Genomic DNA, 55770 nt, shown 5'->3' with positions numbered 1-55770 from the left:
GATGATGTCGCCCTGGCGCACGCCGCCTTTCCCCGCCGGACTGTCGGGCGAGACGCTGGTGACCAGCGCGCCCTTCGGATCCGGCATGCCCAGGCTGTCGGCGATGTCGGGGGTCACGCGCTGCACCTGAACGCCGAGCCAGCCGCGCCGGACCTGGCCGTGATCGCGCAGCTGATCCACCACCGGCTTCGCGATCGTGGCGGGGATGGCGAAGCCGATGCCGACGGAACCGCCGGTCGGCGAATAGATCGCCGTGTTGATGCCGATCACCTCGCCGTCCATGTTGTAGAGCGGGCCGCCGGAGTTGCCGCGGTTGATCGAGGCGTCGGTCTGCAGATAGTCGTCATAGGGGCCTTGCTGGATGTCGCGGGCCCGCGCCGACAGGATGCCGGCGGTGACGGTGCCGCCCAGCCCGAACGGGTTGCCGATGGCGACCACCCAGTCGCCGATGCGGGTCTTGTCGCTGTCGCCCCAGGACGACGCGGTCAGGGGCTTGCGGCTTTCCACCTTCAGCAGGGCGATGTCGGTCGGCGTGTCGACCCCCACCACCTTGGCCGGCAGCTTGGTGCCGTCGTGCAGCGTCACCGAAATCTCGTCGGCCTCCGACACCACATGGCCGTTGGTCACCACGAAGCCGGCGGCATCGATGATGAAGCCTGAGCCCAGCGCCGCGGTCGGTCGCTGCTGCTGTTGCGGAGGCTGCTGGTCGCGCTGGCGGTTGCGGAATTCACGGAAGAAATCCTCGAAGGGCGAGCCCGGGGGGAATTCCGGCGTTTCCTGTCCGCGCGCCCCGGCCTGCGGAGCCGCCTGCGTGGTCGAAATGAAGACGACGGCATCGACCTGCTTTTCCGCCAAGTCGGCAAAGCCCGCCGGTGCGCCGCGGAACGCTGTTGCTGCCGGCGCCTGGTCCTGTGCGCTCGCCGGCGTTGCGACGACCGGCAGGGTGGCCAGCGCGGCCGCGACGACGCCGGCCTGGACCGTGGATTGCGTCAGGCGCGGCATGAGCCGGATGGAATCGGGAAAATGCGGCATGAAGGAACTCCGCCAGTCTTACAGCACGCGCCCGCATGGGGCCGCGTCTTTTCAACAGAACGCGCCGCGACGCATTCCGGACCATGCGATTTTCAAACGGACGCTTTCGCGGATTCACGACAACAAACATGCCTTTTAAAAAGGCGCCACGGCACGCCGCTATGCATTTCGACGGAACGACCGCGCAACCGGCGCTCGTGCCTTCGGACTAAGGCTTCGCGCGTCCTGCATAGGCGCAATTTTGCTTTGCTGCGCAAAGTTCTGCTGGTAATTTCCCGGCAAGTTCCCGATATTCATCGGTACCGACAACATCGCCCGCAAGACCGGCTCCTGACGTATCGCCACGTGCACGCGCCCGCGTCACGCAGCGTCAGAGGCGTGCGATACGGCCCAAGCAGCTGACGAATGACTCAAAATTCACTTTGGCAACCGAGCGACATAATGAACGCAGAAACCGGGACCGAACCGGAGGCTCCAAAGAAGCGCGGAAGAATCCCCCAGTCGGCGTGGCCGCAGATTCTTGAGCGTTATCGTTCCGGCGCAACCTTGTCGGCGATCGCGCGAGAATTCGAGTGCACGCCGAGCGCCATCTCCTACATCATCCGCAAGGCCGAGGCAGCCGGCGGAGCCGGCGAGGACGCCGCCGAGGCCCCGGCCGAGGCCGCAGCCGCTGAAGCGCCCGTGAGCGAGGAGCCGGCCGCACAATCGCCGGCAGCCGAGTCTCCGGACGCGGCTCCGACGGTTGCCGAACCGGCCGCTCCGCCGGCCGCCAAGCCCGCGGCACGCGCGGAGCGCCGCCCGAAGGCGGTCGCCGAGGCGCCGAAGGCGGAGGTGCGTCCGTCCGCTCCTCCCCCGGCCGCCGCGCCGCAGCCGGCCGCTCCGCAGGTCGAGGAACGCCGCGCCGCCCCGCAGCAGACCGAGACGCTTCGCCTGAACCGCCCGGATCCCCAGCCGGCGCCGCAGCCCGCGCCGGAGCCGGTCCAGTCCGCCGCGGCTCCGGCCCCCTCCGCCGCCCCGGCGGCCGCGGGGGAAGCGCCCCGCACCGGCAGCAACCCGCCGCCGGTCGACGCCGTGGAGGCCCGCCTGCGGGACACCGCGCGCGGGTGCTTGGCCGCCTACCGCGGCTGGCGCCAGCAGCCGGGCGAGGGCTCGATCCAGACATTGTCCGAGGCCGTGCACGAACTGCGCAAGGCGCTGGCGCGGATCGAGATCGACATGTCGGCGAGCCGCCGTGAGGAACAGGCGATTCGCCCCATTCCGATCCCGGCCCACCGCACCGCGCGCCGCACGCCATAAAATCGGGTTTTCGTCATCCGCTTGGGTTTGTGAAAAGGCCCTTCCCCGCCAGCCGGGGAAGGGCCTTTTCCGTTTCGCGCCTTCGCCACCGCCATTCGCCGGTGCAGGTGCAGGTGCAGGTGCTCCCCGAAAATCCCTACCGCCGAAAAGCCCTACAAACGGTGAGGAACATCGGTCTATACTGTTGGCAAAAGAAATTGAAGAATGTACGGAGGAAACGCTCATGACCTATCGTACCAACACGGAGCTTCCCGACTCGGTGAAGGCCAACCTGCCTTCCGCCGCCCAGGACATATACCGCTCCGCGTTCAACAACGCTTGGCAGGGCTGCCGGTCGCCGGCCGCACGGCAGGCCCTTCAGCGCGAGGAATTGGCGCGCAAGGTCGCCTGGGCGGCCGTGAAGCGCCGGTACGAGCGGGTCGGTGACGGCTGGAAGCCGAAGCACTGATCATTTTGCGGAGCGGCGGAAAGGGGTTTTATCCCCGCCGCTGCTCCCGGAGGGCGCGGGCGGCGCGGGTCATCTCCGCCACCTCCTCGGGTGGAACACGGTCGCGGATGACCGGGAGCAAGTGCGACGATTCCCGCTGGCACTGGTCGTCGAACAACGCCTTCAGCCCTTCGAAGTCGGTCAGCCAGCGCCCATCCGCATCGCGCCCGGACGCGCGCCGGACAAGGTCGCGGGCCCGCTCGACCACCAGCCGCTGCTGGGTGAGCAGAGCGTCCAGGTCGGTGCGAAGCTGCGGCACCGCGGACAGATGCGGGGCGACGGCCCGGTCCAGCGTGATGCCGTGGCGTTCCCAAAGATTCGCGAAAGCCGCCATCCCGTCCGCGCGCCCTTCCCAAGCGGGTTGGGTCGCGTTGCCGATGTCGGCGAAGAATTCCCGACCGGCGTCGTGGTCCTGTTCGATGATCGCGGCGATCATGGCTGCCGATCTCCGGTTGCTGCGCCCGGATCGAAGAACCGCGGGCGGGCCCGTCGGTTCCCCGGTCCCGCACCGGCCGGCGATTCGAATCCGCCGATTGGGGCTTACTTTCCCTCCTCCGGATGGCCGTCGACCACGGCGAAGCTGCTGAGGTCGCCCTTCACGCGCTCCTCCGACGGCAGGCGCCCCTGAACCATGTAGCAGACGTTTTCCGCCACGTTGGTGGCGTGGTCGCCGATGCGCTCGATCGACTTGGCAACGAACAGCAGATGCGTGCAGCCGGTGATCTGCGTCGGGGTTTCCATCATGTAGGTGAGGAATTCCCGGAACAGGCTGGTGTAGGCCGAATCGACGTCGCCGTCGCGGTTGCGGACGGACAGGGCAAGCTCGGCGTCCTGCGTCTCGTAGGCGCGCACCATATCGCGGATCATGCCGAGCACCGTCTGGCCCATCCAGGACAGCGACGACACCGGCGGCGCCACCGACAGGGTCGCCAGCGTCACCGCGCGCTTCGCGACCGAGCCCGCGAAGTCCCCCATCCGCTCCAGGTTGGAGGCGATCTTCAGGGCCGACACAATGTCCCGCAGATCCTTCGCCATGGGCTGGCGAAGCGCCAGCAGCCGGACGCACATCCCCTCCAGCTCCAGTTCCAGCCGGTCGATCTCCGCGTCGTTGCGGATGACCTCCGCCGCCTTTTCGGCGTCGCGCTCGGTGATGCACTCCAGCGCGGCGGCGAACTGGGCTTCCACCCGCTGCCCCATGGTCACGATGATCCGATGCAGCTGCGCCAGTTCGGCGTCGAAAGCCGCAACCGTGTGTCCCGTGCTCATCCCCAAGACCCTCCTTAATTGCCCCATGTCGCTTGCCCCTTTCCGGGGCGCTCCGTTCGACCCGCAGGGCGACAGGGTCGCCGATGCCGCAGGCCGGCGATCCATCTTAACGAATGAAAGAGATTATCTTATGACACTGGCCCAGGATTTCTGTGATCCGCGCCCGCTCCCCCGGGAAAGGGCGTCTTGCAACGGCTGACATCGGGTCTGGCCATGACGCCACACGAGTTGGTCGCCGTGCTGGAAAAGCACGAGCGATGGCTGAAGAACAAAGCCGGTGGAAGCCGCGCCAACCTGACCATGGGAAACCTGGAAGGGTCGAACCTGTCCGGCGTCGACCTGACCCAGGGGAAGCTGTCCGGCGCCAACCTGGCGCATTGCGACCTGTCCAATGCCAACCTCAGCCACGCGGACCTGTTCGCGGCGCACCTGACCAAGGCCGACCTGACGGGCTGCAACCTCTACCGCGCCGACCTGCGCGGTGCCCGTATGCGCGGCGCGAAGATGAAGCGAGCCATCCTGAAGGAAGCCGACCTGCGCGGCGGCGCCCTGCTGTACGGCGGCGGCGGCAAGGGCGGAAAGGGCCTGGATTTCGTCCGGTCGGACCTGACCGGCAGCGACTTCGACGACGCGATGATGGCGAACGCCAACCTGTCCGGCGCCGACCTGACCGACGTTTCGATGAACGGGGCCGATTGCGAAGGCGCGCTGATGACCGGCGCGACGCTGATGCGGTCCAGCATGAAGAACTGCAACCTCGCGCGTGCCGACCTGCGCGGTTGCAACATGTCGGGCGTGAACCTGCAGGGTGCGATTCTGCGCGACGCGAACCTGACCGGCACGGTGCTGGCCGGGGCCAATTTGCGGAACGCCGACCTCCAGGGCGCCAAGATGGAGGGCGCGGACCTCGCCGGGGCCGACACCACCGGGGCGAACCTCGCCCGCTCCGCCGAGAATTTCTCGGTGCAGATCCAGGAGTCGCTGCACAGCCACTACACCTGGATCAACACCAACGGCGCCATGGGATCGCGTGCCGACCTCGGCGGGGCCGACCTGTCGCACATCGACCTGCATGGCGTGAACCTGTCGGGCGCCAACCTGAAGGGCACCATCCTGACCGGCGCCAAGATGCGCGACGCGCTGCTGATCATGTGCGACATTTCCGGCGCCGACCTGTCCGACAGCGACTTCACCGGCGCCATCCTCGACGGCGCCACGCTTCGCGGCGCCAACCTCAGCGGCGCGCGCTTCGACGGGGCGGGCATCGGCTGGGTGGACATCAAGGGACCGGACGGGAAGCCCACCGGACGCCTGTGGGCCGCCAACCTCACCGGCTGCAATTTCTCCGGCGCATCCTGCGTGCGGATCAATCTGCGCGGGGCGAACCTGGCCGGCTGCGATTTCTCGAACGCGGACCTGACCGGCGCGATCCTGAGCGATGCCAACATCCGTGACGCCAAGTTCACCGGGGCCAACCTGACCGGCGCCAGCCTGCCGCCGCCGCCCGATCTCGACGACTGACCGTCGCCGTTCGATCCTTGCGACCGAAGGTCGGGCCCTATCGGATGCTCAGCCCAGCTCGTCGTCCATCTCCTGCGAGGGCAGAGAGGCGAGGTTGGAGGCGATCCGGCGCAGCACGCTGATCGCCGTCGCGACCTCGCCGGGGGAAATGCCGCGCGTCGCCAGCTCCGCGATCTCGTTCGCGCAGGGCAGGATGTCGGTGCGCAGCGCCCTGCCCTTCGGCGTCAGGAAGATGTTGACCTTCCGCCGGTCGTGCGGGTTGCGGACGCGCCGCACCAGATCCTGCCGCTCCATCGTGTTCAGGGCGGTGACGGTGGTCGGCTCCATCATGCCGACGCGCTGGCTCAGCTCGCGCTGGGTCAGCCCGTCCTCGTCCCATAGCGCGCGCAGGAAATACCACTGCCCCATGCTGACGCCGTGGCTGGCGATGCGGTTCTGGAGCGCGCGCGCAAAGGCACGGTGCACCTCCCGCGCGGCGTGGGACAGGTTGCCCTCGGACTCCTGCGGGTCGGCCATCGTCTGGCCGACCTGCGCGAAGACGATGTTGGGCTCCCGTCTCTTGATTCTCCGGTCCATGAAAACAATCTTTCAGCAGCCGCACCGAGGGGGCGCGCAGCGTTCGGCACCCCTTCAGAGCAATTAAAAACCACTCCATCGATCATATCGTTTCGCGAAAAATGCGCAAAGAAAATGCGTGACTAAACAATGTCGGCGCTGAGGCGGCCCAGCGGGCGGGATGGATGCGAAAAATCCGCCTGATGAACAACGTCAGCGCCAATTTCCGAAGGCGGGAAGGAATGGACAACGGATACAGGAATGGAGCGACGCGCCGACGCATCATACTCTGGTATGCTCTTCCGTTTCTCTTGCCGATCGCGCCGAACGCACCCGGGTGAAAGGCGCGGACCGCCGCAGCCGATGTTGAAGAGTTTGTGACAGTCGTTTTCCCGGCGGCGTGAAGGGTTGCGCAAGCCGCGCTTCGCCGCCAAACAAGGCCGACGATCCGTCGCCGGATACCGCGAAACACCCAGTTGATGAGAGCACAGGAGCACCGCCCCATGCGCCCCACCTCCGGACGCACCGTCACCCTTGCCGCCACCCAGATGGCCTGCGGTTGGGACCGCGAGGCCAACGTGGCCGGCGTCGAGCGCCTGGTGCGCCAGGCGGCGGCGCGCGGCGCCCAGATCATCCTGCCGCAGGAGCTGTTCGAGACCCCCTACTTCTGCAAGGACCAGAAGCAGGATCTCTTCGCGCTCGCGCACCCCGTGGAGGACCACCCGGTCATCGCCCGGATGAGCGCGCTCGCGCGCGAGCTTTCGGTCGTCATTCCGACCAGCTTCTTCGAACGGGCGCGGAACGCCTATTACAACTCGCTCGCCATGATCGACGCCGACGGATCCGTGCTGGGCGTCTACCGCAAATCGCACATTCCGGACGGGCCGGGCTATCAGGAGAAATTCTACTTCAGCCCCGGCGACACCGGATTCCAGGTCTACAAGACGCGCTACGCGACGGTTGGCTGCGCCATCTGCTGGGACCAGTGGTTCCCGGAAACCGCCCGCGCCATGGCGCTGAAAGGCGCGGAGGTCCTGCTCTACCCGACCGCCATCGGGTCGGAGCCGCAGGACTCCTCGCTCGACAGCCAGGCCCACTGGACCCGGGTGATGCAGGGGCATGCCGGCGCCAACCTGATGCCGCTGGTCGCCTCCAACCGCGTCGGGCGGGAACAGGGGGAGACCTGCGCCATCACCTTCTACGGCTCCTCCTTCATCGCGGGGCCGACGGGCGAGCTGGTGGAGCAGGCCGACCGCGAGAGCGAGACGGTGCTGACCGCCAGTTTCGACCTCGACCGCATCGCCGCGCAGCGCGCGTCTTGGGGCGTGTTCCGCGACCGCCGTCCGGAGCTGTACGGCCCGCTGATGACCCTGGACGGCGAAACCCCGGTCCGCCGCTGACGACCGGCCGGAACCGCGCGGTCAGACGGTGATGCCGGCGTAGGCCGGCTGCCGCCCGATCGCGCTGGCCGCACCGTACGCCGCCGCCCCGCGCGCCGCCAGCGCCGGGGCGGCGGTTCCGTTTCCAGGGGACGGGTTGCCGGGAGTGTCCTTTCCGGCATCGCCACCGCCCGCCCCGGACGACGCCCCGCGCAACTCCTGCTGGGCTTGGGCCTTTGCCGCGTCCGCTTGCTGCGCGACGCGCAGATCCTGCGGCGACGGGTCGGCGGGCGCCAGGGCGGCGGCCTTGACCGTTTCCATCTTGCGGATGGTGGCCTGCGGGTCGCGCTCCGGGCTCGTGTCGACCGGGACTTCCCCGGCGGTCGCGTAGTTCTTGCCGTCCGGGCCGCGCGTGTAGGTGAAGGAGGCGCCGCCAGCGTAGGGCCCGCCCGTCGCCTGATGCGCCGCCTCGTGCTGGCGCACGCTGGCGTCGGCGCGCTGGAGTTGCTGGATCTGTTGCTGCTGCTGGTCAGATGCGGGCTTTGCGGACGCGTCGGTGGTGCCGGACGCGGGCGTGGTCCGGCCGGCCGCCAAGCGTGGCAGCCCTGAGAGAGCGTTCGACGACACACCCGAAATCATGGCTCGCGATCCCCGCGCGCTCCACGCCGACAAGACGAAAAGGATACACCCGCACCGCGCCGGCGGCAACGTGGCTGTAGCCGGCCGAGTGAAGCGGCACCGAATTGATTGCCTTTGCCGGAAAACACACGCATTAGTATGCGGTTCCAAATTCCAGCGTCCCGCTGGTGGAAGCGGCATGGGTCACGACAGTCGATGCTTGAAGCGACGCGCAGGATTTTTGCCCGCATCGCGCTCTGGGCGGCACTGGCCCTGTGGGCCTTCGCCACGGTGGCGGCCGAGCCGGGGCGTGAGGCCGGGCAGAACGCCGCCTCGCCGGTGGAGGCCGCCTATTCGGCCCGCGCCGGGACACCGCTGCGCCAGTTCGGCTACGACCAGTTCGGTTCGGACGGCGCGTCCCGCAGCGGCACCGGCGCCGTGCAGGCCGACTACGCGCTTGGGCCGGGGGACGAGTTGCTGGTCTCCCTGCGCGGGCAGAAATCCTTCAGCAAGCGCTACGTGATCGACAACGCCGGCCTGCTCACCGTCGACGACGTCCGCCCCGTGGTGGCCCAGGCCCTGACCCTGGCGGAGCTTCGCGCCGAACTGGCCGGGGCCGTTGCGTCGGCCTATCCCAACACCGACGTCTTCGTGTCGGTCACCGAGGTGCGCCGCATCGGCGTCCTGGTCACCGGGGCCGTCGGCAAGCCCGGCCGACACGAGATCGGCGCCTTCGGCACCCTGCTCGACGCCCTGTCGGCCGCGGGCGGGGTCACCCGCTCCGGCTCCCTGCGGCGCATCCGCCTGTTCCGCGCCGGCACCGGCGACGACAGCCGAGCCGTCGACCTCTACGAACTGTTCATCACCGGGAACGGCGCGCAGGCGGGCCTGCGGCTGCGGGACGGCGACCGGCTGTTCGTGCCGCCGCTCGGCCCCACGCTGGCCGTCATGGGTCCGGTGAACCGGCCCGGCATCTACGAACTTCCTCCGGACCGCAATTCCCTGACCCTGGTCGAGGCGAAGGAACTGGCCGGCGGCGTGCTGCGCCCCGGCGCGCAACGCGCGCTGCGCTTCGCGATCGGCCCCAACGGAGAGGAGACGACGGAGGATCTCGGCGGGGCGCCGGCACCCGTCCTGACCGACGGCGACCTGCTGTCGCTGGCACCTTTGCGGGAGGATCGCCGGGGCGAGGTCCGGCTGGAGGGGCATGTCCTGCGGCCCGGCCCGCGGGCGCTCGCCACGGCGCGCAGCCTCGACGCGCTGCTGACCAGGGCCGACCTTCGACCGGAGCCGTACCTGCCCTTCGCCGTCCTTGCCGCGACCGACCCGGCGACCCACGCGCGCACGCTGCTGCCCGTCGATCTGGCCGCCGTGCTGCGCGGGCGCGACCGCCGCTCGCTGTCCGAAGGCGACGCGCTCTACGTGCTGGGGGCCGACGACGTCGATTTCCTGACCTCGGAGCCGGTGCTGGAACTGCTGCGCGGCGCCAGGGCGCCCGCCGCGGAGTCCTGCCAGGGACTCGTCGTGCTCGCGCGCGCCTTGGCCGCCCGGCCCGACGGCCCCCTGGCGAAGGGACCGCAAGCCCGCGCCGCGGCCGAGCTGACCGGATCGCGCATTGCCTGCCCGCCCCTGTTCGACGCGGTGCCGGACCTGCTGGTCTTCGCGCTGGAGCACTCCAGGCTCCTGCTCGGCGGCGTACCGAGGCCCGGCTTCTACCCCTCGGCCGGCGGGCCGGACACGCCGTCCTACGGCGGGGCGTCGGCAGGGCGCGCGGTCGTGGAGGGCGCGATCCTCGAATCCGACGAGCCGCTGTTCGAACTGGTCGGCCATGTGCGCCGGCCGGGCGTGCGCCCCCTGGCCGGCGGGGCGACCTTGCGCGACGCGCTGGCCGGCGGCGGCGCGCTGAAGCGGGACGTCTACCCGCTGCTCGGCGTCATCGAGCGCACCGATCGGCGGACGCTCGCCCGGGCGCTAATCCCCTTCTCGCCGCAGGAGGTCGCGGCCGGTCGCGCGAATCGCAGGCTGGCCGACGGTGACCGCGTGCACCTGTTCTCCGCGGCCCGCGTGCGCGCCTTGCTGTCCCCGACGCCGGCCGACTCCGCTCCGCCGTCAATGGAGGAGCCCATTCCGCCGACGGTCGCCGCCCTGCTGGGCGAGCGCATCGTCCAGGTCCGCGGCGCGGTGCGCGACCCCGGCCCCTACCCGGTCGCCGAGGCCGCGACGCTGGAGGCCCTCGTCGCGGCGGCGGGCGGGCTGGCCGCCACCGCCGATCCCGGCGCGGTGGAGGTCACGGCGGCCAACGGTACGCGGCGTCGTGTCGATCTGGCAGCGGCGGGGCGGCTGACGGCGGGGCCGGGCGACGCGATCCGCATCAACCCCGCCGCCCAGGCCATGGAGGCGCGCGCGGTGACCATCGCCGGCGCGGTGCGGCGCCCCGGCAGCTACGACATCGCGCGCGGGGAGCGGCTGTCCTCGCTGATCGACCGGGCCGGCGGCTTGACGGAGGAGGCCTACCCTCCAGGCACGGTTTTCCTGCGCGAGAGCGAACGGCGGCGCGAGCGTGACGTGTACGCCCAGAAAGCCCGCGAGCTTGAGGAGTGGATGGTCCGCGAGGTGGAAAAGGGCGAGGCCGCCCGGTCCGACGTGGTCGGGCTTGCCCGCCAGCTGGCGACCCAGCTCCGCGGTGTCGAGCCCTTGGGGCGCATCGTGGTGGAAGCCGATCCGATGGTGCTGCGCGGCCGGCCGGACCTCGACCCGTTGCTGGAGCCGGACGACCGCATCATGGTGCCGAAGCGGACGCTGACCGTCACCGTGACCGGGGAGGTGCAACACCCCGTCGCGGCCCAATTCGTCAGCGGCAAGAGCCAGGACGACTACCTGCGGGAAGCGGGCGGCCCCACGCGCAACGCGGATTCCGACCGCATCTTCCTGGTGCTGCCCGACGGGCGCGCCCAGCCGCTGGCGCTGTCGTCCTGGAACCACACGGTCCAGGCGATCCCGCCCGGGTCGATGCTGGTGGTGCCGCGGGATCCGAAGCCCTTCGACTTCCTGGAATTCTCCAAGAGCATCGGCGGCATCCTCGGGCAGCTGGCCATCACCGCCGCGTCGGTGTCGGTGATCGCACGATGACCGTCCGGCTGGCCATCCTGACCGTGGTGCGCAACGACCTGGCCGGCCTCATCGCCACCCACGGCAGCCTGCGGGAACAGACGTCGCAAAGATTCGACTGGATCGTGGTGGACGGCGCCTCCACCGACGGCACCGCCGAATGGCTGGCCGAACACGCTCGCGAGACGGCGTGGTGCCGGTCGGCGCCCGACGGCGGAATCTACGACGCCATGAACATCGCGCTTGAGGCGGCGCTGGAGGGCACCGCGGCCAGCCACCTCCTGTTCCTCAACGCCGGCGACCGGCTGGCCGGACCATTCGTCCTCGACCATCTGGAACGGCTGGCCGGGTGCGAGAGGGACGCCGACCTGATCTACGGACACGCTCACGAGCGGATGCCGGACGGGCGCGTGATGGTGAAGCGGGCGCGCTCCCACCGGTGGGCGGCACTGGGCATGTTCACCCACCACCAGGCCATGCTGTACCGCCGCGGCGCCGTGGCCGACCTCCGCTTCGACTCGCGCTTCGCGGTGGCCGCGGATTACGCCTTTACGTTGGGTGTCCTGAGTCGGGGTGGCCGTGCCGTCCTGAGTCCCTGTTGCTTGTGCGAATTCGCCCCAAACGGCCGGTCGCAGCGGCAGCCGGACCTGGGCCGCCGCGAGCAGTGCACCATCCGGAGCGAGCTGTTGGGGTACGGAATCCTTGGAAACGCAACATTATTCGGCCTTCAGTGCTTGACCTTGACCATTCGGCGGCACGTTCCGCGACTCTACGAGAAATTTCGTTTCCGGCCCTCTGACACATCCTGTCTTTTGTGATTCTTCACCCCTGGACAGTGCAGGAAGGAGTTGATACGCACGAATAGTTGCATACAATTTACTTTCTGAACTAACCATTTTCCCCGGTGGTGCTTGCCGCCTCCATACTGAGGGTCAATTTGATGAGCTCGACCAAGACCAAGCTCGCGCCCGCCCACACGCTGTCGCGCCGCGGCGAGGGCCCCAATCCCATCGACATCCATGTCGGTGCGCGGCTGCGGCTGCGTCGCACGTTGCTTGGGCTGAGCCAGGAGAAGCTGGGCGAGGCGGTCGGCATCACCTTCCAGCAGCTGCAGAAGTACGAGCGCGGCTCCAACCGCATCAGCGCCAGCCGGCTGTTCAACCTGTCGCAGGTTCTGGGCGTGCCGGTCAGCTACTTCTTCGACGACATGCCGTCGCCGGAGCACATCGCGACCCCCTCGCCCGACCTCCCGCCGTCGGAGACGGAGGAGTTCGAGTCCATGGCCCGGCGCGAGACCCTGGAGCTGGTCCGCGCCTATTACCGGATCGACGACGCGTCGGTGCGCAAGCGCACCTTCGACCTGCTGAAGGCGCTGGGCGGCGACAAGGCCACCGAAGACGACGACTGACCGCCTCGGCGGGTTCCCACCCTTCACCACCGTGACACGCCGGGCGCCCTTCATCGCCCGGCGTCGCGCATTTTGACGCCCACCTGCCAGTAGTAGAAGGCCCGCGCCAGCGCGTGGTGCAGCCCCGCCCGCCCGTCCAGGAACCCCAGGCGGAGCAGGTAGGCGTGCAGGAACACCAGCATGGGCCGCCCCGGCGCGCGGTGAAGCACCCGCTTCAGCCATCGCCGCAGCCCCGTTTCCTTCCCGATCAACGCCGCCATGCGGCCGTCCGCGCGCAGGGCGGCCTCCCAGTCGGAATAGCGGTTGTGCCGGTCGAACCAAGCGGACAGCGGCTTTTCGTCCGCGTGCTCCATCGCGTGGCGCAGACGCCCGACGCTGCCCGCGATCTCCGGCTGGTAATGCCCCTCGACCTCCCACATGGCGGCGACGTCGAGGTCGGGCACCTCCGGGAAGCGGGCGCGCCGCCGGTCCAGCAGGGCCAGCTTGCGGTTTCCGGCCCCGAAGCGGAGCCTCTGGCCGAGGAACACCGGGCGCCCATCGATGAAGTAGCCGGCATGCCGGGGGCCATCCTCCATCAGCCGCGCGATCTCCGCGACGAGAGTCTCGTCCAGCCGCTCGTCCGCGTCCACGAACAGCACCCAGTCGTGGCGGAAGGGCAAGTGGTCGAGACACCATTGCTTCTTCTTCGGGTAGCGGCCATTCCACCGGAAGGGAACGACCGTGGCGCCGAGCGATCGGGCGATGGAAACGGTGCCGTCGCTGCTGCCGCTGTCGACCACGAACACCTGCGCGAACCGCCCCAGCGCCGGAAGGCAATGCGGAAGGTTGGCGGCCTCGTTGCGGGTCATCACCACGACGGACACCGGGATCATGCCCCTTGGGATCATGAACCTGCCCGCCAGACGGTGCGGAGCGACAGGAACACCGCGCCCGCGACCAGCCCGACCAGCGCGGCCACCGGCACCACCAGCACGGGGTTCGGCCAGTCCGGTCGGCGGGCGGCCGTGGGCGGCACGATCGCGTCGGCGGCGAGCGGCAGGTCGACCTCGATCATCATGGCGACGCGCTCCTGCTCCGACAGCAGGTCGGCCAGGGCGCGGCGATGCTCCGCGACCGTGATGCCGGCGAGCCGCGCGCGGACGTGGGCGATCTGCGCAGCGCTCCGCCGCGCCGCCTCGGCCCGCAGATGCGCGTCCGTGGCCACGGCCACGGCGGTCAGCAGGCGCAGCGCGACCTCCCGGTCGGGGTGGCGCAGGGTGATCCGGCGCATGGGGCCGCTGCGCACCATCTCCACCAGGATGCGGTCCTTCAGCGCGCTCGACACACGCTCAGGGTCGGGTTCCAGCCAATCCTCCCGCCCCACCGCCGCCAGGAACAGGCGCTTCAGCCAGGGGAGCACGCCGGCCGGAGGCCGCCAGGCGCCGGCTTCCGCGTCCCAGCGGTCCGGGAACAGCGCGCGCATCAGGCCCGCGTCGGCCATCATCCGCTCCGCCACCGGAACGGACCCGAACAGTTCCAGGTAGCGTCCGAAGTCGGACAGAAGCTCGTCGCCGGGGCCGGGCTCCGCCGCGGCGAGCGGCGTGTCGTGCCCCAGCAGGACGGGCAGGCGCGCGCCCATGGCCGCCGCGCCGACCCGCGCCGTCGGCCCCACCACCATGCCGGCGGTGTATTGCGGCGTCACGACGCGGACGGCTCCGGCGCCCAGCAGGAGCCCCAGCACGGCGCCGGCCAGCGGGACCCGCCACCCCTCCCGCAGGGTGCGCACGAAGCCGCGCAGCTGGCGGCCGGCCAGAGCCCCGGCGTCGGCGTTGCCCAACCGGAGGCTCGACGACCCGTCAGGCATGCGGAAGCCCCCTCCCCGACATCCGGACGAGAGGTGCCGCCACCGGCTTCCCCGCCCGCCCGAGCAGCGACTCCGCCAGGGCCGCGAAGCGCCAAGCCGCGGTATCGGCGTCCCAGCGCGCCGACACGGACAGCGCCCGCCGCCCCTCCTCCGCGTAGCGCGCCGGGTCCCGGGCGTAGCCGCGAAGGACCGCGGCGAGCCCGGTGCCGTCCGCCGGATCGAGCGTGCGGCCACAGCCGTCCACGAGGGCCGCCGCCTCGCTCCCCGCCGGCCCCAGGAACAGGCATGGCCGCCCGGCGGCCAGGGCCCCCGCCACCTTGCAGGGCACCAGCAGCCCTTCCGCCCGCGGGTCCATGCTGGCGAGGTGGAGGTCGGCCGCGGACAGGCTTTCGGACAGCCGGCCGGCCGGTTGCAGCGGCAGGACGCGCAGGTTGCTCAAGCCGCGCGCCGCCGCGGCCGCCTCCAGCGCCGGACGGCCACGCCCCTCCCCGATCACCAGGAAGGCGATGTCGGGATCGGTGCGCGCGAGTTCGGTGGCGGCGTCGAGCAGGCCGCCCATCGGGTGTGCCAGCCCCAGGTTCCCGGAATAGGCGACGGTGAAGCGGTCACCGAGCCCGAGGTCGGCGCGGAACCCGTTGCCCTCCCGCGCCACCGGGCGGATGCCCGGCTCCGCCCAGTTCGGCAGAAGCACGATGCGATCGGACGGGACGCCAAGCGCAGCCAGGCGCCGCGCCATGCAGCGCCCGATCGCCACGACGGCGTCATGCCGGCGCATCGCCCCGGCCACGGACCACTCCACCAGCCGGTACAGCGGGTCCGGAATCCGCAGACCGAGCACCGGCAGCAGCGCAGGATACAGGTCGTGGCACCAGTGGATGGCCGCCGCACCGTGCCACGCCGCCAGCATCGGCCCGACCCGCGCCATCAACGGCGGGTCGGTCATCGTGACGACCACGTCATGCCGTGGCAGCCGCATGGCGCGAAGCGTCAGGCGCCGCAAGGAATCCAGGTAACCGCGGACCATCGGGGCGGCGCCGCGCCGCATCCCATTTTCCCCAGGGCCGCCTTCCTTCAGGCTGGCGCCCGTGCGCACCACCGTGACGCCGGGAGGTGCGGCGCTTGGCCCGTCCCCGTCCGCAACCACGCTCACCCGCCATCCGGCCTCCGCCATCCGCTTCGTCAAGTCGAACGCGCAACGGCCAGTCGCCCCTTGGTCCGGAGGGAACACGCGGTTGACGAAGAGAATGGATGGAGGATGCGCCAAGGACAGACACCGCCGGATGAAAAGCACGCATAAGTATGCCTTTCGATCAGGACGATGACAACGCGTTCCGGCGCTCCGCCGCGAGAAGCAGCAAGGTCAGCAGGAGACCGGTGTCCAGATACTTGAAGCTCGTGTGCACGCAAAAGGCCATGACCAGCGGCGGCAGGACGGCCCAGGCCAGTGGCGGGTCGCGGCGCAGCGCCTGCAGGGTCCGGGGCGCCAACGCCAGGATGTAGGCGCACAGGGCCAAGGCGCCGAGGACGCCCGTCTTCGCCAGCGCGTAGGTCGGCAGCGTGTGGGTGTAGGACACGCGCCAGCCGCCCACCGCCGGGTTGGCGATCAGCGCGCCCCAACCCTGGCCGAACAGAAAGGATCCCAGGTCGGCGATGGTCAGCGCGACGACCGCGGCCGCCTCCTCCCACCGCGTGTTCGCCCCGGCCAATCGGTTCTTCTCCGCCACCTGCATCAGCGCGCCGACGACCATGTCGGGAAAGGCCAGGACGACGCCGGCCACGGCGAGAAGCCCCAGCCCGACCGCCAGCGGCGCGCGCCGAACCTGCCAGGCGCCGACCGCCAGGAAGGCCGCGGCGGCGAGGCCGAGCGCCATGCGATGAACCGCGCCGGCCAGGGCGGCCAGGCACAGGAGGCCGAGGGCCAGGCATGCCGCTCCGGCGAACCGTTGCGCCAAACCACCGCGCGTCGCCATGCGGACGCCGGTCAACGGCAGGGCAATGCCCGCGAAGAGAACCGACGGAGCGTTCAGCAGATAGACCCCGCCGTCCGCCATCGCCCGCAACCCGACCGCGCCGAAACCCCAGTGCGCCTGCTTCCACCAGCGCAGCGCAAAGGCCGCCCCGGCCAGCATCAGGCCCCAGCGGAGCAGCCGCACGGCGACCTCCGCGTCGTCCTTCAAAAGGGGCACGAGCAGCACGGGCAGGAACAGGTAGAGCAGCGGAACCACGTCCCGCAGCATGTCGCCGGGTGCCCAGCCCACCCAGGCGCCGCGCAGCACCGGCACCCACAGCAGCCAAGCCAGAGCGAGCACGGCGGGCGTCTCCCAACCGGCCAGGCGCGGGTCGCGCAGTGCGTGGGCCGTGGCAACGTACAGCGGCCGCCGCAGGCCGATCGCAAGCAGGAGCAGAAGGCCGATGCCGGCCTCGGCCATGCGGATGTCGGGTGGGGCGGGCGCGCTGAACAGGCCGTAGAGCGCCAACGCGAGAAACAGCCCCAAAGCACGCAACGACGCCGCCACGCGTCCTCTCACCGGTCAGGATGCCGCCGGATCGCGGCCCGGCACCATCACACACCCGCATGACGCGTGAAAAGATCGGATTGAGCGCCGCTCAGGCGTAGCGTTGCTCGGCGCGGTCCAAGCGGTAGAACAGCCCTTCCTGCGGGTGAAGCCGCAGCGTGCCGCTCAGCACCACCGGCTCCTGCGATTCGCGCATGGGAATCTGGCTGTGGACGTGCAGCATGGTGGCGGGGTTCGGCCTCTGGCAGGCCGGGCAGGCGATCGGGTTAGCGGCCAGGATGAAGCGGTTGTGCGCCGCCGCGTCGCTCAACGGAATCATGAAGCCACGCACGGTGACCTGCTTCCCGTTCAGCGCCGTGACGTGGGTCGGAAACTTCGGATCGGCGGCCGGGCCGTCCATGCGCACCTGCACGAGGTCGCGCCACAGCGCGGTGGTGTCGTCCAGCGGCAGGTGGAAGGGTCCGACGGGATGGGTCGGCTCCGTGGCGCCGGTTGCCCAGATGGCCCAACCGGCCACGGGTGCGAGCGCCAGCGGCATCAACAGCTGTCGGCGTGACGTCATGGCTGTCCTCCCTCGGTTCCAGCCCCTGGTTCCTCGACGGTCGTTTCCAAAGGGGAACCGACCTTCGGCGGGGCCTTATGCTTTGGTCGGGATTGTTCCCCCTTATCCGGGCGACGTCAACAGGACCGTCATCGGCCATACGGAAGGGCCCCGCCGCCCCCTGTCTTCGGACATTCGTACGCCGCCCTATAGGATTGAGCGGGGGCTCTGCCTATACTTTTTCAGGGGCATCAACATTGAGGAACGCCAGGGGCATGCAAAAGGGGCCCACCTCGAAGCCGGCGCACTTGCGCCTGTCCGAAGACCAGACCACCGAGCTGGCGGACATGTTCCGCCTGATGAGCGACCCGTCGCGGCTGCGCATCATCCTGGCCTGCCTGGAAACGCCGACGTCGGTCGGCGACATGGCCACGGCGCTCGCCCTGTCGCCGTCGCTGGTCAGCCATCATCTGCGGCTGCTGCGCGCGGGGCGGCTGATCCAGGCGGAACGGCGCGGCAACCGGGTCTTCTACCTGATCACCGACGAGCACATCCGGCGCGTCCTGTCCGACATGGTCGACCACGTTGCGGAAAGCGAGGGCGATCTGGAGCCATAATGTCCTTAAGCTGCAAAAGGTTATAACAAAATCGCAATATGGTTTGACGGTGGGGAACGGACGCACCATAGTCGCGGTTATGTTGCGGCGCACCCAAACCGCGACGGCTTCGAGGATCGTGGCATGGAAGCGTTCCGGTTCCAGCCGGGGGAAACCCCGGTCCTTCTCAGCATTCCGCACATCGGCACCGCGGTACCGCCGGACATCGCCGCCACCATGACCGACGCGGCGCTGGCGGTGCCGGACACCGACTGGCACCTGGACCGTCTCTACCATTTCGCCCCGGCGCTGGGGATCGGGTTCCTGAAGGCGACCTGTTCGCGCTACGTGATCGACCTGAACCGCGATCCGGCGGGCGGAGTCCTCTATCCCGGCGCCAACAACACCGAGCTTTGCCCCCTCACCAGCTTCGACAACCAGCCGCTCTACAAGCCCGGACAGGAGCCCGACGCGGCGGAGATCGAACGGCGGGTCGGTGCCTACTGGCGCCCGTATCACGAGCAGCTGCGCGGAGAGTTGCAGGCGCTGAAGGACCGGTTCGGCGTCGCCGTGCTGTTCGACGCCCATTCCATCCGGTCCGTGGTTCCGCGCTTCTTCGATGGGCAGCTGACCGACTTCAACCTGGGCACGGGCGGCGGCGGGACGGCGGCGCCGGCGCTGGTCGGGCGCCTGATGAATGTGCTGGCCGCCTCCGGCCAATATTCGTCGGTCCTGAACGGCCGCTTCAAAGGCGGCTTCATCACCCGGCATTACGGGAACCCGGACGACAACATCCACACGGTCCAGTTGGAGCTGTCGCAGCGCACCTACATGGACGAGGACGCCCCCTTCCGCTTCCGCGAGGACCTGGCCCTGCAAGTGCGTCCGTCGCTGGAGCGGATGATGAGCGTCATCGTCGAGTGGGCTTGGGAGAAGGCGTCCACGCGCCGTCGCGGTTCGCTCCTTTAAAAATAGGCCGCCGTCCTACATCCACACGCCCCGCACGTAGGGCGTCAGCAGCGTGTCCTGCATGATGATGTGGTTCACCAGCCATTTGGCGGTGAACTTGTAGATGCGCTCCGCGTTCTGGTGGCTCGGTTCCTTGGTGAAGGTATCCGACAGTTCGCTCAGGATCCGCACGGCCTCGTGATGCTGGTGCACATGCTCGTCGAACTTCGGATAGTGCACCTTCTGCATGATTTTTTCTTCGCGGGCGAAGTGCTGCTGCGTGTATTCCAGCAGCTTCATCAAGATGCGAGCGACGCGCACAGGCGAAAACACGCGGCCGTTCATCGCCGCGTCCAGCTCGTTTAGATACTCGATCAGGTGTTTGTGATCCTCGTCGATGGACGGCTGACCGACGCTGAGCTGCCGCCGCCAGGAAATGACACCCATGAACCCTCCGGATCCTCACAGCCAGAGCCGCCCCGGATTCGTCGCCTGGACTCGCAGCTTGTCCTGGTGGGCAGAATGTCCTGATGGGCGTCCTGGCCGCGGGATTATGAGCGTATTTTCGACAAGTCCCTACACATACGATCGTCACATGGCAATTTGCCGCACCTGCTCGCGTTCACGCGACAGGGTGAACGAAGACTTGCCGTCTTCGTTCACCCTGTCGGTCAATATTGGAAGAGGCAGCGACAATCCGTTCCCTGAACCGGTCGGTTACCCGACGATCGAATAGCCGCAGTCCACGTAGGTGGTGTCGCCGGTAATGCCCTTGGCACCGTCCGTCGCCAGGAAGGCGGTGGTGTAGCCGACCTCCTCGATGGTCACCAGCCGCTGCTCCGGCGCGCGCTCGGCCGCCTTGGCCATCAGCTCGTCGAAGTGGGCGATGCCCGACGCGGCGCGGGTCTTGATCGGGCCCGGGGAGATGGCGTGGACGCGGATGCCCTTCGGGCCAAGCTCCGCCGCCAGATAGCGCACGCAGCTCTCCAGCGCGGCCTTCACGGGGCCCATCACCCCGTAATTGTCGATCACGCGGTTGGCGCCGAAGTAGGACATGGTGAACAGCGTGCCGCCGTCCTTCATCAGCGGTTCCGCGTAGCGCGCCATGCGGAGGAAGGAGTGGCAGGACACGTCCATCGCCATCTGGAAGCCCTCGCGCGTGCAATCGACGACGCGACCGTGCAGATCCTCCTTGGGCGCGAAGGCGATGGAGTGCAGCGCGAAATCGAGCTTGCCCCATTTCTGTTCGATCTTCTCGAACATGGCCTTCAGCTGGCCCTCGCCGGTGACGTCCACCGGCTCGAAGATTTCGCATTCGAGCTGGTTCGCCAGCGGTTCGACGTGCTTCTTCGCCTTGTCGTTCAGGTAGCTGATCGCGAGGTCCGCGCCGAGCGCGCGGAAGGCGCGGGCGCAGCCCCACGCGATCGACTGATCGTTGGCGATGCCGAGCACGAGGCCCTTCTTGCCTTCGAGGGTGGCGGCGGCAGGAATGATCGTGGTCATGGCTGACTTTCCCGGGTTTCAGAGTGGCCGGAGATTGGGGTTCACGAAGTGGAACACCCTCATTGTGCAACGCACCATAATCCAAGCGAAGGATATAGGCAATGAGTTAAAGTCGCAATAAATCAGACATTATCTCTTTATGCTTCTGTAACCGAATGCGCATGCGCGATAAGCGAGTATAGATGGTTTGATGCATCTACCACGAACTTGGGTGCGTCGCCATGACCGAGATCAACCAAATTCGACGCTGAACGAAAAAAGCCCTCCCCGCTGGGGAGGGCTTTTGACAGGCCGGCAATCCGCCGTTACGCGGTGCCCGGCGTGAAGGACGGCGGGTCGCTGGCCGGGAAGGATTCCTTCGAGGCCTCGTCCACCTTCTCCTCGTCGCAGGCTTCCGAATAGATGTCGCCGGGGTGGCGCGAGAAGCGGTCCCGCCCCTGATCGACATCCTGGGCCGGCATGGCCCGCGCGTCGTGGCCGTGGCCGAGACGCTCCTCGATCAGCGCCTTGCCCGGGCAGTAGCCGGTCAGCCCGCGGGCGACCAGCGCCCCGCCGGCCAGCGCCATCGCGGCACCCGCGACCGTCGGCCGGCGCAGCCCGAGCACCGCCAGCAGCCCGCCGCCGACCAGCGACACCAGCCGCTCGGTGTGGCCCACGTTGATCATCCGCTCGTAATCCTCGGTCCGGGCAAGCGCCTGGTGGTCCGAGGCTTGGTGGCTCATCATCGCCATGCTGTTCCTCCTGTTCCTTTTGTGCGCGCCCTGCTTACTGGGGTTGGGGCGGGGACGGCGGCGTCGACCCACCCTGGGCCGGGGCCGGCGGCGTGTCGCCGCTGCCGCCGGCGCTGGGTGCGGCCGGAGTGCCCGGCTTCTGCTGCGCGGCGGTGTCGCCGAGCGTGCGCGCCTGCGCCAGTTCCCGCCTCAGCCGGTCAACCTCCTGCGACAGGCGCTGCACCTCCTGCTGCACCTGTGGGGACCCGGTCGCCCCGACCGGCAGCCCCGCCGCGGCGAGCGCCGCCGAATCCCGAATCCAGTAGGGCTGCACGCCGTAGTAGGTGTGCAGCGCCATCGCCCACTGGCGGTCCGACATGTCCGGTCGGTTGGAGTTGGTGAATTGCGGGGCCGCCGTCAACCGGTCCTTCGGCACGTTCAGCACGTAGCCGTCGCCGTTTTGCGTGGCCTGGACGAGTGTCCAGGGAACGGGGAAGTTCCGCTGCCCCAGCCCCAGGAAGCCGCCCAGTTCGACCACCGCGTAGGCGACCCGGCCGGTGTCCGGATCGACGACCAGTTCGGAGATGGAGCCCATCTCCTCCCCGTTCGGGCTGTGCAGCTTGGCTTTCGCCAGATCGTCGGCGGCGACGACGCGCGGCTTCTCGATGGAGCGCACGAGCGCGCCGGCCTCGCCCAGGATCGTCTGGCAGGCCGGCTCGTTGCCGCCCTGCCCGGCCCGCTCCGCGGTCTGGCGGAGCGCGCGGAGCTGCCCGATCTCCTGCGGAGTCGCCGACGCGGGCGACTGGGCGCCGGCCGCCTCGAAGGCGGCGATGCGCTGGCCGAGGCGGTCGATTCCGTCCGGACAGGACGGCGCCGCCCCCTGTGCCAGCGCTGGCCCCAGCGTCGCCCATGGTCCAAGCGCCCCCGCGATCATGGTGGCGCTGAGGATCAGGCGTCTCATCGTCGGTCCCTCCGGGTCGGTTCTCGGGTGATGCAGGTTTCACCCAGAGAACAGCACGGCCAAGGCGGAGGTTCCGGCGCGACCCGTCCGGAGCCCGATCGGAGAAGATCAGCCCGGAAGCGGCAACCCGCCCCGCTGGACGATGAAGGACTGCACGGCGTCCAGCCCCTGCCCGGTCTTGATGTTGGTAAAGACGAACGGCCGGTCGCCGCGCATCTTGCGGGCGTCGCGGTCCATCACCTCCAGGCTGGCGCCGACCAGCGGGGCGAGGTCGATCTTGTTGATGACCAGCAGGTCCGACCGGGTGATGCCCGGCCCGCCCTTGCGCGGGATCTTGTCGCCGGCCGACACGTCGATGACGTAGATGGTGATGTCCGCCAGCTCCGGCGAGAAGGTCGCCGCCAGGTTGTCGCCGCCCGATTCGATGAAGATGAGGTCGAGGTTCGGGAACTTGCGGTTCATCTCGTCGACGGCGGCGAGGTTGATCGACGCGTCCTCGCGGATCGCCGTGTGCGGGCAGCCGCCGGTTTCCACACCCATGATCCGTTCCGGCTTCAGCGCGCCGGAGCGGGTGAGGAATTCGGCGTCCTCCTTGGTGTAGATGTCGTTGGTGATCGCCGCGACCTCCCAATCGTCGCGCATGCGCTTGCACAGCGCGTCGGTCAGCGCGGTCTTGCCGGAGCCGACCGGCCCGCCGATGCCGACGCGCAGGGGTCCACCATGGCTTTTCGAGATGGCAGCGGTCATGAGCGGAACAGCCTCGTGTATTGGGTTTCGTGGATCATGGAGGTCCAATCGACGGCCATGGCGCGGCTGCCCAGGTCGTCGAGCGGAGCGGTGAGGGCGGCCTCGGCCGCAGAGTGCACCACGGAATCGAGCGCGGCCAAGGCCTTCTGCCCGTCCGTCTGCCCCAGCGGCACCAGCCGCACGCCCGCAGAGACGAGGTTCGCCGCGAAGGCGTGCAGGTAGGCGGCGAGCGCCGGCCCCTCCGGCACGCCGATCAGCGCGGCGGCCAGCGCTACGGCCACGGCGTAGGCGACCGGGCGGCCGGTTCCGGCGATGACCCGGTCCCAGCGCTCCAGCCCATCCATCGGCCAGGCGGCGCGCACGGCGATCAGGAAGGCCTGCCCCTGCGCGCGGCTCTCCAGCGCGGTCTCGGCGGAGGCGCGCATGGCGTCGGCGCGCTCCACCGCCCAGGCGAAGGCCGCCTCGTCGCCGGCCAGCACCGCGCGGTGCGCCGCCGCGAACAGCATGCCGTCGGTGCGCCCGGCACCGTGCCGCAGGATGCCGTCCATCCAGCGGGCAAGGCTGTCGCGGTCGCGCACCAGCCCCTGCTCCACCGCCGCCTCGATGCCGTGGCTGTAGGAGAAGCCGCCGACCGGGAAGGAGGGGGAAAGCCAAGCGAGGAGTTTGGTGAGGTGGTGATGGGTTACCAGCCCCCTCCCCAACCCTCCCCCGCCGTTGGCGGTGGAGGGAGCTTGCGCAGCGTCGCCCAAATCCCCTCCACCGCAAAGCGGGGGAGGGTTAGGGAGGGGGCAAACGCCCTCACTCATGCGAGTGGCCATGGGAGTGCGAATGCCCGTGTCCATGGTGATGATGGTCATGGTCATGCCCGTGATCATGCCCATGCGAATGCCCGTGCCCGCCCGAATACGCCCCGCCCTCCGGCGCGAAGGGCGCATGAATGGGCTCCACGCTCGCGCCCAGGCCGCGCAGCATGTCCTCGATCACGTGGTCGCGGCGCAGACGGATCGTCTCGCCAACGATCTGCACGGGCAGATGCCGGTTGCCGAGGTGCCAGGCGATACGGGCGAAGGCTTCCGTGCCCCCGCCGCAGCGCACCTCCATCAGCTCCTCCGCCGCGGCGACGACGCGCAGATACGTGCCGTCGCCCAGTTCCAGCCCATCGCCGTCGTCCAGCGCCACGGCGCGCGGCAGGTCGAGCAGGAAGTCGCTTCCCGCATCGTCCGTCATCATCATGCGGCGGCGGTGGCGGTCGTCGAAGGCGAGGGTCACGGTGCCGCCCTGGCTCTCCCTAGGCCAATGGCCGCGGGCGTGGACTCGGGTGGCGCGGCGGAGCGTGTCGGTCATGGGGAAAGCCGTTCGAAAGGGGTGGGTCGGCCGAAGAAGCGTCCGGCGAGCGCGCCGACCGGTTCCGCCGCCCCCGTGGTGAAGAAGCGCGGCACCACAGCGTGCCCGTTCATCACAGGCGCGTATTCCGGGTGCCGCTCCAGGTAGTTGTCCAGCGACCGCGCGACCAGGGAGGGCTGGCACAGCACCTCCACGCCGGGCGGAAGCGCCGCGGCGAACAGGTGCGCCACCAGCGGGTAATGGGTGCAGCCCAGAACCACCGCGTCCAGCGGCTGCCCGTCCAGCTGCGCCAGCAGGGCGTCGACATAGCCGCGCACCGCGGGAGCCAACTCATCATCGCCCGCCCCGCGCTCGATCAGGGGCACGAGGTCCGGGCAGGCTTGCTGGACGACACGCACGTCCGGCGCGCGCTTGCCGATCTCCCGCGGGAAGGAGCCGGAGCGGACGGTGGCCGGCGTGGCGAAGACGCCGACCGTGCGCGGCTCCGGCCGCCAGTCGGCGGAGGGGCCGTCCTGCATCCAGGGCACGCGGGTGATCGCCTCGACCACCGGCACCAGCACGCCCAGCACGTTCCGGCCCGGATAGGCCGTGGGCAGCCACGTCTGCTGCATGCGCCGCAGCGCCACCGCCGCCGCCGTGTTGCAGGCCAGCAGGACCAGCCCGCAGCCTTGCTGGAACAGCCGCTCCACCCCCTGCACCGTCAGGCGGTAGATATCCTCCTCGCTGCGGGGGCCGTAGGGGGCGGCGGCGTGGTCGCCGAGATAGACGAAGGGCCGGGCGGGGACGGCGGAAACCAAGGCGCGCAGAACCGTCAACCCGCCATGCCCGGAATCGAAGACACCGATCACGAAATCAGAACCTCAGAACAGGAAGTACCGCTGCGCCATGGGCAGGACGTCGGCCGGCTCGCAGGTCAGGAGCTGCCCGTCGGCGCGCACCTCGTAGGTTTCCGGATCGACCTCGATGTGGGGTGTGGAATCGTTGTGAATCATCTGCTTCTTGCCGACGGCGCGCACGCCCGTCACCGCCACCAGCTCCCGCTGGAGCCCGAACGACCGCACCGCCTCGTTCTCCAGCGCGGCCTTGCTGACGAAGGTCAGCGAACTGGCCTGGAGCGAGCGCCCATAGGCGCCGAACATCGGGCGGTAATGCACCGGCTGCGGCGTGGGGATGGAGGCGTTGGGATCGCCCATCAGCGCCGCGGCGATGGTGCCGGCCTTCAGCACCATGTCCGGCTTCACGCCGAAGAAGGCCGGCGACCAGACGACGAGGTCGGCCAGCTTGCCGACTTCCACCGAGCCGACGACGTGCGCGACGCCATGCGACAGGGCCGGGTTGATCGTGTACTTGGCGACGTAGCGCTTGACGCGGAAGTTGTCGTTCTCGCCAGTCTCCTCCGGCAGGCGGCCGCGCTGGACCTTCATCTTGTGCGCGGTCTGCCAGGTGCGGATGATCACCTCGCCCACCCGGCCCATGGCTTGGCTGTCCGAACTCAGCATGGAGAAGACGCCGAGGTCGTGCAGGATGTCCTCCGCCGCGATGGTCTCGCGCCGGATGCGGCTTTCGGCGAAGGCCACGTCCTCCGGGATGCGCGGGCTGAGGTGGTGGCAGACCATGAGCATGTCCAGATGCTCGTCCACCGTGTTCACCGTGAAGGGCCGCGTCGGGTTGGTGGAGCTGGGCAGCACGTTGCCCAGGCCCGCCACCTTGATGATGTCCGGCGCGTGGCCGCCGCCCGCCCCTTCCGTGTGGAAGGCGTGGATGTTGCGGCCCTTGAAGGCGGCGATGGTGTTCTCCACGAAGCCCGACTCGTTCAGCGTGTCGGTGTGGATCGCCACCTGGATGTCGGTTTCCTCCGCCACGGTCAGGCAGGTGTCGATGGCGGCGGGCGTGGTGCCCCAGTCCTCGTGAAGCTTCAGGCCGCAGGCGCCGGCGGCGATCTGCTCCATCAGCGCGTCGGGGCGGCTGGCGTTGCCCTTGCCGAAGAAGCCCAGGTTGATCGGCAGCCCCTCCGCCGCCTGGAGCATCCGGGCCATGTGCCAGGGCCCCGGCGTGCAGGTGGTGGCCGAGGTTCCGGCGGCCGGCCCCGTGCCGCCGCCCAGCATGGTGGTGACGCCGCTGTACAGCGCCTCGTCCACCTGCTGCGGGCAGATGAAGTGGATGTGCGCGTCGATGCCGCCGGCGGTGACGATCTTGCCCTCGCCCGCGATCACCTCGGTCCCCGGCCCGACGACGATGGTCACACCCGGCTGGACGTCCGGGTTGCCGGCCTTGCCGATGGCGGCGATCCGGCCGCCGGTGATGCCGATGTCGGCCTTGACGATGCCCCAGTGGTCGATGATCAGCGCGTTGGTGATGACCGTGTCCACGGCGCCGCCCTGGCGCGAGGTCTGCGCCTGCCCCATGCCGTCGCGGATCACCTTGCCGCCGCCGAACTTGACCTCTTCGCCGTAGATCGTGTGGTCCTTCTCCACCTCCACGATCAGGTCGGTGTCGGCCAGCCGCACGCGGTCGCCGACGGTGGGGCCGTAGAGGGCCGCGTATTCGGCCCGGTCGATGCGATGCACCATGTCCCTGCTCCCCGCTCGGCGCCCCTTACAGGCTGCCGTTGACCTTGCCGTTGAACCCGATGACCACCCGGCTGCCCGCGTAGGCGACCAGCCGCACATGGCGGGTCTGGCCGGGCTCGAAGCGGACGGCCGTGCCGGCCGGGATGTCCAGGCGGAAGCCGCGCGCCTTGTCGCGGTCGAACTTCAGCGCCTCGTTGGTCTCGAAGAAATGGTAGTGGGAGCCGACCTGGATCGGCCGGTCGCCGGCGTTGGCGACGTCCAGTTCCACCGTGTCGCGGCCGGCGTTCAGCTCGATCTCGCCCGCCGCGGGGATGATTTCACCGGGTTTCATGAGGCCTCCCGTCAGCGAATCGGCTGGTGGACGGTGACGAGCTTGGTGCCGTCGGGGAAGGTGGCCTCCACCTGGATCTCGTGGATCATCTCCGGCACGCCCTCCATCACCTGGTCGCGGGTGATCACCGTGGCGCCGTCGCGCATCAGCTCCGCCACCGTGCGTCCGTCGCGGGCACCTTCCACCACGTAATCGGTGATCAGCGCCACCGCCTCCGGGTGGTTCAGCTTCACGCCTCGCTCCAGCCGGCGCCGCGCCACGACGGCGGCCATGGCGACGAGAAGCTTGTCCTTCTCGCGCGGTGTCAGGTTCATGGGGGTGTCTCTCCGCCTACCCAAATCGTAAGGCGGATTATGCCACGATGCTGCGCCGCGCCAATCCCGTTTTGACACGGAGAAGGACGGAAAGCATGGGTGTCAGTAATTCTTGATGTTGGTGGGACGTCCGAGATGACGGCAGAGCGCGTGCATGCCGAAGCAAATCCATTCCAGGTTGGAGGGAGGTTCCTTAAGCAGGCAATACTCAAGGTCGTCCTGGAGCGCTTCGTTGACCGTGGCAGGATCGATCTGAAGAACGCCCAGAACCACGGCGTTCATCATCGCCGCGAGCGCGAGGCGGCGTTCACCGATCGGTGTCTCGTGGGTAAAAGTGAACAAATGCTCCGGTGGCGTTCGCGATAGTATCGAGATGTAGAGTGCCGCGACCTTGTGGTTCGCAAGCAGCCCGCCGACCATACCGTGCTGCGACACAAACTGCTCCCGCAATTCGCCGTAGCGCGTCACGATCGCGTCGAGATGCAGACTATCTTCGGAAAAGACTGGTTTCGACGGATGGTCCTCAAGACCTTTAGCCGCGGCTTGGCCGCAGGTGACGAGGAAACTGCGCCGCCACACCGACAAGTATGGCGACGCCATCATTCCTCGGTGGAGCGCTGGGCGACCCTGGCAGCCATACGCTTCGCACGAGCCGTTAGATAGTCCTGCGACGCCTGAACATGGGCGATCCGCGCCTTGTAATCGATGGCCTCGCTGTCGTTGTTCATGGTGACATGCCCAAGCCCCTCGGCATCGGGCAACGTTTCATAGTTGTCCCGGTAGGTGTTCATGGACTTCCCCCGCACATTCGATCAGCGTCGCGAATAGACACACGCTATTCCCATCTGTCAACGTTGCATAGCCGTCAACGTGTCGCAAACGCCTCTATGGCGTACGGAATGCTCACTCACACCTCCCACAGGCGCGGCAAGCGCGTCGGCAGTCCTGCCGCCGCTGACCGCAGGTGCGACCACAGTGCCGCGTAGGCGCGGCGCACGGCCAGGGCCTCGCCGCCAAGGATGCGGGTGACCAGCAGGCCGTCGAAGGCCGTGGCGCCGATGCGCACGCCCTCCAGCCCCTCCGCCGCCGCGCGCAGGCTGTCCAGGTGGGTGCCGGCGTCCGGTGCGGCGTGCAGCAGCGTGGCGCACGCTCCGGCGCCGCCGAAGCCGGCCGGATGCGCCAGCGTATCCGCGAGATCGCCGTCCATGTGCAGGGCGTCGGCCCAGGCGAGGCGGCCGTCGTGGACCACCTCCCAGGCGTCGCGAACCAGCCCGCGGCTGACCGTTTCGCCGAAGGCGGCGCGGCCGAAGACCAGCATCTCCCCGGCGATCAGGCGGGCGTCGCCCTCCAGCTCCAGCCGGGTCAGGCGGCGCAGGCGGGAGCCTTCGAAGACGATGGCCTCCTGTGGCATCCACTCCAGCCAGCCGCCGGCCTCGACGGTCACGCGCGTGTCGATGCGGCAGTCCGGTCCGGCGGAACGGTAGACCTTCTCCGCCGCCTGGGTGGTGACCAGGGCCGCGGCCCCCGCCCCGACCGACAGGGCGATGTCCAGCCGGTCGCCGCCGACCAGCCCGCCGGATGTCGTCACCAGCACCGCCACCGGCAGGTCGCCAGCGCGCGGGTCGGGCAGCAGCACGCGCAGCGGGTCGTGGTGGTAGAGCGTGGCGAGGCGCGTGGCCCCGTGGCGATGCTCGAACCGCACCGTCGCCGCACCATGGACCGCGACCTTCTTCGTCCCAAGAGCTTGTAAATGGTTGTCAGCCACTCGCCGCCATCCTCGCCTTCACGTCCTCGACCGCCAGCAGCACGCGCTCCGGCGTCGCGGGGGCGTCGATGTGGACGGGCAGCTTGTGCCCGCCGACCGCCGCCACCGCGTCCTTCAGCGCCAGCCACGCGGAGATGCCCAGCATCAGCGGCGGCTCCCCGATCGCCTTGGAGCGGAAGACGGTGTCCTCCCGGTTCGGGCGCGCGGTGTAGAGCGACACCCGGAAATCCTCCGGCAGCGAGCGCGAGGTGGGGATCTTGTAGGTGCTCGGCGCGTGGGTGCGCAAGCACCCTTGCTGGTCCCACCACAGCTCCTCCGACGTCACCCAGCCAAGGCCCTGGACAAAGGCGCCCTCCACCTGCCCCAGGTCGATGGCCGGGTTGATGCTGCCGGAGCAATCGTGCAGCACGTCGGCGCGGGGGAACTTGTACTCGCCGGTCAGCGTGTCGATCAGCGCTTCCGTCACCGCGACTCCGCAGGAGAAGTAGAAGAAGGGCCGGCCCTCGCACTTCTCCCGGTCCCACCAGATCTTCGGCGTGGCGTAATGGCCGGTGGAGGACAGCGACACCCGGTTCAGGTAGGCGAGCTTCGCCACCTCCGGGAAGGTCATGGCATGGTTGCCGGCGAAGACCGCGTTGTCGCGGAACTCCACCTTGTCCGGGGCGGTGTGGCAGTGCTGCGCCAGGAAATCGACCAGCCGGCCCTTGATCGTGCGCACGGCGATGCGCACCGCCATGCCGTTCAGGTCAGTGCCGGCCGACGCCGCGGTCGGCGGCGCGTTGGGGACCTTGTCGGTGGCGCTGGCGGTGACCTTCACGCGATCGACGTCGATCTGGAATTCCTGGGCGGCGATCTGGGCCATCTTGGTGTGGATGCCCTGCCCCATCTCCGTCCCGCCGTGGTTCACCTGGATGGACCCGTCGGTGTAGACGTGCACCAGCGCCGCCGCCTGGTTCAGGTGCTTCACGGTGAAGGAGATGCCGAACTTCACCGGCGTCAGGCCGAGCCCCTTCTTCAGCACCGTGTTCTTTGCGTTGAAGGCGTCGATCTCCTCCCGCCGACGGCGGTAGTCGCTGTCGCGCTCGATTTGGTCAAGCAGCTCCGCCAGGATCTCGGGCTCCTCCACCGGCATGCCGTAGGGGGTAAGGTCACGCCCCGGCCCGCCGTAGAGGTTGGCGCGGCGGACGTCCAGCGGGTCCTTGCCGATCTTGCGGGCAATCTCGTCGATCACATGCTCGATGGCGATCACGCCCTGCGGCCCGCCGAAGCCGCGGAAGGCGGTGTTGGACACCGTGTGGGTCTTGCAGCGGTGCCCCGTGACACGCGCGGCCGGCAGGTAATAGGCGTTGTCGGCGTGGAACATGGCGCGGTCCACGACGCCGTTGGACAGGTCCAGCGACATGCCGCAGCGGCCGGCGAGGTCCATCTCCAGCCCCTGGATGCGCCCGTCCGTGTCGAATCCCACGTCGTAGATGACATGGAAGTCGTGGCGCTTGCCGGTCATCGCCATGTCGTCGTCGCGGTCCATGCGGAATTTGACGGGGCGCCTCGTGGCGTTGGCGAGCAAGGCCGCGATGCAGGCGATCTGCGCCGGCTGGCTTTCCTTCCCGCCGAAGCCGCCGCCCATGCGCCGGCATTCCACCGCGATGCCGTGCATCGGCCGGCCAAGCACCTTGGAGATCGCGTGCTGCACCTCCGCCGGATGCTGGGTGGAGGAGTGGACCAACAGGTCGCCGTCCTCCTTCGGGATCGCGTAGGCGATGTGGCCTTCCAGGTAGAAATGGTCCTGCCCGCCGACGTCGAGCTTCCCCGTCAGCCGGTGCGGCGCGCCCGCGACCCCGGCCGGTGCGTCGCCGCGCGTGAAGGTCAGGCTGGGGGACACGAAGCTGTCCTTCGCCAGGGCCTCCTCGGCGGTCAGGATGGCCGGAAGCTCCTCGTAGAAGACCTCCACCAGCCGGGCCGCCGCACGAGCCTGGAGCAGGGTTTCCGCGGCGATGGCAACGACGGCCTGCCCCGCGTATTCCACCATGTCGGGCGCCAGCACCGGGTCGCCGGGCATGACCGTCCCGATGTCGCCCTCGCCCGGCACGTCGTCGAAGGTCAGCACCGCGTGGACGCCCGGCGCCTGCTTCGCGCGGCTGAGGTCCATGCCGAGGATGCGCGCGTGCGCCTTCGCCGACAGGTGCACGGCGACGTGCAGCGTCCCCGGCAGTTCCGGGATGTCGTCGGTGTAGGCCGCGGTGCCGGTCACGTGCTTGCGGGCGCTCTCATGCTCGATGCCCAGATGCACGCCGCCGCTGATCGGATGGATGCCCGACGTCTCGGGAAGGGTGCCGCCGTCAGCCATGGGCCGCCTCCAGCGAAGGCGCCTTGGCGCCGGTGGTGGAGAGATGGAAACGCACCAGCAGGTTCTTCGCCACGAGCGCGCGGTAGCGGTCGCTGGCCCGCATGTCGGTGATGGGCTGAAAGTCCCGGTCGAGCGCCGGCAGCGCCGCGGCGACCGCGTCGGCCGTCCAGGGCTGCCCGGCCAGCGCCGTCTCCAGCGCCGCCGCGCGGGCGGGGGTCGCCGCCACGCCGCCGTAGCCGGTGCGCAGGTCCGCCACCCGGCCGCCCTCGTCCAGCGTCAGCAGGAAGGCGGCGCAGACGGCGGAGATGTCCTGGTCGCGCCGCTTGGACACTTTCCACGTCGCGAACCTCTGGCCGGGCTTGGGAAGCGGAATGCGGATGCGCTCCACGAACTCGCCGGGCTTCAGGTCGCTCTTGCGATAACCGTGGTAGAAGCGGTCGAGCGGAAGCTCCCGCCGCGTCCCGCCGTGGTTCAGCACCAGCGTGGCGCCCAGCGCCAGCAGGGCCGGCATGCTGTCGCCGATGGGGGAGCCGTTGGCGACGTTGCCGCCCAGCGTGCCGGAATTGCGGACCTGCGCCGCCCCGATGCGCCCGACGAGGTCCGCCAATTCCGGAAGGCGACGGCACAGCACCGGCAGCAGTTCCGTGTAGGTGGCGGCGGCGCCGACCTCCAGCCGGTCGGGATGCTCCTCGATGCGGTGCAGCTCCGCCACCTCGGCGAGGTGGATCAGCGTGGCCAAGCGGCGGCCCTGCTTGGTCACCCACAGGCCCACGTCGGTGGCGCCGGCCACCAGCGTGGCGTGCGGGTGCGCGGCCACGAGCCTGGCAAGCTCGTCCACCGTGCGCGGCGCGTGGAAGCCGTTGCCGCCACCGCTGACCTCCAGCCGGGTGTCGCGCCGGATGGATTCCAGCAGCGCGGCGATCCCCTCCTCGGCACGGTCGAACCGGTCCTCCGCCCGGTCGGCGGTGGCCGCGCGGGCGGCGTCCAGGATCGGGCGGTAGCCGGTGCAGCGGCACAGGTTGCCGGCCAGCGCGTCGTGGATGGCGTCGTCCTTCGGCGCGCGCTCCGTGTGGTACAGCGCGAACAGGGCCATCACGAAGCCCGGCGTGCAGAACCCGCATTGCGAGGCGTGGCTGGTCACCATCGCCGTTTGCACGGGATGAAGCTCGCCATCCTCTGCCGCCAGATCCTCCACGGTCAGCAGCAGCTTGCCGTCGATCATCGGGAGGAACAGGATGCAGGCGTTGACCGAGCGGTAGCGCAGCCGGCCGCCTGCTCCAAGGTTGTCAGCCCCCAGATCGCCCAGCACCACGGTGCAGGCGCCGCAGTCCCCTTCCGCGCAGCCTTCCTTGCTGCCCGGCCGGCCGTTGGCGCGCAGCCATTGCAGCACGGTGGTGGTCGGGTCGGCATCGCGCACCTCCACCACCCGTCCGCCGAGCACAAATCGCACTGAACCCGTCATTGCCCCTCCCGTCGGGCGCCCTTCCTTGGGGGCCTTTCGCACATTGTGCCGGAATCCCGTTCGCGCCCGCAACGCCGGCCGGGCGCCGTACCCACAAAGAAAGGTTTAGGACCGAGGGGCGGCCTCACCGCGGCCAGCAGGCACCGATGGCGGCGGCGACCGCCGCGCCGGCGAACAGGGCGTGGGTCAACAGAAACCGAAGGTCGGCGGTGCGGGCGAGGGTCGCGGCTCGGCTGTTCTGCTTCATGGTCCGTTGCTCCCGGTGCGGGGACTTGCCGCGGGAGAAACGCAAGTCCCGTACCAGCCCGGAGTCCCCGGACGGTGCAACGCAAAAAGGATCGTCACCCGCTCAAGAGGAAGGCAGGGGTGAAGGGTCTGACCGGTTTTTGGGCGCGCCGGCCGACAAGCGACCGGTCAGGTCACGTGGTCAGGTCTCGTCGGGGAAGCAACCGCTGCGCGCGGCGACCACGGCGACCTGGGTGCGGTTGCGCACGCCGAGTTTCTGCATGATGGCGCGGACATGCACCTTCACCGTGCCTTCCAGGACGCCCAGCTCGCGGGCGATCTCCTTGTTGGAATGGCCGGCCAGCAGCAGTTGGAAAACGTCGCGCTGACGGTCGGTCAGACGGTCGAGGATCTGGCCCGTCGGCCGCGAGGCTTCCGCCGCCACGTTCCCGGACAGCACCGCGCGGGGCAGCGGCAGGAAGGTTTCCCCCGTCAGGGCCAGGGAGATGGCGTGCTCCAGCACCGCCGTGGAGCTCGTCTTCAGGATGTAGCCCCGGGCGCCGAGCCGCACGCTGTCCACGATGTCCGCCACCTCGTCGGAACCGGAGATGACGAGGAGTGGGCGGCTGCCCAACGCCTCCACCATCCGGCGCACGCCGTCGCGGCCGCTGCGTTCCCCCAGGTTGAGGTCGAAGAGCACCAGCGTCAGGTCGGGCGTGCGGTCGACGATGGACATCGCCTCTTCCAGCGAGCCTGCTTCCAGCACCCGGGCGTCGGGATGAATCTCCCCCACCGACAGCGCGAAGCCATGCCGGACAAGAGGGTGGTCGTCGACCACCAGAAAGGTTTGCGCCTTGTGTGCCAGGGCACGCTCTTTGCCGCGCGTTTGCAGCTGCACTTCCATTGTATGAACACCTCATCAAGCCGTCGCGACCAAAGGAACCGTCGTAGAACTCGTTAAAACGGCTCTGCTTCAGCTCGACTTCCTTGTCCGGCGAAAAAGTATAACTCTTACCCTTTTGGGCGTTTCGCAGGCGAAGCGGCGCGCTCCCTGTTCCAAACAGCCCCTTCTACATTAAACTTTATCCAACCGCCTTGCGCCACTCCCTGTCCACTCGTATAAATCATTGCGACAACCAGCGTAAAGTATGCTTTTTCGGAACAATAAAGGCGGTATTTTTCCTTTTTCCGGGCAGTACCAAACTACGATCGACGTTGCACGCCGCCCGTGCCGGCGGCGTCGCGGAGGGGATTCGATGAAAACTTGGAACGTCATGCTCGTTGACCATGATAAGCTGTTTTCGGCGGCGCTCGGAACGCTCATCAGTGGCGGGCCTTTCCGCGTGTGCCACCACGCTGCGAACGCCGACGACGCGCAGGCGGCGATTGGGCAGGGGGTGGAGCCGGATTTGATCGTGGTGGCGCTCGGCGAAGGCGCCGGGGAGGATGTCGGCGGGGTCAAGCGCCTGCGCGGCGCCACGGGCGCCCGCATCGTCGTGCTGGCCGATGCCATCGCCGACCGGACGCTGTCGCTGTCGCTGAAGGCCGGGGCCGACGCCTACCTGAACAAGTCGATGTCCAGCGAATCGCTGCTGCGGGCGCTGCAACTGGTCATGCTGGGCGAGGTGGTCTACCCGACCCATGTCGCCAGCCTGCTGATCGCCAACGCGAACGAGCATCCGGCGCCGGAGCGCATCCAGCCGACCAACAACGAACTGTCGAAGCGGGAGGTGCAGATCCTGCGCTGCCTGCTGGCGGGCCAGTCGAACAAGGCCATCGCCCGCAACCTGCACATCACGGAATCCACGGTGAAGATGCACTTCAAGAACGTGATGCGGAAGATCAACGCCCAGAACCGCACGCAGGCGGCGGTCTGGGCGATCCAGAACGGCTTGTCGCCGCTGATGTCGGCGTAGTCACCCCCTCCCTCCCACTGCGTGGGCCCCTCCCTCCCCCTCTGCGAGGTGGAGGGTTTTCCGGGAGCGGCGGCAGTCCCCTCCACCTCGAAGAGGGGGAGGGTTAGGGAGGGGGCGAGACCTCCCGCCCCGTTCACTCCGCCGCGTGGCGGTGGCCCGGATGCTGGCCTTCCGCGAACTCCTCCACCATCTTGCGGCAGAAGTCCGGCAGGTCATCCGGCTTGCGCGAGGTGACGAGACCGTGGTCGGTCACCACCGACGTGTCTTCCCAGGCCGCACCGGCGTTGCTGAGGTCGGTCTTCAGCGACGGCCAGGACGTCATGCGCTTGCCCTTCACGCCGTCGGCGTCGATCAGCGTCCAGGGGCCGTGGCAGATGGCCGCGATCGGCTTGTCGGACTGGACGAAGGCGCGGACGAAGTCGATCGCCTTCGGCTCCAGCCGCAGCGCGTCGGGGTTGATCACGCCGCCCGGCAGGACGAGGGCGTCGAACTTCTGCGGGTCGGCCTGGTCGAGCGTCTCGTCCACGTTCACCCGGTCGCCCTTGTCGTGGTGGTTCCAGCCCTGGATCTGGCCGCCCTTCGGCGCCACGATGTGGACGGTGGCGCCTTCGTTGCGGAGCGCCTTGACCGGCTCAGTCAGTTCCACCTGCTCGAAGCCATCGGTGGCAAGAACGGCGACGGTCTTGTTCTGAAGCTTCTGTGCCATGGGATCCTCTCCTCGGTTGGCCTCATGCCGAAGCAACCGGCCTTAATCCGTTGGGGTTCCGCGCGAATTCCGAATGGGATCAGCCATGCATGCGCGACAGGGCGTCGGCGAGGCGGATCGGCTCCGGCAAGCGCCAGCGCGGCGCGAAACGCAGAACCAGTTGGATGCAGGTCTCCAGCCCCACCCGGTGGCCGGGCGACACGAACAGGGGGTTGGTGCCGTCGCGGGTGCGCAACGCCGCCCCGATGACCTCCCGCCGGTGCCAGAGCAGCGCGCGGGAGCCGCGCGTTTCGCCCAGATCCTCATAACGGCCGACCAGCCGCGACTTGGCGACCCCGATGGCCGGCAGCCCGGTCAGCACGCCGACGTGGCAGGCCAGGCCGAAGCGGCGCGGGTGCGCGGTCCCCTGCCCGTCGATGACCAGCAGGTCCGGCGGCTCCGGCAGCAGCCCAATGGCCTCCACCATGGCCGGCGCCTCGCGGAAGGACAGCAGGCCGGGGATGTAGGGAAAGCGCGTGGGCTGGCAGAGCAGGACGGAGCGGGTCAATTCCAAGCTGTCCGCGTCCAGTTCGGCCACCGCCGCCCATGTGGCGCTGCCGTCCGCGCTGAAATGCGCGTCCACCGCCGCGATGCGGCGCAGCGGGCCGAAGTCGTCGCGCGTCACCACCAGCCGGCGCAGCCGCTCCTGCACGGCGCGGGCCTCGGCCTCCGTGGTGGGCCATGGTTCGGAAACGAAACCGTCCATGCCGGCGAGAACAGCCGGCATGGACGTCCTGTTACGATTGTCGTCAGGCGGTCGGGCGCGCCACGCCGGCGACGGCCGGGCGGGTGCGGGTCGCGTCGGCCGGGCGGCCGTAGCGCTCGACCGTCAGGCCGTCCATGTCGATCTCCGTCTGGCGCCCGCCGACCACGTCGGCGACGACACGGCCCGAACCGGCGGCCATGGTCCAGCCGAGCGTGCCGTGGCCGGTGTTCAGGAACAGGTTGCGCACCGGCGTCGGACCGACGATCGGCGTGCCGTCCGGCGTGTTGGGGCGCAGGCCGGTCCAGAACTCCGCCTTCGACAGGTCGCCGCCCGTCGGGAAGAGGTCGCTGACCACATGGTCCAGCGGGCCGCGGCGGCCGGGGCGCAGCGTCAGGTCGAAGCCGGTCAGCTCCGCCGTGCCGCCGACGCGGATGCGGTCGCCCAGCCGCGTGATCGCGATCTTGTGCGTTTCGTCCATCACCGTCGACTCCGGCGCGCCGGCCGCGTCGGTGATCGGCAGGGTCAGCGAGTAGCCCTTCACCGGATAGACCGGCAGGTTCAGGCCGAAGGGCTTCACCAGCATCGGGGAGTAGCTGCCGAGCGCCACCACATAGGCGTCGGCCGTCAGCGTGCCCGCGTCGGTCACCACGCCGGTGACGCGGCGACCGTCGCCCTCCAGCTTCTTGATGCCGACGTTGTAGCGGAACTCGACGCCCAACCCTTCGGCCATCGTGGCGAGCGCGTTGGTGAAGCGGAAGCAGTCGCCGGTCTCGTCGCCCGGCAGCAGCAGGCCGCCGACGATCTTCTCCTTGACCAGCGCCAGCGCCGGCTCCACGGCGGCACAGCCCGCCACGTCCAGCAGCTGGTAGGGCACGTTGAAGCGGTCGAGCACGGCCATGTCCGTGGCGGCGGCGTCCACCTGCTTCTGCGTGCGGAAAACCTGGAGCGTGCCCTTGGCCCGCTCGTCGTAGTGGATGCCGGTCTCCGCGCGCAGCGCCTTCAGGCAGTCGCGGCTGTATTCGGCGATACGCACCATGCGGGCCTTGTTGATCTCGTAGGAGCGCTCGTTGGCGTTGGCGAGAAGCTTCATCATCCAGGACCACATGGCCGGGTCGAGCTTCGGCCGGATGACCAGCGGCGAATGCTTCATCATCAGCCACTTGGCGGCCTTCAGCACCAGCCCCGGCGCTGCCCACGGGGCGGAGTAGCCCGGCGACACCTCGCCCGCGTTGGCGTAGCTGGTCTCAAGCGCCGGACCGGCCTGGCGGTCGATCACGGTGACCTCGTGCCCGGCCTTCGCCAGATAGTAGGCGGTGGAAACTCCGATGACGCCGCTGCCGAGAACGATGACGCGCATGAAAGGCCCCCGAGGTCGCTGGTTGGTCGCTGGTTTGTTTGCCGTCCTATGAGCAAACGGGATGCCAAGTGACGAACCCCGCGGATTTGCTGGGTTTGGCGTTCAAGGCCCACACCGGACTGTAAACTTTTGCGTACAGAAGCCGTCCCCCGCGCGGTATCCATGCTATCGAAATTCAGACTCCTGAAGCGCTTGGCGGCTCTGTAAGCCATTCGTTACACCGTACATATTTATTTACACCGGCGCCCGTCGTGGTAGCCTGTCTGCGCATTCACGGGGGCTCTCGATGCGCATCGACGTGCTGTTCGCCGACCGGGTCGGCATCGCCCACGAAATCCTGGCCGTGCTCGCCAAGCGGCGGCTGAACGTCGTCGCGGTGGAGGTGGACCCGCCGCACATCCACATCGACGCGCCGGAACTGGACGCGCAATCCCTCGGCCAACTCGACGCCGCGCTGCGCACGGTGGAGGGGGTGCGGTCGGTCACGCCCATCGACATCCTGCCGGGCACCCGGCGGCGCCTGCACCTGGACGCGCTGCTGGCCGCCCTGCCCGACCCGGTGCTGGCGGTGGACCGCGCCGGTCGGATCGTGGTGGCGAACGCCGCCGCGGCGGAGGCCGCCGGTCGGTCGGAAGAGGCGCTGAGCGGTGCCGACTTCGGCCGCCTTTTCGGCGATCCGGAGCTGACCGACGTGCTGGTCGACACCGGCTTCCGCCTGCCGGGCCAGGAGATGATGCTGAACGGCCGGCCCTTCCTGCTCGACGCCACCCCGATCGTGGAGGACGGGCGTGCGGCCGGCGGCGTGGTCACCCTGTTCGCGCCGAGCCGCCTGGGCGAGCGCCTGAACGCCCTGCAGAACTTCGACGAGGGCGGCTTCGACCGCATCCTGGGCGATTCACCGCCGGTCCGCGGCCTGAAGGCCCGCGCCGCGCGCGTGGCGGCGGTCGATGCGCCCCTGCTGATCCTGGGCGAGACCGGCACCGGCAAGGAGCTGATCGCCCACGCCTGCCACCGCGCCAGCCCGCGCCGCGACAAGCCCTTCCTGGCGCTGAACTGCGCCGCCGTGCCGGAGAACCTGGCGGAGAGCGAGCTGTTCGGCTACGCCCCCGGCGCCTTCACCGGGGCGCAGCGCGGCGGCAAGCCGGGACTGCTGGAGCTGGCGCACGGCGGCACCGTCTTCCTGGACGAGATCGGGGAGATGTCGCCCTACCTCCAGGCCAAACTGCTGCGCTTCCTCAACGACGGCCGCTTCCGCCGCGTCGGCGGCGACCGGGAGCAGACGGTGGACGTCCGCGTGGTCAGCGCCACCCACCGCCATCTGGAGGCCATGGTAGCGGAGCACAGCTTCCGCGAGGACCTGTTCTACCGCCTGAACGTGCTGTCGCTCCAGGTGCCCCCCTTGCGGGAGCGCGGGGAGGACATCCTGCTGCTGGCCCGGCACTTCATCGCCCGCGCCTGCGCCCAGGCGCGGCGTCCGCCCGTCCGCCTGACCGTCGCGGCCGGCGCCGCCCTGCTCGCCAACCCCTGGCCGGGCAACGTCCGGCAGCTGGAGAACGTCATCTTCCGCGCTGTGACCATGAGCGACGGCGCCTTCCTCGACGCCGCCGACCTGGACCTCGCTGGCGCCAGGATGGCGTCGGACGACAGCCCGGACGCCGCGGAGGCCGGCAACTGGGAGGAGGCGGTTGAGGGATTCGAGCGCACCCTGCTCCGCCGCCTTTACCCGCGCTTCCCGTCCAGCCGAAAGCTGGCCGCCCGCCTGCGGACCTCGCACACGATGATCGCGAACAAGCTGCGCAAGTACGGCATCCCCGACGGACGGTGACCGTACAGGGAATCTACGGGCTCAGATCTTTGGTCGTTCGGCCTTGCTGTAGTTGCTGAAATGGCCTTCCCGGGAGGCGACGGTGCGGGCGTTCTTCAGGAACTGGCCCGACCGGCCTTCCGGCGCGATGCGGGACACGAGCTTGTCCAATTCGCCGCTGCCGCAGGAGGCGCAGACGGGCGCCTCCGCCCCGCGGACCAGGGCTTCGAACTCGTGATTGCAGGCTGTGCAGCGGTAGGAGAAAAGCGGCATGGGGCCTCGCATGCTCCAAACTGGAAAGGGTTTCGATCCCGCCCGACACGCGCGATGATAACACGCACGGATGTTGTGGGTATATGACCGAAGCGGAGGTTCGTGCGCTGGCGCCGTTCTGGTTTAGGATGCCCCTCCTGATACGAACGGGAGGAACGGATGATCTACGCGCTCGACGACAAGGTCCCGCAGCGTGCCGAGGCCAGCTGGGTGGCGCCCAGCGCCACGGTGATCGGCGACGTGCTGCTGGAGGAGGACGTGTCGATCTGGTGGGGTGCCGTGCTGCGCGCCGAGCAGGAGCGCATCCACATCGGCGCCGGCAGCAACGTGCAGGACAACGCCGTGCTGCACGTCGACCCCGGCTTTCCACTGACGCTCGGCCGCAACGTGACCGTCGGGCATCTGGCGATGGTGCACGGCTGCACCGTCGGCGAGGGCAGCCTGATCGGCATCGGCGCCACCGTGCTGAACGGCGCCCGCATCGGCCGCGACTGCCTGATCGGCGCCCACGCCTTCATCGCCGAGGGCAAGGAGATCCCCGACCGCTCCCTCGTGCTCGGCGCGCCGGGCAAGGTCATCCGCACTCTGTCCGACGAGGACGTCGAGCGCATGCACGGCGCCGCCAAGGTCTACAAGGAGCGCTGGAAGGCCTATTCCAAGGGCCTGCGCGCGGTCTGATGCGCCTTCACGCCACCTCCCGGCGGGAGGAGCGGAGCAGCGCCATGAAGTCGGTGAAGGTGTCGCCCTGCACGGCGATGTGGCGCTTGGTCGCCTCGCGCGCCGTGTCGGGGTCCGACGCCAGGATCGCCTTCACGATGGCGTCGTGCTCCTCGAGCGAGCGGCGCAGGCGCCCGGGGTGGCGCAGCTGGATGCGGCGGTAGGGCGACACGCGGTTGCGCAGCGACCGCGTCGTCTCCTCCAGGTAGGAGTTGCCGCAGCCGGCGTAGATCGCCTCGTGGAAGCGCCGGTTCGCCTCGTAATAGGCGTCGGAATCGCCGCTCTCGATCACCTCGGCGCAACGCTGGTGCAGCGCCAGCAGGCCGGCCTGGTCGGCCGCGGTCATGCGGCGGGCGCAAAGCTCGGCGCACAGCGACTCCAGGTTCGCCATCACCTCGAACATCTCCATGATGCGCTCCAGGCTCAGCGTCGCCACGACGGCGCCCTGGCGCGGGCGCATCTCCACCAGCCCGGCCGAGGCGAGCTGGGCCAGGGCCTCGCGGACCGGGGTGCGCGACACGTTGAAGCGCTCCGCCAGCGCCACCTCTTCCAGACGCGCGCCAGGGGACAGCTTTCCCGCGGTGATCTCCTCCGCGATCAGTTCGCGGATCTGGTCGGCCCGGTTCTGTTTCACCTCGCCACGGTCCGCCATGCCTGCCCTTCCTCGCGCGGTGTCCCGTCGGATCGCGACGACCGTTCGACAAATCATCTGTGTCGAAACAGTTGATACCACCAACAAAGTGATGTATGCAAGAGGCACAAAAACGCATACACGAGCCCGCCCGCGGGCCATGGGAGGACGCAATGAGACACAATCGGCCGCCTGACCCGCGCCTTTAGCGCGCCGCGCCAGCCCGCCGGCCATCCTTCGAAAGGTTGCGGGCGTATGGCGTCAATACGCGCATTGCGCGCGTCCCGCATCATCCGACATATCGAGCATCGCTGCCCCGCCAGGGTTCAGGCGGTTGCCGGCGTTGCTGAGCCTGATGAAAGGCTGATCCCATGATCCTGTCCCGACGCACCCTTCTCGGCGGCGTGATGGCCGCCCCGGCCATCGTCGCGGCCTCCCGGCTCGGCTGGGCGGCGGACGCCCGCACGCTGAAGATCTCGCACCAGTTTCCGGGCGGCACGCTGGAAGAAGGCGACTTCCGCGACCGGCTGTGCCGCAAGTTCGCCGCCGAGGTCGAAAAGCGCACCAACGGCGCGCTGAAGTTCGAGCTGTACCCGAACTCCTCGCTGATGAAGACGCTGGCGCAGTTCAGCGCGATGCGGAAGGGCGCGCTCGACCTCAGCTTCTACCCCATGCCCTACGCGGGCGGCGAGGTGCCGGAAACCAACCTGGGCCTGATGCCCTGTCTGGTCACCAGCTATGAACAAGGCATGAAGTGGCGCAAGGCCGAGATCGGGCAGGAGATGACCCGCATCCTGGACGGCAAGGGCATCAAGCTGCTGACCTGGATCTGGCAGGCCGGCGGCACCGCGTCGCGCGCCGGCGCCGTTCTGAACCCGGCGGACGTCAAGGGCATGAAGATCCGCGGCGGCAGCCGCGAGATGGACATGATGCTGAAGGAGGCCGGCGCGGCTGTCAGCACCATTCCGTCGAACGAGCTGTACGCCGGCATGCAGACGGGCGCGGTGGACGCCGCCATCACCTCCTCCACCAGCCTGATCTCCTTCAAGCTGGAGGAACTGTCCAAGCACCTGACCGCCCCGCGGCAGAAGAGCTACTGGTACATGCTGGAGCCGCTGATGATGTCGAAGTCGGTCTTCGACAGCCTGCCGCCCGACCAGCAGAAGGTGCTGGAGGTCGTCGGCGAGGAGATGGAAAGCTTCGGCTACCAGGCCGCGCGGGAGGATGACGACCGCGTCGCCCAGATCTACAGCAAGGCCGGCGTCCAGGTGCAGGACATGCCCGAGGACGTGGTCAACAACTGGAGGGACATCGCCCGCGCCACGGCCTGGAAGGACTTCACCGACCGCGTGAAGGACGGCGCCCGCCTCTTGAAGCTGGCGGAGCAGGTGTGATGTCGGCGGCGGAACGGGACCTCATCCTGGGGACCGGCGCGGCACCCGTGGAGCGGGCTCCCGCCCTCCGCCTCGTCGGTGCGCTGCTGGACGCCGTCAACCGGCTCGTCATGGTGTGCTCGGCCATCGCCGTCGTGGTGGCCGGCGCCGTACTGACCCACGAGGCGGTCGTCCGCTACGTCTTCCACCACCCGGCCGACTGGCAGGACGAGCTGGCGGTGTTCCTGCTGGTCGGGGCCACCTTCATGTCCGCCGCCTGGGTGCAGCAGCGGCGCGGCCATGTCTCCATCGACGCGGTGGCGGAGCTGCTGCCGGCGGGCGTGGAGAAGGTCCGGCGCTTCCTCGCCGACGTGGCCTCCCTCGCCTTCTGCGCCTTCTTTTCCTGGAAAGCCTGGGCGCTGTTCCACGAGGCGTGGGTGGACGGAATGGTCACCCACTCCACCTGGGCGCCGCCCCTGTGGATCCCCTACTCGGTCATGGCCGCCGGGATGACGCTGCTGTCGCTGCAGCTTCTCCTCCAGGTGCTCGACCGCCTTCTGTCCAGCCGGGAGGGTGCGTGATGGGCACGCTCGAAATCGGCCTGCTCTACAGCGCCGCAACGCTGGGCGTGCTGTTTGCCGGCATCCCAATCGCCTTCGCGCTCGGCCTCGTGGCGACGGTCTTCATGGTCTTCTTCATGCCGGCCGCCTCCCTCGACACCATCGCGCAGAACGTCTACGAGGAGATGGCCAGCATCACCCTGCTGACCATCCCGCTGTTCATCCTGAAGGGCGCCGCCATCGGCAAGTCGCGGGCCGGCGCCGACCTCTATTCGGCGCTGCACGCGTGGCTGCACAAGGTGCCGGGCGGCCTGGGCGTCGCCAACGTCTTCGCCTGCGGCCTGTTCGCCGCCATGGCCGGGTCGAGCCCCGCCACCTGCTCTGCCATCGGCAGCGCCGGCATTCCGGAGATGCGGCGGCGCGGCTATTCCGGCGGCTTCGCGGCCGGCATCATCGCGGCCGGCGGCACGCTGGGCATCCTGCTGCCGCCCTCGATCACCATGATCCTCTACGCCGTCGCGGCGGAGCAGTCGCTGGGCCGCCTGTTCCTGGCCGGCATCGGGCCAGGCCTGCTGATGGTCGTGCTGTTCGCCGGCTACGCCGTGGTCCGCTTCCGCAAGGAAAAGGCCATGGCGCTGGCCGAGGGGCGGCTGAACTCCCCACTGCTGAAAGAGGAGCATTTCACGACGCGGGAGAAGCTGTCCTCCCTGCCCCGCGTGCTGCCTTTCGTGATCCTGCTGACCGGCGTGATGGTCGCCCTCTATGGCGGCTTCGCCACCCCGTCGGAGACAGCGGGGCTGGGCGGCATCCTGGCGCTGGTGCTCGTCGCCATCGTCTACGGCGCCTACAAGCTGGACCAGCTTGGCCCCATGCTGACCTCGACTCTGCGGGAATCGACGATGCTGATGATGATCATCGGCATGTCGCTGCTCTACTCCTACGTCATGAGCTACCTGCACATCAGCCAGGGTGCGGCGGAGTGGATCGTGTCGATGCACCTGTCGAAATGGGTGCTGCTGGCCGCCATCCTGCTGATGGTCGTGGTGCTGGGCTTCTTCCTGCCGCCGGTGTCGATCATCCTGATGACCGCGCCCATCATCCTGCCGCCGCTGCGCGCCGCCGGCTTCGACCTGATCTGGTTCGGCGTCATCATGATGGTGGTGATGGAGATGGGGCTGATCCACCCGCCGGTCGGGCTGAACATCTTCGTCATCAAGAACATCGCGCCGGACATCCCCTTGCGCGACGTGATCTGGGGGGTGATGCCCTTCGTCGCGCTGATGCTCCTGTGCGTGCTGCTGCTCTGTGTCTTCCCCGGCATCGCGACCGCCCTGCCCGGCTGGGTCTACGGCTCGTAAGGAGCGGGAACCATGAACGAAAATTTCTACGAGATCGCGTCGGCCCGGTTCCCCGGCAACACCGCCGCCACGTTCATCGAGACGGAAGACGGCCAGCGCCACAGCTACGACGACCTGCAAGACGTCTCCGGCCGCTACGCTCGGCTGCTCGCCAGCCTGGGCGTCGTCAAGGGTGACCGGGTGGCCGTGCAGGTGGAGAAGTCGCCGGAGGCGGTGTTCCTCTACCTCGCCTGCCTGCGCGCCGGGGCGGCGTACCTGCCGCTGAACACCGCCTACACCAAGGCCGAAATCGAATATTTCCTGACCGACGCGGAGCCGCGCGTCTTCGTCTGCCGGCCGGAGAGCGGGGCGGCCCTGCGCGAGGTCGCCGACAAGGCCGGCGTCGGCGCCGTGCTGACGTTGGGCACTCGGGGCGACGGCAGCCTGCCGGAGCGCTCCGCCGGGCTCGACCCGTCCTTCGCCACGGTGGAATGCGGGCCGGGCGATCTGGCGGCGATCCTCTACACGTCAGGCACCACCGGGCGGTCCAAGGGCGCGATGCTGACGCACCGCAACCTGTCGTCCAACGCGCTGACACTGCACAAATACTGGGGCTTCCGGCCGGATGACGTGCTGCTGCACGCGCTGCCGATCTTCCACACCCACGGGCTGTTCGTGGCGATCAACTGCACACTGCTGAACGGCTCGTCCATGCTGTTCCTGCCGAAGTTCGACGCCGACACCGTGTTCCGGTTGCTCCCCAGGGCTACGGTGATGATGGGCGTGCCGACCTTCTACACCCGCCTGCTCGCCGACCCGCGCCTGACGCGGGTGGCCACGGCCCACATGCGCCTGTTCGTGTCCGGCTCCGCCCCCCTGCTGGCCGACACGCACCGGGAGTTCCAGGAGCGCACCGGCCACGCGATCCTGGAACGCTACGGCATGACCGAAACCTGCATGAACACCTCCAACCCCCTGCATGGCGATCGCATCCCCGGCACGGTCGGCTTTCCCCTGCCGGAGGTCAGCGTCCGCATCGTCGATCCGGAGACAGGCACGGTGCTGGGCCGCGATGAGATCGGCGTGATCGAGGTGAAGGGTCCGAACGTCTTTTCCGGCTACTGGCGGATGCCCGAGAAGACGAAGCAGGAGATCAAGCCGGACGGCTTCTTCATCACCGGCGACGTCGGCAAGGTGGACGGGCGCGGCTACGTCCACATCGTCGGCCGCGCCAAGGACCTGATCATCTCCGGCGGCTTCAACGTCTACCCCAAGGAGGTCGAGACGGTCATCGACGCCATCGACGGCGTGGTGGAATCCGCCGTGGTCGGCGTTCCGCACCCGGACTTCGGCGAGGCGGTGGTCGCGGTGGTGCTGCGCAAGCCAGGGGCCTCGGTTGACGAGGCGGGTGTGATCCGGACCTGCAAGGGGCTGCTCGCCAACTACAAAGTTCCGAAGGCGGTCTTCTTCACGACTGAACTGCCGCGCAACACCATGGGCAAGGTGCAGAAGAACCTGCTGCGCGACGAGCACAAAGGGCTGTTCGCGGGGGCCGGGGCTTAGACGAAAAACCCCTCTCCCCTCGTGGGAGAGGGGTTGGGGTGAGGGGGAAACGCCGGCGACGCTGACGTTGTCCGGCCTTCGGCCGCCCCCTCATCCCAACCCTTCTCCCACGAGGGGAGAAGGGCTTTTTTCTGCGGTAACGATGAATGAACCAGGAGAAGGGCCTCGATGATGGACACCGCGTTCTTCGGCGATCTCCTGCAGACCATCGCCGACCGCGGTCGGGCGCTGGTGGGCCTGTCCCGTGGCGACGGGGGCGCACGCCGCGATCTTGCCGTGCTGTGCGACGCGCTGTTGTCGGGGCGCGGCGAGGCGTCCGGGGTGGCGCTGGCCCGCGAGATCCTGGCCCAGTACCAAGCCCTGCCGCCGGAGGAGCGGCTTGGCTTCCTGCGCATGCTCGCCATCGGCTACGGCCCCGACCGGGAGCGGCTGGACTCCGCGATCAAGGCCTATCAGGCCAAGCCCGAGGGGCGCAGCGTGATCGAGCTGCACATGGCCGCCGAGCCGCGCCGGCAGGAGCTGATCCGCCGGCTGAACCTCGCCCCCGGCGGCACCGCCGCCCTCGTCCGCGTGCGGGAGGAGGCGCTGCGCAACGCCAAGGCCATCCCCGGATTCGAGGCGATGGACGCCGACTTCACCCACCTGTTCTCCTCCTGGTTCAACCGCGGATTCCTGGTCCTGCGGCGGATCGACTGGTCGACGCCGGCCAACATCCTGCAAAAGATCATCCAGTATGAGGCGGTCCACGCGATCCGCGACTGGGACGACCTGCGCCGCCGGCTGGAGCCCCCCGACCGCCGCTGCTTCGCCTTCTTCCACCCGCAGCTGACCGACGACCCGCTGATCTTCGTTGAGGTCGCGCTGACCGCCGACATGGCCGCCTCCATTTCCGAGGTGCTGACGGAGGAGCGCAAGCCGATCACCGCCGACCAGGCGACCAGCGCCGTCTTCTACTCCATCTCCAACTGCCAGGAAGGCTTGCGCGGCATCTCCTTCGGCAACTTCCTGATCAAGCAGGTGGTGGAGGAGCTGAGCCGAGAAATCCCGACCCTGCGGACCTTCGTCACCCTGTCGCCGGTGCCCGGCTTCGCCGCGTGGCTCGCGCAAGCACGGCGCGAGTCTGACACCGAGTTCCTGTCGGTGGAGGACCGGCGCGCGCTCTCCCTGCTCGACGACCCGCGTTGGCACGCCGACCCGGCGAAGAGCGAACAGGTCATGCCCGCCCTGCTGGCCGCGGCCAGCCAGTATTTCCTGAAGGCCAAGCAGCCGAACGGCAAGCCGGTCGACCCGGTGGCGCGCTTCCACCTCGGCAACGGCGCGCGGCTGGAGCGCATCAACCCGCTGGCCGATCTGTCGCCCAAGGGACTGAAGCAATCGCATGGGCTGATGGTGAATTACCTGTATGACCTGAAGCACATCGAAAGAAACCACGAAGCCTTCGTCGGCGAAGGGCGCATCGCCGCCTCCTCATCCGTCCGCAAACTTTTGAAGGAGCCCGCCCGCATACAGGCCCGCCCCCGTGCGGGTTCGGCAATCGGGGATTCTTGACCGCGCTTCAAAGCTGTCGCCCCATTCTTCGCTTTAACAACAAGAAACTCACGCCAAGAAACAAAACCAGAAACAACCCCAAAAACAACCCAAGTCAGGGCGAGGACATGCAATGTGGAGCCAAGTATACAATCCCTTGGGGAGCGCATTCCTATCGACCGTGATCGCGGCCGTACCGGTCGTGATCCTTTTGGGACTGATCGCGTTCGCGCACATGCAGGCGCACATCGCGGCGCTGATTACGCTGGTGGTCGCGCTGTGCGTGGCCATCTTCGGTTTCACCATGCCCACGGGCATGGCGCTTGAGGCCGCCTATCTCGGAGCGCTGACCGGCCTGTTCCCCATCGGCTGGATCATCCTGAACGTCATCTTCCTGTACCGGCTGACGGTGGAGAACGGATCCTTCAAGGTGTTGCAGGATTCCATCGCCGGCATCACGCCGGACCGGCGGTTGCAGCTGCTTCTAGTGGCCTTCTCCTTCGGCGCCTTTTTCGAAGGGGCGGCGGGCTTCGGCACGCCGGTGGCGGTGACGGGCGCCATCCTGATCGGCCTGGGCTTCTCGCCTCTGGCGGCGTCGGGCCTGTCGCTGATCGCCAACACGGCCCCGGTCGCCTACGGCGCGCTGGGCACGCCGATCGTCACCCTGGCCGCGGTGACGGGCCTGGACGCCTTCGAACTGGGCGCCATGGCCGGCCGCCAGCTGCCGTTCTTCTCGGTAATGGTGCCCTTCTGGCTGATCGCCGCCTTCGCGGGCTTCCGCGGCATGATGCAGATCTGGCCGGCGATCCTGGTTTGCGGCGTGTCCTTCGCCGTTCCGCAGTTCGTCGTGTCCAACTATCATGGCCCGTGGCTGGTGGACGTGGTCGCGGCGCTGGTCTCCATGGGCTGCCTCGTCGCCTTCCTGAAGATCTGGCACCCGAAGGAGATCTGGACCAGCCCGGCGCTGCGCGGCCGCGTCGACAACAGCGCGGTGACGCCGCGCCCGGCATCGGTGGGCGCGGCAGCCACCCCGGCCGGCTTCCGCCATCACGACTCCGGTGCCGTGATGCGCGCCTGGGTTCCCTGGATCATCCTGTGCGTCTTCGTCTTCATCTGGGGCACGCAGACCTTCAAGGACATCGTCAACCCGCTGTTCTTCCCGAAATTCCCCATCGACGGCCTGCACAACCTGGTGCAGAAGGTGCCGCCCGTCGTGGCGAAGCCGACGGCCGAGGCGGCGGTGTTCAACTTCAACATCCTGACCATGACCGGCACGGGCATCTTCGTCGCCGCCCTCGTCAGCGGCATCGTGATGGGCTACCGGCCGGGGCGCCTGCTCCGCGCCTATGGCGAGACGCTGTGGGTCGTCCGCTATTCGCTGATCACCATCGCCGCCATGCTGGCGCTGGGCACCCTGACCCGCTATTCCGGCGTGGACGCGACGCTCGGCCTCGCCTTCGCCGGCACCGGCGTGCTCTTCCCGTTCTTCTCGGCCCTGCTGGGCTGGCTGGGCGTGGCGCTGACCGGGTCCGACACGGCGTCGAACGTGCTGTTCGGCGGCTTGCAGAGGATCACCGCCGAACAGCTCGGCTTGTCGCCGGTGCTGATGGCGGCCACGAACTCCACCGGCGGCGTCATGGGCAAGATGATCGACGCGCAGTCGATCGTCGTCGCCTCCACCGCCACCAACTGGTTCGGGCATGAGAGCGAGATCCTGCGCTACGTCTTCTGGCATTCCATCGTGCTGGCCTGCCTGGTCGGCGTGCTGGTAATGCTGCAAGCCTACGTCTATCCCTTCACGCTGATGGTCGTCGGCGGGTAAGGACGACTTCGGAACGGCGGCGCGGCTGGTTCGCCGCGCCGCCGTCCTCCATCACGCACCGGCGCCCTTCACGAAGAAATACACGGTCATCACGACGCCGATGGCGACGACGACCCATTTCAGCACCTCCCGGCTGACCCGCTTCGCCCCAAGGGCCCCGGCGTAGCCACCGGCTACCGCGGACACGGCCATCACCGCCGTCTCGGTCCAGGACACCGACCCCGACAGGCAGAAGGCCACCACCGCCGCCCCGTTCATCAGCGCGGCGAGCAGGATGCGCAGCCCGTTCATGGCGTGGATGTCGCGCATGCCAAACAGGGTCAGCGCGGCCAGCATCAGGAAGCCGATGCCGCCGCCGAAATAGCCGCCGTAGACGGAAATCAGGAACTGCACGAACAGCACGCCCGGCCCGCTGAGCTTCAACCGGCCGGCGAGCCCCGGCATGAAGTTGCCGACCGCAAAGACCGTCGTCGCGAACAGCAGGAGCCAGGGGACCAGCCCGGCGAAGGCGCGGTCCGGCGTGGTCAGCAGCAGGATCCCGCCGATGATCCCGCCCACGACGCTGACGACGACGAAGGCGCCGACATTGACCTCCCGCACCTCCCTGATCTCGCCGCGGTAAGCCCAGGCGCTGGCCATCTGGCCGGGAAACAGCGCGACGGTGCTGGACACGTTGGCGCTGACCGGCGGCACGCCAGCGAAGAGAAGGGCCGGAAAGGTGATGAAGGCGCCACCGCCGGCGATGGCGTTGAGCATGCCGGACGAGAAAGCCGCCAGCATCAGAAGGGACAAGGCAAGCATGACCACTCTCGGTGTCTCTGGATGGCGCGCCGACGCGCCGGCACCCGTCATCCTAGCCTTTGCGTATTTGGTATACCAATAGGACGGAAGGGGGAGCAACCCGCATGGCAGCCAAAGCGAGGCTGCACATCGCGCTTGTGAAACGTGGCACGCCCGCAAAAGTGGCTATATGCTGATTGTTTGTTACGTTAGCTATTGACGACGTCTGGCATCTGGTATACCAAATATCAAGCGCTCGACGCTGCCGGGCATTGGGGCGCCAACACACAGACCGTTTCAGCAGAACCCGCATCGGGTGGAGGGGCAGGCCATGAAAGTCGCAGACATTCTCCGCACCAAGGAATCCCGCGTGGTCACCGTCCGCTCGGGCGAGTCCATCGAGGAAGCCATCCGCCTGATGAAGGCGGAGAACATCAGCGCGCTCGTCGTGAAGGACGTCTGCCGCACGGAAGGCAACGCCGTCGCCGGGATGCTGTCGGAACGCGACATCGTCTACGCCCTGCTGGAGCGTGGCGCCTCGGTGCTGAAGACGCAGGTCTTCATGCTGATGTCCCGGACCATCCAGACCTGCGCGCCCGACGACAGCCTGCAGCATGTGCTGGAGGTGATGGACCAGCACCATATCCGCCATCTGCCGGTCCTGGACGGCACGACGCTGGTCGGCGTGATCAGCGCCCGCGACCTGACCAAGCTTCAGCTTGCCGACCTGACCGCGCCCGCGCGGCGCGTTCCGCCGGAAAACCCGGTCTACGCGCACTGACCATTTTGATGACGCCTGAAACGAGGCCCTTTTCCCATCCCGGGGGAAGGGCCTTCGTTCATTCGGCGCTCAGCCCCAACTCCCGCGCCCAGCCGAGCAGCAGGGCCACGGCCGGCGGAGTCTCCGGCTCCAGCATGGGTACGGCGCCGAGGATCACCTCCCCCGTCGTTCCGTCCACGGTGATGGTGTCGCCGGCCTGAACGCGATGGTCGCCGACGGTCATGGTGCCCTGGGCGGGGTCGATGCGCAGGGCGCGCGCGCCGGCCACGCAGGGGCGGCCCATGGCGCGGGCGACGGTGGCGGCGTGGCTGGTGGCGCCGCCGCGGGCAGTCACGATGGCGCAGGCCGCCTGCATGCCGTGGACGTCGTGGGGCGAGGTTTCCGGCCGGCACAGCACGACCGGCGAGCCGTCGGCGGCGATCCGCACGGCGTCTTCCGACGTGAAGACGGCGACGCCGGTCGCCGCACCGGGCGAGGCCGGCAGGCCGGTGGCGATCACCGTCCGCGGCGCGTCCGGGTCGGGGACCGGGCGCAAGCGATCCTTCAGCGCGGACAGGTCGGCGCGGCGCACCGCCTCGGCCCGCGTGATCAGGCCAGCCTCCGCCATGTCCGTGGCGATCCGCACATTGGCCTCGACGGAGCGCTTGCCCGAGCGCGTCTGGAGGATGAACAGCCGGCCCTGCTGGACCGTGAACTCGATCTCCTGCATGTCGCCGAAATGGCGCTCCAGCCGATCGGCGATCCCGCGGAGTTCCGCGAAGGCGGCGGGTGCCGCTGCCTCCAGCGACTGCGGTCCGTCGGCGAGCGGCCCCGGCGTGCGCAGGCCGGAGACGATCTCCTCCCCCTGCGCGTCGCTCAGGAACTCCCCACACAGGCCCGGCTCGCCGGTGGCCGGGTCGCGGCTGTGCGCCACGCCGGTGCCGGAGTCCGTCCCCCGGTTGCCGAACACCATGCATTGGACCGTCGCCGCGGTGCCCCAGTCGTCCGGAATGCCGTGCATGGCCCGGAAGGCCACGGCGCGCGCGTTGCCCCAGGACCGGAAGATGGCGCCGATCGCCCCGAAAAGCTGCGTGCGCGGGTCCTGCGGGAAGGGCTCCCCCGCTTCCCGCTCGATGATGTCCTGCCAGGCAGCCACCACGGCGCGCCAGTCCCCGGCCGTCAGGTCGGCGTCGCGCGCCAGCCCCCGGTCTTCCTTGTGCGATTCCAGCGCCGCGTCGAACAGGTGGGCGTCCACCCCCTGCACCACCGCGCCGTAGGTCTGGACGAGGCGGCGGTAGCAGTCGTAGGCGAAGCGCGCGTCGCCGGACGCGGCCGCCAGCCCCTGCACCGTCGCATCGGTCAGCCCCAGGTTCAGGATCGTGTCCATCATGCCCGGCATCGAGGCGCGGGCACCCGAACGCACAGAGACGAGCAACGGCCGGCCCAAAGCGCCGAAGCCGGCGCCGGCCGTCCCCTCCAGCCGCCGCAGCGCCTCCTCCACTTGGGCCACGAGGCCCGGTGGAAAGGCGCCCGCGTTGGCGCGGTGATGGCGGCTGGCCTCCGCAACGATGGTGAAGCCCGGCGGCACGGGCACGCCGAGCTGCGCCATTTCGGCCAGCCCCGCGCCCTTGTTGCCCAGCTCCGCCGCCATGCCACCGTGCCCTTCCGCGACGCCGGCGCCGAAGTCGTATACCCAACGCAGCCCATCGGCACCGGTCACCGGCGCGCGCGCGGCTTCCCAATCCGGATCGATGATGGACTCGTGGAGCATGGCTTAATCCCGTGTCGGCGGTGCGGTGTGGCGCGGATCGGACATTAACGGCAACATCAACCGGCATCCCGTAATATGTTGTTGCGTCATAATGCCGAAACGCGCACGGAGTGCAATGCACAAATAGTCGCATTGCGCGTGAATAACGCCGCACGGGCCGGTATGGGTCCCGGCTATTTCGCGATGCGGAAACGTGGCCGTTGCAAAGCGCGGAGTCAGCCGAGGCGAACGAGGCCCGCGGGAAACTCCGTCGGTGCGTAGCCGAGGCCGGCGGGGATGCGCAGCACCGGGCCGTCGGGGGTCTCAACCGCCCGCGGCAGGATGGGCACCATCGGCTGGTGCCGCGCCGCTTCGGCCAGCGCATCCTCCACGGTTCGGCAGGGGGCGAGCCGCAGCAGGTTCATGCGCGTGGCGAAGACGAGGGAGAGGCGCCCCTGCCCCTCCGCCTCCAGGATCGCCGGCGGCGAAGCCCAGAGCGCCGCGACGGCCTCTCCGCCATCGACCACCGCGTCCTGGCCGCCCGGCGCCCGGGCCAGGAAGAAGGTGGTGTCGAAGCGGCGCCACACCGTCTCCGGCGTCTGCCAGCGGGCGAAGGGGGTCAGCGTGCCCACGGCCGGCTCAAGCCCCGCTTCCCGCAGCCGCTCGTGGAACGGCGGCTCCGCCGGGGAGCGCAGGGCGGCCAGCTGGCGGTCCTCCACCGGAGGGGAGGTCAGCAGAATCCCGCATTCCTCAAAGGCTTCGCGGATGGCCGCCATCCGCTGCGGCAGAAGGTCCAAGGGTATGGCGGGCGATGGGTACGGCGCGTGGTCGTCCGGATCGATGCGACCGCCGGGGAACACCGTCGCACCGGGGGCGAAGCGCAGCCCTTCATGCCGCCGGATCATCAGCACCTCCAGCCCGTCCGCGCCGTCGCGCAGCAGGATCAGGCTCGCCGCCGGATGCGGCTCAACGGGCTGAAATTCGACCGGAGGGGGCATGCGACCATCCCGTTTGCCGTTCGGACACCCCGATTCCCGCACGGCTCACGCTGGCCGTCAAACCGGGTTCCGCGAAATCCCGCCATGCGGAAATCGGGACGCGGCTGTTTGACCCGTCCGGTCGGCTGGACGCAGCATCCGCCATCCCCGCCCTCTCTGGAGGCCTGCGCCATGCCGCGCAACCGCAGCACCAAAATCGTCGCCACCCTTGGGCCGGCCAGCTCGACCTACAGCCAGATCTTCGCGCTCGCCGAGGCGGGCGTCGACGTCTTCCGCCTGAACGCCAGCCACGGCACCCAGTTCGACCACGCCGAACGCTACCGCCAGATCCGCGCGGTGGAGGAAACGCTGGGGCGCCCCATCGGGGTCCTGCTCGACCTGCAAGGGCCGAAGCTGCGCGTCGGCACCTTCAAGGACGTCGCCGTCACGCTGGCCGCCGGCGACCGCTTCCGCCTGGACCTCGACCCCACGCCGGGCGACCGCACCCGCGTCTGCGTCCCGCACCCGGAAATCTTCGCCAGCGTCGAGGATGGGCACGAGCTGCTGCTGAACGACGGCCGGCTGCGCCTGCGCGTGCTCAGCCACGGACCGGACCATGCGGAGACGGAAATCCTGGTCGGCGGCACCCTGTCGGACCGCAAGGGCATGAACGTGCCCGGCACCGCGCTGGCGCTGAGCGCCCTGTCGGAGAAGGACCGCAGCGACCTCCAGTTCGGCCTGACGCTGGGCGTCGATTGGATCGGCCTCAGCTTCGTGCAGCGGCCGGAGGACATCCTGGAGGCGCGCGCCCTGATCGGCGACCGCGCCCACATCATGACCAAGGTGGAGAAGCCGGCCGCCCTGCCCCACTTGGCGGAGATCATCGGCCTGTCGGACGCGGTCATGGTCGCCCGCGGCGACCTGGGCGTGGAACTGCCGCCGGAGGATGTGCCCGGCCTGCAAAAGCGCATGATCCGCATGAGCCGCGCCGCCGGAAAGCCGGTGATCGTCGCAACGCAGATGCTGGAATCCATGATCACCGAGCCGACGCCGACCCGCGCCGAGGCGTCGGACGTTGCGACCGCCGTCTATGACGGGGCGGACGCGGTGATGCTGTCGGCGGAATCCGCGTCGGGCAAGCATCCGGTGGAGGCCGTGGCGATGATGGACCGCATCGTCCGCCGCGTGGAGAAGGACCCGCTCTACCGCCGCATCATGGACGCCGAGCACCCGAGCCCGGAGGCGACGACGCCGGACGCCCTGTCCGCCGCCGCCCGGCAGATCGCCGAGACCATTTCCGCCGCCGGCATCGCCACCTTCACCTCCACCGGCTCCACCGCCCGCCGCGCCTCGCGCGAGCGGCCGACGGTGCCAATCCTCGGCCTCAGCGCAGAGCGCGAAACGGCGCGCCGGCTGGCGCTGGCCTGGGGCGTCCACCCCGTCTGGACCTCGGACGTGCGGAACTTCGCGGAAATGGTCGAGCGGGCGAGCCAGGTCGCCGCAGAGCAGGGCATCGGCCAGCCCGGCCAGTCCCTGATCGTCACCGCCGGCGTCCCCTTCGGCACGCCCGGCACGACCAACAGCCTGCGCGTCGTGACCATCACCGCCGATGGGCTGGGGGCGGTGGCGAAGCGGGAGGTGCAGGAGGTGGTGTGAGAAGAGGCACAAGTCCCTCTCCCCTCAAGAGGGTTTTGCGCAATTGCCGAACGTCCGCAGTTGTGATTCCCTTCCTGGGATCTCGGGATGGGGGCGGGCATGCGGGTTCGGGTGTGCGGTCAG

Annotated in this window: 56 protein-coding genes (1 of these 56 only partly in view); 20 read left to right on the top strand and 36 right to left on the bottom strand. The window is 69.0% G+C overall.

Going from position 1 to position 55770, the window contains the following annotated elements:
- Positions 1–1032, bottom strand: partial view of a DegQ family serine endoprotease gene (locus J2851_RS32485; RefSeq protein WP_209772246.1) — the 5' portion only. Its footprint begins 516 nt before the window's first position; only the first 1032 of its 1548 coding nucleotides appear in the window; it begins with the start codon at positions 1030–1032; its stop codon lies off the left edge, out of view.
- A gap of 546 nt (positions 1033–1578) precedes the next feature.
- Between J2851_RS32485 and J2851_RS36465 the strand changes: the two genes are divergently transcribed.
- Positions 1579–2328, top strand: a complete 750-nt coding sequence (locus tag J2851_RS36465; protein WP_281416125.1) for a hypothetical protein — start codon at positions 1579–1581, stop codon at positions 2326–2328.
- A 223-nt stretch (positions 2329–2551) separates the two neighbouring features.
- Positions 2552–2776, top strand: a complete 225-nt coding sequence (locus J2851_RS32475; RefSeq protein WP_209772242.1) for a ChaB family protein — start codon at positions 2552–2554, stop codon at positions 2774–2776.
- Positions 2777–2804: 28 nt separating this feature from the next.
- Here the strand turns inward: J2851_RS32475 and J2851_RS32470 are convergent, their stop codons facing one another.
- Together J2851_RS32470 and phoU are read right to left on the bottom strand one after the other, a co-directional pair.
- Positions 2805–3251: a hemerythrin domain-containing protein gene (locus J2851_RS32470; RefSeq protein WP_209772240.1), complete on the bottom strand. Its 447-nt coding sequence runs from the start codon at positions 3249–3251 to the stop codon at positions 2805–2807.
- Positions 3252–3355: 104 nt separating this feature from the next.
- Positions 3356–4081, bottom strand: coding sequence for a phosphate signaling complex protein PhoU (phoU, locus tag J2851_RS32465; protein ID WP_209772238.1), 726 nt, complete (start codon positions 4079–4081; stop codon positions 3356–3358).
- 186 nt (positions 4082–4267) lie between these two features.
- Between phoU and J2851_RS32460 the strand changes: the two genes are divergently transcribed.
- A complete protein-coding gene (locus tag J2851_RS32460; protein WP_246501083.1) occupies positions 4268–5602 on the top strand; it encodes a pentapeptide repeat-containing protein in 1335 nt (444 codons plus the stop codon).
- 48 nt (positions 5603–5650) lie between these two features.
- On the opposite strand, the gene J2851_RS32455 is transcribed toward J2851_RS32460, so the two are convergent.
- Entirely contained in the window at positions 5651–6178 is a 528-nt protein-coding gene (locus J2851_RS32455; protein ID WP_209772237.1) for a MarR family winged helix-turn-helix transcriptional regulator, read from the bottom strand.
- A 482-nt stretch (positions 6179–6660) separates the two neighbouring features.
- Here J2851_RS32455 and aguB point away from each other — a divergent pair, with 482 nt between their 5' ends.
- The gene (gene aguB / locus J2851_RS32450; RefSeq protein WP_209772235.1) at positions 6661–7557 is read left to right on the top strand and encodes an N-carbamoylputrescine amidase; all 897 of its coding nucleotides are present in this window, start codon (positions 6661–6663) and stop codon (positions 7555–7557) included.
- Between the two features lie 21 nt (positions 7558–7578).
- Here aguB and J2851_RS32445 read toward each other — a convergent pair whose 3' ends face one another.
- A complete protein-coding gene (locus tag J2851_RS32445) occupies positions 7579–8130 on the bottom strand; it encodes a putative metalloprotease CJM1_0395 family protein (protein WP_246501082.1) in 552 nt (183 codons plus the stop codon).
- Positions 8131–8370: 240 nt separating this feature from the next.
- Between J2851_RS32445 and J2851_RS32440 the strand changes: the two genes are divergently transcribed.
- From J2851_RS32440 to J2851_RS32430, 3 genes are all read left to right on the top strand, one after another.
- A complete protein-coding gene (locus J2851_RS32440; protein WP_209772231.1) occupies positions 8371–11283 on the top strand; it encodes an SLBB domain-containing protein in 2913 nt (970 codons plus the stop codon).
- Complete coding sequence (locus J2851_RS32435) at positions 11280–12080, top strand: glycosyltransferase (RefSeq protein ID WP_209772230.1); 801 nt, start codon at positions 11280–11282, stop codon at positions 12078–12080. The genes J2851_RS32440 and J2851_RS32435 overlap by 4 nt, the downstream gene beginning before the upstream one ends.
- Positions 12081–12202: 122 nt before the next feature.
- The gene (locus J2851_RS32430) at positions 12203–12670 is read left to right on the top strand and encodes a helix-turn-helix domain-containing protein (protein ID WP_209772228.1); all 468 of its coding nucleotides are present in this window, start codon (positions 12203–12205) and stop codon (positions 12668–12670) included.
- A gap of 50 nt (positions 12671–12720) precedes the next feature.
- Here the strand turns inward: J2851_RS32430 and J2851_RS32425 are convergent, their stop codons facing one another.
- The 5 genes from J2851_RS32425 to J2851_RS32405 all read right to left on the bottom strand — a co-directional run bounded on the left by J2851_RS32425 (position 12721) and on the right by J2851_RS32405 (position 17591).
- On the bottom strand, positions 12721–13542 hold the full coding sequence (locus J2851_RS32425; protein WP_209772226.1) for a glycosyltransferase family 2 protein: 822 nt from the start codon (positions 13540–13542) through the stop codon (positions 12721–12723).
- 11 nt (positions 13543–13553) lie between these two features.
- Complete coding sequence (locus J2851_RS32420) at positions 13554–14513, bottom strand: hypothetical protein (RefSeq protein ID WP_209772224.1); 960 nt, start codon at positions 14511–14513, stop codon at positions 13554–13556.
- Positions 14506–15804 carry a glycosyltransferase family 4 protein gene (locus J2851_RS32415; protein ID WP_209772221.1) on the bottom strand — a complete coding sequence of 433 codons (1299 nt, stop codon included), beginning with the start codon at positions 15802–15804 and terminating at the stop codon, positions 14506–14508. The genes J2851_RS32420 and J2851_RS32415 overlap by 8 nt, the downstream gene beginning before the upstream one ends.
- Positions 15805–15823: 19 nt before the next feature.
- Positions 15824–17029: a hypothetical protein gene (locus tag J2851_RS32410; RefSeq protein ID WP_307420842.1), complete on the bottom strand. Its 1206-nt coding sequence runs from the start codon at positions 17027–17029 to the stop codon at positions 15824–15826.
- Positions 17030–17120: 91 nt separating this feature from the next.
- A complete protein-coding gene (locus J2851_RS32405; protein WP_209772217.1) occupies positions 17121–17591 on the bottom strand; it encodes a DUF3299 domain-containing protein in 471 nt (156 codons plus the stop codon).
- 254 nt (positions 17592–17845) lie between these two features.
- Between J2851_RS32405 and J2851_RS32400 the strand changes: the two genes are divergently transcribed.
- Together J2851_RS32400 and hutG are read left to right on the top strand one after the other, a co-directional pair.
- Positions 17846–18187: an ArsR/SmtB family transcription factor gene (locus tag J2851_RS32400; protein ID WP_209772215.1), complete on the top strand. Its 342-nt coding sequence runs from the start codon at positions 17846–17848 to the stop codon at positions 18185–18187.
- Positions 18188–18310: 123 nt separating this feature from the next.
- Entirely contained in the window at positions 18311–19135 is an 825-nt protein-coding gene (gene hutG / locus J2851_RS32395) for an N-formylglutamate deformylase (RefSeq protein ID WP_209772213.1), read from the top strand.
- Between the two features lie 15 nt (positions 19136–19150).
- Here the strand turns inward: hutG and J2851_RS32390 are convergent, their stop codons facing one another.
- The 18 genes from J2851_RS32390 to J2851_RS32310 all read right to left on the bottom strand — a co-directional run bounded on the left by J2851_RS32390 (position 19151) and on the right by J2851_RS32310 (position 34297).
- Positions 19151–19561: a bacteriohemerythrin gene (locus J2851_RS32390; protein WP_209772211.1), complete on the bottom strand. Its 411-nt coding sequence runs from the start codon at positions 19559–19561 to the stop codon at positions 19151–19153.
- A gap of 270 nt (positions 19562–19831) precedes the next feature.
- Positions 19832–20617, bottom strand: a complete 786-nt coding sequence (gene fabI, locus J2851_RS32385; RefSeq protein ID WP_209772209.1) for an enoyl-ACP reductase FabI — start codon at positions 20615–20617, stop codon at positions 19832–19834.
- 305 nt (positions 20618–20922) lie between these two features.
- Positions 20923–21348: a YgaP-like transmembrane domain gene (locus J2851_RS32380; protein WP_209772207.1), complete on the bottom strand. Its 426-nt coding sequence runs from the start codon at positions 21346–21348 to the stop codon at positions 20923–20925.
- 34 nt (positions 21349–21382) lie between these two features.
- Positions 21383–22288, bottom strand: a complete 906-nt coding sequence (locus J2851_RS32375; RefSeq protein WP_209772204.1) for a PRC-barrel domain-containing protein — start codon at positions 22286–22288, stop codon at positions 21383–21385.
- A 108-nt stretch (positions 22289–22396) separates the two neighbouring features.
- Entirely contained in the window at positions 22397–23035 is a 639-nt protein-coding gene (ureG, locus tag J2851_RS32370) for an urease accessory protein UreG (protein ID WP_209772201.1), read from the bottom strand.
- Positions 23032–23784 (bottom strand): urease accessory protein UreF, encoded by a 753-nt coding sequence (locus J2851_RS32365; protein ID WP_417281627.1) that lies wholly within the window; start codon positions 23782–23784, stop codon positions 23032–23034. Before J2851_RS32365 ends, ureG begins: the two co-directional genes overlap by 4 nt.
- Positions 23785–23833: 49 nt before the next feature.
- Positions 23834–24379 (bottom strand): urease accessory protein UreE, encoded by a 546-nt coding sequence (gene ureE, locus J2851_RS32360; RefSeq protein ID WP_209772199.1) that lies wholly within the window; start codon positions 24377–24379, stop codon positions 23834–23836.
- A complete protein-coding gene (murI, locus tag J2851_RS32355; RefSeq protein ID WP_209772196.1) occupies positions 24376–25227 on the bottom strand; it encodes a glutamate racemase in 852 nt (283 codons plus the stop codon). Before murI ends, ureE begins: the two co-directional genes overlap by 4 nt.
- A gap of 12 nt (positions 25228–25239) precedes the next feature.
- On the bottom strand, positions 25240–26949 hold the full coding sequence (ureC, locus tag J2851_RS32350; RefSeq protein WP_211114506.1) for an urease subunit alpha: 1710 nt from the start codon (positions 26947–26949) through the stop codon (positions 25240–25242).
- Between the two features lie 25 nt (positions 26950–26974).
- On the bottom strand, positions 26975–27280 hold the full coding sequence (locus J2851_RS32345) for an urease subunit beta (protein WP_209772194.1): 306 nt from the start codon (positions 27278–27280) through the stop codon (positions 26975–26977).
- Between the two features lie 11 nt (positions 27281–27291).
- Positions 27292–27594 carry an urease subunit gamma gene (locus J2851_RS32340; RefSeq protein ID WP_209772192.1) on the bottom strand — a complete coding sequence of 101 codons (303 nt, stop codon included), beginning with the start codon at positions 27592–27594 and terminating at the stop codon, positions 27292–27294.
- A 102-nt stretch (positions 27595–27696) separates the two neighbouring features.
- The gene (locus J2851_RS32335) at positions 27697–28194 is read right to left on the bottom strand and encodes a hypothetical protein (RefSeq protein WP_209772189.1); all 498 of its coding nucleotides are present in this window, start codon (positions 28192–28194) and stop codon (positions 27697–27699) included.
- Positions 28194–28385, bottom strand: a complete 192-nt coding sequence (locus J2851_RS32330; RefSeq protein WP_209772186.1) for a hypothetical protein — start codon at positions 28383–28385, stop codon at positions 28194–28196. Before J2851_RS32330 ends, J2851_RS32335 begins: the two co-directional genes overlap by 1 nt.
- 116 nt (positions 28386–28501) lie before the next feature.
- Positions 28502–29359 (bottom strand): urease accessory protein UreD, encoded by an 858-nt coding sequence (locus tag J2851_RS32325; protein WP_209772183.1) that lies wholly within the window; start codon positions 29357–29359, stop codon positions 28502–28504.
- Entirely contained in the window at positions 29352–31706 is a 2355-nt protein-coding gene (gene xdhB, locus J2851_RS32320) for a xanthine dehydrogenase molybdopterin binding subunit (protein WP_209772179.1), read from the bottom strand. Before xdhB ends, J2851_RS32325 begins: the two co-directional genes overlap by 8 nt.
- Positions 31699–33168, bottom strand: a complete 1470-nt coding sequence (xdhA, locus tag J2851_RS32315; RefSeq protein WP_209772175.1) for a xanthine dehydrogenase small subunit — start codon at positions 33166–33168, stop codon at positions 31699–31701. The genes xdhB and xdhA overlap by 8 nt, the downstream gene beginning before the upstream one ends.
- Positions 33169–33292: 124 nt before the next feature.
- Positions 33293–33415, bottom strand: a complete 123-nt coding sequence (locus J2851_RS36460) for a hypothetical protein (protein ID WP_281416122.1) — start codon at positions 33413–33415, stop codon at positions 33293–33295.
- Positions 33416–33595: 180 nt separating this feature from the next.
- A complete protein-coding gene (locus tag J2851_RS32310) occupies positions 33596–34297 on the bottom strand; it encodes a LuxR C-terminal-related transcriptional regulator (RefSeq protein WP_209772172.1) in 702 nt (233 codons plus the stop codon).
- Positions 34298–34649: 352 nt separating this feature from the next.
- Here J2851_RS32310 and J2851_RS32305 point away from each other — a divergent pair, with 352 nt between their 5' ends.
- Complete coding sequence (locus J2851_RS32305; protein ID WP_209772170.1) at positions 34650–35309, top strand: LuxR C-terminal-related transcriptional regulator; 660 nt, start codon at positions 34650–34652, stop codon at positions 35307–35309.
- Positions 35310–35442: 133 nt separating this feature from the next.
- Here the strand turns inward: J2851_RS32305 and J2851_RS32300 are convergent, their stop codons facing one another.
- The 3 genes from J2851_RS32300 to J2851_RS32290 all read right to left on the bottom strand — a co-directional run bounded on the left by J2851_RS32300 (position 35443) and on the right by J2851_RS32290 (position 38180).
- On the bottom strand, positions 35443–36015 hold the full coding sequence (locus J2851_RS32300) for a type 1 glutamine amidotransferase domain-containing protein (protein WP_209772167.1): 573 nt from the start codon (positions 36013–36015) through the stop codon (positions 35443–35445).
- A 79-nt stretch (positions 36016–36094) separates the two neighbouring features.
- On the bottom strand, positions 36095–36781 hold the full coding sequence (gene nfi, locus J2851_RS32295) for a deoxyribonuclease V (RefSeq protein WP_209772165.1): 687 nt from the start codon (positions 36779–36781) through the stop codon (positions 36095–36097).
- Positions 36782–36803: 22 nt separating this feature from the next.
- Entirely contained in the window at positions 36804–38180 is a 1377-nt protein-coding gene (locus J2851_RS32290) for a D-amino acid dehydrogenase (protein WP_343206628.1), read from the bottom strand.
- 223 nt (positions 38181–38403) lie between these two features.
- Here J2851_RS32290 and J2851_RS32285 point away from each other — a divergent pair, with 223 nt between their 5' ends.
- Positions 38404–39942: a sigma 54-interacting transcriptional regulator gene (locus J2851_RS32285; protein ID WP_209772159.1), complete on the top strand. Its 1539-nt coding sequence runs from the start codon at positions 38404–38406 to the stop codon at positions 39940–39942.
- A 21-nt stretch (positions 39943–39963) separates the two neighbouring features.
- On the opposite strand, the gene J2851_RS32280 is transcribed toward J2851_RS32285, so the two are convergent.
- Entirely contained in the window at positions 39964–40194 is a 231-nt protein-coding gene (locus J2851_RS32280) for an FmdB family zinc ribbon protein (protein WP_209772157.1), read from the bottom strand.
- Positions 40195–40353: 159 nt separating this feature from the next.
- Between J2851_RS32280 and J2851_RS32275 the strand changes: the two genes are divergently transcribed.
- Positions 40354–40872 carry a gamma carbonic anhydrase family protein gene (locus J2851_RS32275; RefSeq protein WP_209772155.1) on the top strand — a complete coding sequence of 173 codons (519 nt, stop codon included), beginning with the start codon at positions 40354–40356 and terminating at the stop codon, positions 40870–40872.
- Positions 40873–40879: 7 nt separating this feature from the next.
- Here J2851_RS32275 and J2851_RS32270 read toward each other — a convergent pair whose 3' ends face one another.
- The gene (locus J2851_RS32270; protein ID WP_209772153.1) at positions 40880–41563 is read right to left on the bottom strand and encodes a GntR family transcriptional regulator; all 684 of its coding nucleotides are present in this window, start codon (positions 41561–41563) and stop codon (positions 40880–40882) included.
- Between the two features lie 350 nt (positions 41564–41913).
- On the opposite strand from J2851_RS32270, the gene dctP reads away from it, so the two are divergent.
- From dctP to J2851_RS32240, 6 genes are all read left to right on the top strand, one after another.
- Positions 41914–42936 (top strand): TRAP transporter substrate-binding protein DctP, encoded by a 1023-nt coding sequence (gene dctP / locus J2851_RS32265; RefSeq protein ID WP_209772151.1) that lies wholly within the window; start codon positions 41914–41916, stop codon positions 42934–42936.
- On the top strand, positions 42936–43496 hold the full coding sequence (locus tag J2851_RS32260; protein ID WP_209772149.1) for a TRAP transporter small permease: 561 nt from the start codon (positions 42936–42938) through the stop codon (positions 43494–43496). The genes dctP and J2851_RS32260 overlap by 1 nt, the downstream gene beginning before the upstream one ends.
- A complete protein-coding gene (locus J2851_RS32255) occupies positions 43496–44833 on the top strand; it encodes a TRAP transporter large permease (protein ID WP_209772145.1) in 1338 nt (445 codons plus the stop codon). The genes J2851_RS32260 and J2851_RS32255 overlap by 1 nt, the downstream gene beginning before the upstream one ends.
- A gap of 12 nt (positions 44834–44845) precedes the next feature.
- Entirely contained in the window at positions 44846–46375 is a 1530-nt protein-coding gene (locus J2851_RS32250; RefSeq protein ID WP_209772143.1) for a malonate--CoA ligase, read from the top strand.
- 168 nt (positions 46376–46543) lie between these two features.
- Complete coding sequence (locus J2851_RS32245; RefSeq protein WP_209772141.1) at positions 46544–47923, top strand: malonyl-CoA decarboxylase; 1380 nt, start codon at positions 46544–46546, stop codon at positions 47921–47923.
- A 112-nt stretch (positions 47924–48035) separates the two neighbouring features.
- Positions 48036–49724: an L-lactate permease gene (locus tag J2851_RS32240; RefSeq protein WP_209772139.1), complete on the top strand. Its 1689-nt coding sequence runs from the start codon at positions 48036–48038 to the stop codon at positions 49722–49724.
- 51 nt (positions 49725–49775) lie between these two features.
- Here the strand turns inward: J2851_RS32240 and J2851_RS32235 are convergent, their stop codons facing one another.
- A complete protein-coding gene (locus J2851_RS32235) occupies positions 49776–50525 on the bottom strand; it encodes a sulfite exporter TauE/SafE family protein (RefSeq protein WP_209772137.1) in 750 nt (249 codons plus the stop codon).
- Positions 50526–50835: 310 nt separating this feature from the next.
- On the opposite strand from J2851_RS32235, the gene J2851_RS32230 reads away from it, so the two are divergent.
- Positions 50836–51285 (top strand): CBS domain-containing protein, encoded by a 450-nt coding sequence (locus J2851_RS32230; RefSeq protein ID WP_209772135.1) that lies wholly within the window; start codon positions 50836–50838, stop codon positions 51283–51285.
- Positions 51286–51343: 58 nt separating this feature from the next.
- On the opposite strand, the gene J2851_RS32225 is transcribed toward J2851_RS32230, so the two are convergent.
- A complete protein-coding gene (locus J2851_RS32225; protein ID WP_209772132.1) occupies positions 51344–53035 on the bottom strand; it encodes a pyruvate, phosphate dikinase in 1692 nt (563 codons plus the stop codon).
- Positions 53036–53250: 215 nt separating this feature from the next.
- Entirely contained in the window at positions 53251–54012 is a 762-nt protein-coding gene (locus J2851_RS32220; protein ID WP_209772129.1) for an NUDIX hydrolase, read from the bottom strand.
- A gap of 171 nt (positions 54013–54183) precedes the next feature.
- Here J2851_RS32220 and pyk point away from each other — a divergent pair, with 171 nt between their 5' ends.
- The gene (pyk, locus tag J2851_RS32215) at positions 54184–55647 is read left to right on the top strand and encodes a pyruvate kinase (protein ID WP_209772126.1); all 1464 of its coding nucleotides are present in this window, start codon (positions 54184–54186) and stop codon (positions 55645–55647) included.
- The last annotated feature ends 123 nt before the right edge of the window (positions 55648–55770 follow it).

This window comes from Azospirillum rugosum (genome assembly GCF_017876155.1).
GTDB lineage: Bacteria > Pseudomonadota > Alphaproteobacteria > Azospirillales > Azospirillaceae > Azospirillum > Azospirillum rugosum.
The sequence above is the reverse complement of the archived record's forward strand: the minus strand, read 5'-3'. Positions and strand labels throughout refer to the sequence as shown.

Coding starts and splice junctions, on each gene's coding strand:
- J2851_RS32475 (WP_209772242.1), top strand. CDS start 2,552: ATGACCTATCGTACCAACACGGAGCTTCCCGACTCGGTGAAGGCCAAC.
- J2851_RS32470 (WP_209772240.1), bottom strand. CDS start 3,251: ATGATCGCCGCGATCATCGAACAGGACCACGACGCCGGTCGGGAATTC.
- phoU (WP_209772238.1), bottom strand. CDS start 4,081: ATGAGCACGGGACACACGGTTGCGGCTTTCGACGCCGAACTGGCGCAG.
- J2851_RS32455 (WP_209772237.1), bottom strand. CDS start 6,178: ATGGACCGGAGAATCAAGAGACGGGAGCCCAACATCGTCTTCGCGCAG.
- aguB (WP_209772235.1), top strand. CDS start 6,661: ATGCGCCCCACCTCCGGACGCACCGTCACCCTTGCCGCCACCCAGATG.
- J2851_RS32440 (WP_209772231.1), top strand. CDS start 8,371: ATGCTTGAAGCGACGCGCAGGATTTTTGCCCGCATCGCGCTCTGGGCG.
- J2851_RS32435 (WP_209772230.1), top strand. CDS start 11,280: ATGACCGTCCGGCTGGCCATCCTGACCGTGGTGCGCAACGACCTGGCC.
- J2851_RS32430 (WP_209772228.1), top strand. CDS start 12,203: ATGAGCTCGACCAAGACCAAGCTCGCGCCCGCCCACACGCTGTCGCGC.
- J2851_RS32425 (WP_209772226.1), bottom strand. CDS start 13,542: ATGATCCCGGTGTCCGTCGTGGTGATGACCCGCAACGAGGCCGCCAAC.
- J2851_RS32420 (WP_209772224.1), bottom strand. CDS start 14,513: ATGCCTGACGGGTCGTCGAGCCTCCGGTTGGGCAACGCCGACGCCGGG.
- J2851_RS32405 (WP_209772217.1), bottom strand. CDS start 17,591: ATGACGTCACGCCGACAGCTGTTGATGCCGCTGGCGCTCGCACCCGTG.
- J2851_RS32400 (WP_209772215.1), top strand. CDS start 17,846: ATGCAAAAGGGGCCCACCTCGAAGCCGGCGCACTTGCGCCTGTCCGAA.
- hutG (WP_209772213.1), top strand. CDS start 18,311: ATGGAAGCGTTCCGGTTCCAGCCGGGGGAAACCCCGGTCCTTCTCAGC.
- J2851_RS32390 (WP_209772211.1), bottom strand. CDS start 19,561: ATGGGTGTCATTTCCTGGCGGCGGCAGCTCAGCGTCGGTCAGCCGTCC.
- fabI (WP_209772209.1), bottom strand. CDS start 20,617: ATGACCACGATCATTCCTGCCGCCGCCACCCTCGAAGGCAAGAAGGGC.
- J2851_RS32380 (WP_209772207.1), bottom strand. CDS start 21,348: ATGGCGATGATGAGCCACCAAGCCTCGGACCACCAGGCGCTTGCCCGG.
- J2851_RS32375 (WP_209772204.1), bottom strand. CDS start 22,288: ATGAGACGCCTGATCCTCAGCGCCACCATGATCGCGGGGGCGCTTGGA.
- ureG (WP_209772201.1), bottom strand. CDS start 23,035: ATGACCGCTGCCATCTCGAAAAGCCATGGTGGACCCCTGCGCGTCGGC.
- ureE (WP_209772199.1), bottom strand. CDS start 24,379: ATGACCGACACGCTCCGCCGCGCCACCCGAGTCCACGCCCGCGGCCAT.
- ureC (WP_211114506.1), bottom strand. CDS start 26,949: ATGGTGCATCGCATCGACCGGGCCGAATACGCGGCCCTCTACGGCCCC.
- J2851_RS32345 (WP_209772194.1), bottom strand. CDS start 27,280: ATGAAACCCGGTGAAATCATCCCCGCGGCGGGCGAGATCGAGCTGAAC.
- J2851_RS32340 (WP_209772192.1), bottom strand. CDS start 27,594: ATGAACCTGACACCGCGCGAGAAGGACAAGCTTCTCGTCGCCATGGCC.
- J2851_RS32335 (WP_209772189.1), bottom strand. CDS start 28,194: ATGGCGTCGCCATACTTGTCGGTGTGGCGGCGCAGTTTCCTCGTCACC.
- J2851_RS32330 (WP_209772186.1), bottom strand. CDS start 28,385: ATGAACACCTACCGGGACAACTATGAAACGTTGCCCGATGCCGAGGGG.
- xdhB (WP_209772179.1), bottom strand. CDS start 31,706: ATGGCTGACGGCGGCACCCTTCCCGAGACGTCGGGCATCCATCCGATC.
- xdhA (WP_209772175.1), bottom strand. CDS start 33,168: ATGACGGGTTCAGTGCGATTTGTGCTCGGCGGACGGGTGGTGGAGGTG.
- J2851_RS36460 (WP_281416122.1), bottom strand. CDS start 33,415: ATGAAGCAGAACAGCCGAGCCGCGACCCTCGCCCGCACCGCCGACCTT.
- J2851_RS32310 (WP_209772172.1), bottom strand. CDS start 34,297: ATGGAAGTGCAGCTGCAAACGCGCGGCAAAGAGCGTGCCCTGGCACAC.
- J2851_RS32305 (WP_209772170.1), top strand. CDS start 34,650: ATGAAAACTTGGAACGTCATGCTCGTTGACCATGATAAGCTGTTTTCG.
- J2851_RS32300 (WP_209772167.1), bottom strand. CDS start 36,015: ATGGCACAGAAGCTTCAGAACAAGACCGTCGCCGTTCTTGCCACCGAT.
- nfi (WP_209772165.1), bottom strand. CDS start 36,781: ATGCCGGCTGTTCTCGCCGGCATGGACGGTTTCGTTTCCGAACCATGG.
- J2851_RS32285 (WP_209772159.1), top strand. CDS start 38,404: ATGCGCATCGACGTGCTGTTCGCCGACCGGGTCGGCATCGCCCACGAA.
- J2851_RS32280 (WP_209772157.1), bottom strand. CDS start 40,194: ATGCCGCTTTTCTCCTACCGCTGCACAGCCTGCAATCACGAGTTCGAA.
- J2851_RS32275 (WP_209772155.1), top strand. CDS start 40,354: ATGATCTACGCGCTCGACGACAAGGTCCCGCAGCGTGCCGAGGCCAGC.
- J2851_RS32270 (WP_209772153.1), bottom strand. CDS start 41,563: ATGGCGGACCGTGGCGAGGTGAAACAGAACCGGGCCGACCAGATCCGC.
- dctP (WP_209772151.1), top strand. CDS start 41,914: ATGATCCTGTCCCGACGCACCCTTCTCGGCGGCGTGATGGCCGCCCCG.
- J2851_RS32260 (WP_209772149.1), top strand. CDS start 42,936: ATGTCGGCGGCGGAACGGGACCTCATCCTGGGGACCGGCGCGGCACCC.
- J2851_RS32255 (WP_209772145.1), top strand. CDS start 43,496: ATGGGCACGCTCGAAATCGGCCTGCTCTACAGCGCCGCAACGCTGGGC.
- J2851_RS32250 (WP_209772143.1), top strand. CDS start 44,846: ATGAACGAAAATTTCTACGAGATCGCGTCGGCCCGGTTCCCCGGCAAC.
- J2851_RS32245 (WP_209772141.1), top strand. CDS start 46,544: ATGATGGACACCGCGTTCTTCGGCGATCTCCTGCAGACCATCGCCGAC.
- J2851_RS32240 (WP_209772139.1), top strand. CDS start 48,036: ATGTGGAGCCAAGTATACAATCCCTTGGGGAGCGCATTCCTATCGACC.
- J2851_RS32235 (WP_209772137.1), bottom strand. CDS start 50,525: ATGCTTGCCTTGTCCCTTCTGATGCTGGCGGCTTTCTCGTCCGGCATG.
- J2851_RS32230 (WP_209772135.1), top strand. CDS start 50,836: ATGAAAGTCGCAGACATTCTCCGCACCAAGGAATCCCGCGTGGTCACC.
- J2851_RS32225 (WP_209772132.1), bottom strand. CDS start 53,035: ATGCTCCACGAGTCCATCATCGATCCGGATTGGGAAGCCGCGCGCGCG.
- J2851_RS32220 (WP_209772129.1), bottom strand. CDS start 54,012: ATGCCCCCTCCGGTCGAATTTCAGCCCGTTGAGCCGCATCCGGCGGCG.
- pyk (WP_209772126.1), top strand. CDS start 54,184: ATGCCGCGCAACCGCAGCACCAAAATCGTCGCCACCCTTGGGCCGGCC.